Source organism: Isoptericola sp. NPDC057653, assembly GCF_042799955.1.
In the GTDB taxonomy this organism is placed as follows: domain Bacteria; phylum Actinomycetota; class Actinomycetes; order Actinomycetales; family Cellulomonadaceae; genus Isoptericola.
In genome coordinates this window covers 257,461-311,965 of record NZ_JBHVHP010000003.1, presented here as the reverse complement: position 1 = coordinate 311,965, position 54,505 = coordinate 257,461, and the positions used below count along the sequence as shown (strand labels likewise).

The 54,505-nt window shown below is 74.4% G+C and carries 56 protein-coding genes and 1 tRNA gene (1 of these 57 cut by a window edge); 36 read left to right on the top strand and 21 right to left on the bottom strand.

What is annotated here, in order from left to right; genetic code table 11:
• Positions 1–698, bottom strand: the 5' portion of a protein-coding gene (locus tag ACFU9A_RS18425) for an HAD-IA family hydrolase (RefSeq protein WP_430576740.1). It extends 10 nt beyond the left edge of the window; the window shows 698 of its 708 coding nt (coding positions 1–698); it begins with the start codon at positions 696–698; the stop codon falls past the left edge of the window.
• A 120-nt stretch (positions 699–818) separates the two neighbouring features.
• Here ACFU9A_RS18425 and ACFU9A_RS18420 point away from each other — a divergent pair, with 120 nt between their 5' ends.
• Positions 819–1,754, top strand: a complete 936-nt coding sequence (locus tag ACFU9A_RS18420; RefSeq protein WP_430576739.1) for a sugar-binding transcriptional regulator — start codon at positions 819–821, stop codon at positions 1,752–1,754.
• 52 nt (positions 1,755–1,806) lie between these two features.
• On the opposite strand, the gene ACFU9A_RS18415 is transcribed toward ACFU9A_RS18420, so the two are convergent.
• The 4 genes from ACFU9A_RS18415 to ACFU9A_RS18400 form a co-directional block, all read right to left on the bottom strand.
• Complete coding sequence (locus ACFU9A_RS18415; RefSeq protein ID WP_430576738.1) at positions 1,807–2,517, bottom strand: glycerophosphodiester phosphodiesterase; 711 nt, start codon at positions 2,515–2,517, stop codon at positions 1,807–1,809.
• A gap of 34 nt (positions 2,518–2,551) precedes the next feature.
• Positions 2,552–3,853 carry an ABC transporter substrate-binding protein gene (locus ACFU9A_RS18410; protein ID WP_430576737.1) on the bottom strand — a complete coding sequence of 434 codons (1,302 nt, stop codon included), beginning with the start codon at positions 3,851–3,853 and terminating at the stop codon, positions 2,552–2,554.
• A gap of 126 nt (positions 3,854–3,979) precedes the next feature.
• On the bottom strand, positions 3,980–4,900 hold the full coding sequence (locus tag ACFU9A_RS18405; RefSeq protein ID WP_430576736.1) for a carbohydrate ABC transporter permease: 921 nt from the start codon (positions 4,898–4,900) through the stop codon (positions 3,980–3,982).
• Positions 4,900–5,688, bottom strand: a complete 789-nt coding sequence (locus ACFU9A_RS18400; protein WP_430576735.1) for a carbohydrate ABC transporter permease — start codon at positions 5,686–5,688, stop codon at positions 4,900–4,902. The genes ACFU9A_RS18405 and ACFU9A_RS18400 overlap by 1 nt, the downstream gene beginning before the upstream one ends.
• A 356-nt stretch (positions 5,689–6,044) precedes the next feature.
• Between ACFU9A_RS18400 and ACFU9A_RS18395 the strand changes: the two genes are divergently transcribed.
• Positions 6,045–6,776: an MgtC/SapB family protein gene (locus ACFU9A_RS18395; RefSeq protein ID WP_430576734.1), complete on the top strand. Its 732-nt coding sequence runs from the start codon at positions 6,045–6,047 to the stop codon at positions 6,774–6,776.
• Positions 6,777–6,824: 48 nt separating this feature from the next.
• Here ACFU9A_RS18395 and ACFU9A_RS18390 read toward each other — a convergent pair whose 3' ends face one another.
• Positions 6,825–7,460, bottom strand: coding sequence for a TetR family transcriptional regulator (locus ACFU9A_RS18390; RefSeq protein ID WP_430576733.1), 636 nt, complete (start codon positions 7,458–7,460; stop codon positions 6,825–6,827).
• A 59-nt stretch (positions 7,461–7,519) separates the two neighbouring features.
• Here ACFU9A_RS18390 and ACFU9A_RS18385 point away from each other — a divergent pair, with 59 nt between their 5' ends.
• Together ACFU9A_RS18385 and ACFU9A_RS18380 are read left to right on the top strand one after the other, a co-directional pair.
• Positions 7,520–8,695, top strand: coding sequence for a hypothetical protein (locus ACFU9A_RS18385; protein ID WP_430576732.1), 1,176 nt, complete (start codon positions 7,520–7,522; stop codon positions 8,693–8,695).
• Positions 8,696–8,895: 200 nt separating this feature from the next.
• Positions 8,896–9,153, top strand: a complete 258-nt coding sequence (locus ACFU9A_RS18380; protein ID WP_430576731.1) for a hypothetical protein — start codon at positions 8,896–8,898, stop codon at positions 9,151–9,153.
• A 121-nt stretch (positions 9,154–9,274) separates the two neighbouring features.
• Here ACFU9A_RS18380 and ACFU9A_RS18375 read toward each other — a convergent pair whose 3' ends face one another.
• Positions 9,275–9,541: a GlsB/YeaQ/YmgE family stress response membrane protein gene (locus ACFU9A_RS18375; RefSeq protein ID WP_430576730.1), complete on the bottom strand. Its 267-nt coding sequence runs from the start codon at positions 9,539–9,541 to the stop codon at positions 9,275–9,277.
• Positions 9,542–9,782: 241 nt separating this feature from the next.
• Between ACFU9A_RS18375 and ACFU9A_RS18370 the strand changes: the two genes are divergently transcribed.
• The 4 genes from ACFU9A_RS18370 (at position 9,783) to ACFU9A_RS18355 (ending at position 11,517) form a co-directional block, all read left to right on the top strand.
• Positions 9,783–10,232: an ATP-binding protein gene (locus tag ACFU9A_RS18370; RefSeq protein WP_430576729.1), complete on the top strand. Its 450-nt coding sequence runs from the start codon at positions 9,783–9,785 to the stop codon at positions 10,230–10,232.
• A gap of 73 nt (positions 10,233–10,305) precedes the next feature.
• Positions 10,306–10,728: a DUF6221 family protein gene (locus tag ACFU9A_RS18365; protein WP_430576728.1), complete on the top strand. Its 423-nt coding sequence runs from the start codon at positions 10,306–10,308 to the stop codon at positions 10,726–10,728.
• 76 nt (positions 10,729–10,804) lie between these two features.
• Entirely contained in the window at positions 10,805–10,948 is a 144-nt protein-coding gene (locus ACFU9A_RS18360; RefSeq protein ID WP_430576727.1) for a DUF6221 family protein, read from the top strand.
• A gap of 206 nt (positions 10,949–11,154) precedes the next feature.
• Positions 11,155–11,517 (top strand): lipopolysaccharide assembly LapA domain-containing protein, encoded by a 363-nt coding sequence (locus tag ACFU9A_RS18355; RefSeq protein ID WP_430576726.1) that lies wholly within the window; start codon positions 11,155–11,157, stop codon positions 11,515–11,517.
• Positions 11,518–11,899: 382 nt separating this feature from the next.
• On the opposite strand, the gene ACFU9A_RS18350 is transcribed toward ACFU9A_RS18355, so the two are convergent.
• From ACFU9A_RS18350 to ACFU9A_RS18340, 3 genes are all read right to left on the bottom strand, one after another.
• Positions 11,900–11,976, bottom strand: a tRNA-Pro gene (locus ACFU9A_RS18350).
• Between the two features lie 92 nt (positions 11,977–12,068).
• Positions 12,069–12,983: a metallophosphoesterase gene (locus ACFU9A_RS18345; RefSeq protein WP_430576725.1), complete on the bottom strand. Its 915-nt coding sequence runs from the start codon at positions 12,981–12,983 to the stop codon at positions 12,069–12,071.
• Between the two features lie 5 nt (positions 12,984–12,988).
• Complete coding sequence (locus tag ACFU9A_RS18340) at positions 12,989–15,364, bottom strand: transglycosylase domain-containing protein (protein WP_430576724.1); 2,376 nt, start codon at positions 15,362–15,364, stop codon at positions 12,989–12,991.
• 131 nt (positions 15,365–15,495) lie between these two features.
• On the opposite strand from ACFU9A_RS18340, the gene ACFU9A_RS18335 reads away from it, so the two are divergent.
• Complete coding sequence (locus ACFU9A_RS18335; protein ID WP_139820690.1) at positions 15,496–15,660, top strand: DUF4177 domain-containing protein; 165 nt, start codon at positions 15,496–15,498, stop codon at positions 15,658–15,660.
• Positions 15,660–16,127, top strand: a complete 468-nt coding sequence (locus ACFU9A_RS18330) for a RidA family protein (RefSeq protein ID WP_430576723.1) — start codon at positions 15,660–15,662, stop codon at positions 16,125–16,127. Before ACFU9A_RS18335 ends, ACFU9A_RS18330 begins: the two co-directional genes overlap by 1 nt.
• A gap of 150 nt (positions 16,128–16,277) precedes the next feature.
• Here the strand turns inward: ACFU9A_RS18330 and ACFU9A_RS18325 are convergent, their stop codons facing one another.
• Positions 16,278–16,955 carry a Crp/Fnr family transcriptional regulator gene (locus ACFU9A_RS18325; protein WP_430576722.1) on the bottom strand — a complete coding sequence of 226 codons (678 nt, stop codon included), beginning with the start codon at positions 16,953–16,955 and terminating at the stop codon, positions 16,278–16,280.
• 164 nt (positions 16,956–17,119) lie between these two features.
• Between ACFU9A_RS18325 and nth the strand changes: the two genes are divergently transcribed.
• Complete coding sequence (nth, locus tag ACFU9A_RS18320; protein WP_430576721.1) at positions 17,120–17,854, top strand: endonuclease III; 735 nt, start codon at positions 17,120–17,122, stop codon at positions 17,852–17,854.
• A gap of 15 nt (positions 17,855–17,869) precedes the next feature.
• On the opposite strand, the gene ACFU9A_RS18315 is transcribed toward nth, so the two are convergent.
• Both ACFU9A_RS18315 and ACFU9A_RS18310 read right to left on the bottom strand, forming a co-directional pair.
• Positions 17,870–18,805 (bottom strand): alpha/beta fold hydrolase, encoded by a 936-nt coding sequence (locus tag ACFU9A_RS18315; RefSeq protein ID WP_430576977.1) that lies wholly within the window; start codon positions 18,803–18,805, stop codon positions 17,870–17,872.
• 74 nt (positions 18,806–18,879) lie between these two features.
• On the bottom strand, positions 18,880–19,635 hold the full coding sequence (locus tag ACFU9A_RS18310) for a winged-helix domain-containing protein (protein WP_430576720.1): 756 nt from the start codon (positions 19,633–19,635) through the stop codon (positions 18,880–18,882).
• Positions 19,636–19,876: 241 nt separating this feature from the next.
• Here ACFU9A_RS18310 and ACFU9A_RS18305 point away from each other — a divergent pair, with 241 nt between their 5' ends.
• Positions 19,877–20,629, top strand: a complete 753-nt coding sequence (locus ACFU9A_RS18305) for a hypothetical protein (protein ID WP_430576719.1) — start codon at positions 19,877–19,879, stop codon at positions 20,627–20,629.
• Between the two features lie 34 nt (positions 20,630–20,663).
• Here the strand turns inward: ACFU9A_RS18305 and ACFU9A_RS18300 are convergent, their stop codons facing one another.
• Positions 20,664–21,338, bottom strand: coding sequence for a YceI family protein (locus ACFU9A_RS18300; protein ID WP_430576718.1), 675 nt, complete (start codon positions 21,336–21,338; stop codon positions 20,664–20,666).
• A gap of 215 nt (positions 21,339–21,553) precedes the next feature.
• On the bottom strand, positions 21,554–21,940 hold the full coding sequence (locus tag ACFU9A_RS18295; RefSeq protein WP_430576717.1) for a DsrE family protein: 387 nt from the start codon (positions 21,938–21,940) through the stop codon (positions 21,554–21,556).
• Between the two features lie 214 nt (positions 21,941–22,154).
• Between ACFU9A_RS18295 and ACFU9A_RS18290 the strand changes: the two genes are divergently transcribed.
• The 3 genes from ACFU9A_RS18290 to ACFU9A_RS18280 are packed head-to-tail and all read left to right on the top strand — an operon-like array spanning position 22,155 to position 25,163.
• Positions 22,155–22,718 carry an FABP family protein gene (locus ACFU9A_RS18290; RefSeq protein WP_430576716.1) on the top strand — a complete coding sequence of 188 codons (564 nt, stop codon included), beginning with the start codon at positions 22,155–22,157 and terminating at the stop codon, positions 22,716–22,718.
• Positions 22,719–22,729: 11 nt separating this feature from the next.
• Positions 22,730–23,881: a YgfZ/GcvT domain-containing protein gene (locus tag ACFU9A_RS18285; protein ID WP_430576715.1), complete on the top strand. Its 1,152-nt coding sequence runs from the start codon at positions 22,730–22,732 to the stop codon at positions 23,879–23,881.
• Between the two features lie 49 nt (positions 23,882–23,930).
• Complete coding sequence (locus ACFU9A_RS18280) at positions 23,931–25,163, top strand: aromatic acid exporter family protein (protein ID WP_430576714.1); 1,233 nt, start codon at positions 23,931–23,933, stop codon at positions 25,161–25,163.
• A gap of 18 nt (positions 25,164–25,181) precedes the next feature.
• Here ACFU9A_RS18280 and ACFU9A_RS18275 read toward each other — a convergent pair whose 3' ends face one another.
• Complete coding sequence (locus ACFU9A_RS18275) at positions 25,182–27,200, bottom strand: DHA2 family efflux MFS transporter permease subunit (protein WP_430576713.1); 2,019 nt, start codon at positions 27,198–27,200, stop codon at positions 25,182–25,184.
• A gap of 174 nt (positions 27,201–27,374) precedes the next feature.
• Between ACFU9A_RS18275 and ACFU9A_RS18270 the strand changes: the two genes are divergently transcribed.
• The 10 genes from ACFU9A_RS18270 (at position 27,375) to ACFU9A_RS18225 (ending at position 35,244) form a co-directional block, all read left to right on the top strand.
• Positions 27,375–27,758 carry a PadR family transcriptional regulator gene (locus ACFU9A_RS18270; protein WP_430576976.1) on the top strand — a complete coding sequence of 128 codons (384 nt, stop codon included), beginning with the start codon at positions 27,375–27,377 and terminating at the stop codon, positions 27,756–27,758.
• The gene (locus ACFU9A_RS18265) at positions 27,755–28,687 is read left to right on the top strand and encodes a permease prefix domain 1-containing protein (RefSeq protein ID WP_430576712.1); all 933 of its coding nucleotides are present in this window, start codon (positions 27,755–27,757) and stop codon (positions 28,685–28,687) included. Before ACFU9A_RS18270 ends, ACFU9A_RS18265 begins: the two co-directional genes overlap by 4 nt.
• Positions 28,688–28,827: 140 nt before the next feature.
• Complete coding sequence (locus ACFU9A_RS18260; protein WP_430576711.1) at positions 28,828–29,886, top strand: ABC transporter ATP-binding protein; 1,059 nt, start codon at positions 28,828–28,830, stop codon at positions 29,884–29,886.
• Positions 29,883–30,725, top strand: coding sequence for an ABC transporter permease (locus tag ACFU9A_RS18255; RefSeq protein WP_430576710.1), 843 nt, complete (start codon positions 29,883–29,885; stop codon positions 30,723–30,725). The genes ACFU9A_RS18260 and ACFU9A_RS18255 overlap by 4 nt, the downstream gene beginning before the upstream one ends.
• A gap of 219 nt (positions 30,726–30,944) precedes the next feature.
• The gene (locus tag ACFU9A_RS18250; RefSeq protein ID WP_430576709.1) at positions 30,945–31,244 is read left to right on the top strand and encodes a type II toxin-antitoxin system Phd/YefM family antitoxin; all 300 of its coding nucleotides are present in this window, start codon (positions 30,945–30,947) and stop codon (positions 31,242–31,244) included.
• A gap of 66 nt (positions 31,245–31,310) precedes the next feature.
• Positions 31,311–31,736, top strand: coding sequence for a type II toxin-antitoxin system VapC family toxin (locus ACFU9A_RS18245; protein ID WP_430576708.1), 426 nt, complete (start codon positions 31,311–31,313; stop codon positions 31,734–31,736).
• A gap of 9 nt (positions 31,737–31,745) precedes the next feature.
• A complete protein-coding gene (locus ACFU9A_RS18240; RefSeq protein ID WP_430576707.1) occupies positions 31,746–32,090 on the top strand; it encodes a DUF2516 family protein in 345 nt (114 codons plus the stop codon).
• Position 32,091: 1 nt separating this feature from the next.
• Positions 32,092–33,129 carry an asparaginase gene (locus tag ACFU9A_RS18235; RefSeq protein ID WP_430576706.1) on the top strand — a complete coding sequence of 346 codons (1,038 nt, stop codon included), beginning with the start codon at positions 32,092–32,094 and terminating at the stop codon, positions 33,127–33,129.
• Positions 33,126–33,551, top strand: a complete 426-nt coding sequence (gene dtd, locus ACFU9A_RS18230) for a D-aminoacyl-tRNA deacylase (RefSeq protein ID WP_430576705.1) — start codon at positions 33,126–33,128, stop codon at positions 33,549–33,551. The genes ACFU9A_RS18235 and dtd overlap by 4 nt, the downstream gene beginning before the upstream one ends.
• Positions 33,552–33,645: 94 nt before the next feature.
• Positions 33,646–35,244: a LuxR C-terminal-related transcriptional regulator gene (locus ACFU9A_RS18225; protein WP_430576704.1), complete on the top strand. Its 1,599-nt coding sequence runs from the start codon at positions 33,646–33,648 to the stop codon at positions 35,242–35,244.
• A gap of 117 nt (positions 35,245–35,361) precedes the next feature.
• On the opposite strand, the gene ACFU9A_RS18220 is transcribed toward ACFU9A_RS18225, so the two are convergent.
• Together ACFU9A_RS18220 and ACFU9A_RS18215 are read right to left on the bottom strand one after the other, a co-directional pair.
• A complete protein-coding gene (locus ACFU9A_RS18220) occupies positions 35,362–36,072 on the bottom strand; it encodes an LPXTG cell wall anchor domain-containing protein (RefSeq protein WP_430576703.1) in 711 nt (236 codons plus the stop codon).
• Between the two features lie 128 nt (positions 36,073–36,200).
• Complete coding sequence (locus ACFU9A_RS18215) at positions 36,201–38,111, bottom strand: DUF4012 domain-containing protein (protein ID WP_430576702.1); 1,911 nt, start codon at positions 38,109–38,111, stop codon at positions 36,201–36,203.
• Between the two features lie 149 nt (positions 38,112–38,260).
• Between ACFU9A_RS18215 and ACFU9A_RS18210 the strand changes: the two genes are divergently transcribed.
• The 4 genes from ACFU9A_RS18210 to ACFU9A_RS18195 all read left to right on the top strand — a co-directional run bounded on the left by ACFU9A_RS18210 (position 38,261) and on the right by ACFU9A_RS18195 (position 41,622).
• Positions 38,261–38,830: an RNA polymerase sigma factor gene (locus ACFU9A_RS18210; RefSeq protein WP_430576701.1), complete on the top strand. Its 570-nt coding sequence runs from the start codon at positions 38,261–38,263 to the stop codon at positions 38,828–38,830.
• A gap of 61 nt (positions 38,831–38,891) precedes the next feature.
• Entirely contained in the window at positions 38,892–40,382 is a 1,491-nt protein-coding gene (locus tag ACFU9A_RS18205; RefSeq protein ID WP_430576700.1) for a hypothetical protein, read from the top strand.
• Positions 40,379–41,071, top strand: a complete 693-nt coding sequence (locus ACFU9A_RS18200) for a hypothetical protein (RefSeq protein ID WP_430576699.1) — start codon at positions 40,379–40,381, stop codon at positions 41,069–41,071. The genes ACFU9A_RS18205 and ACFU9A_RS18200 overlap by 4 nt, the downstream gene beginning before the upstream one ends.
• Positions 41,072–41,178: 107 nt before the next feature.
• Positions 41,179–41,622, top strand: a complete 444-nt coding sequence (locus ACFU9A_RS18195; RefSeq protein ID WP_430576698.1) for an OsmC family peroxiredoxin — start codon at positions 41,179–41,181, stop codon at positions 41,620–41,622.
• 101 nt (positions 41,623–41,723) lie between these two features.
• Here the strand turns inward: ACFU9A_RS18195 and ACFU9A_RS18190 are convergent, their stop codons facing one another.
• Positions 41,724–42,356: an NAD(P)H-dependent oxidoreductase gene (locus ACFU9A_RS18190; RefSeq protein WP_430576697.1), complete on the bottom strand. Its 633-nt coding sequence runs from the start codon at positions 42,354–42,356 to the stop codon at positions 41,724–41,726.
• Between the two features lie 110 nt (positions 42,357–42,466).
• On the opposite strand from ACFU9A_RS18190, the gene ACFU9A_RS18185 reads away from it, so the two are divergent.
• Positions 42,467–43,015 (top strand): MarR family winged helix-turn-helix transcriptional regulator, encoded by a 549-nt coding sequence (locus ACFU9A_RS18185; protein ID WP_430576696.1) that lies wholly within the window; start codon positions 42,467–42,469, stop codon positions 43,013–43,015.
• Here ACFU9A_RS18185 and ACFU9A_RS18180 read toward each other — a convergent pair.
• Positions 42,995–44,056: an NAD-dependent epimerase/dehydratase family protein gene (locus tag ACFU9A_RS18180; RefSeq protein WP_430576695.1), complete on the bottom strand. Its 1,062-nt coding sequence runs from the start codon at positions 44,054–44,056 to the stop codon at positions 42,995–42,997. The genes ACFU9A_RS18185 and ACFU9A_RS18180 overlap by 21 nt on opposite strands.
• Positions 44,057–44,203: 147 nt before the next feature.
• On the opposite strand from ACFU9A_RS18180, the gene ACFU9A_RS18175 reads away from it, so the two are divergent.
• The 4 genes from ACFU9A_RS18175 (at position 44,204) to ACFU9A_RS18160 (ending at position 50,337) form a co-directional block, all read left to right on the top strand.
• Complete coding sequence (locus ACFU9A_RS18175) at positions 44,204–45,178, top strand: ATP-binding cassette domain-containing protein (protein ID WP_430576694.1); 975 nt, start codon at positions 44,204–44,206, stop codon at positions 45,176–45,178.
• Positions 45,175–46,005, top strand: a complete 831-nt coding sequence (locus ACFU9A_RS18170) for an ABC transporter permease (RefSeq protein WP_430576693.1) — start codon at positions 45,175–45,177, stop codon at positions 46,003–46,005. Before ACFU9A_RS18175 ends, ACFU9A_RS18170 begins: the two co-directional genes overlap by 4 nt.
• 111 nt (positions 46,006–46,116) lie before the next feature.
• Complete coding sequence (locus tag ACFU9A_RS18165; RefSeq protein WP_430576692.1) at positions 46,117–47,172, top strand: TetR/AcrR family transcriptional regulator; 1,056 nt, start codon at positions 46,117–46,119, stop codon at positions 47,170–47,172.
• 204 nt (positions 47,173–47,376) lie between these two features.
• Positions 47,377–50,337 carry an FAD-binding and (Fe-S)-binding domain-containing protein gene (locus ACFU9A_RS18160; RefSeq protein ID WP_430576975.1) on the top strand — a complete coding sequence of 987 codons (2,961 nt, stop codon included), beginning with the start codon at positions 47,377–47,379 and terminating at the stop codon, positions 50,335–50,337.
• 3 nt (positions 50,338–50,340) lie between these two features.
• On the opposite strand, the gene ACFU9A_RS18155 is transcribed toward ACFU9A_RS18160, so the two are convergent.
• Complete coding sequence (locus tag ACFU9A_RS18155) at positions 50,341–50,985, bottom strand: TetR/AcrR family transcriptional regulator (RefSeq protein ID WP_430576691.1); 645 nt, start codon at positions 50,983–50,985, stop codon at positions 50,341–50,343.
• A 102-nt stretch (positions 50,986–51,087) separates the two neighbouring features.
• On the opposite strand from ACFU9A_RS18155, the gene ACFU9A_RS18150 reads away from it, so the two are divergent.
• Together ACFU9A_RS18150 and ACFU9A_RS18145 are read left to right on the top strand one after the other, a co-directional pair.
• Positions 51,088–52,125, top strand: coding sequence for a hypothetical protein (locus ACFU9A_RS18150; protein ID WP_430576690.1), 1,038 nt, complete (start codon positions 51,088–51,090; stop codon positions 52,123–52,125).
• A complete protein-coding gene (locus tag ACFU9A_RS18145; protein WP_430576689.1) occupies positions 52,122–54,308 on the top strand; it encodes a YhgE/Pip family protein in 2,187 nt (728 codons plus the stop codon). The genes ACFU9A_RS18150 and ACFU9A_RS18145 overlap by 4 nt, the downstream gene beginning before the upstream one ends.
• Positions 54,309–54,505: the final 197 nt, after the last annotated feature.

The window sequence follows — 54,505 nt, the reverse complement described above, 5'->3', positions numbered from 1 at the left end:
GTCGCCGTCACCCAGAGCCGGTCGCCGTCCTCGCGGACCCGCAGGGCCTCGAGCGAGGCGAGGACGAGGTGGGCGTGGGGGGCGAGGGTGTTCCGGTCGTACGTCCCCACGACGCCGACGGCCAGGCAGCCGGCGGCGCGGGCGGACCTCAGCCCGGCGACGGTGTCCTCCAGCGCGACGACGGGGCCGTCGTGGCCGCGCCGGCGCAGCTCGTCCACCCCCGTCGCGAACGGCTCCGGCGCGGGCTTCCCCGAGCTGACGTCGTCCCCCGTCACCAGGAGCGCCGGGAAGGGCAGGCGGGTCGCGCCGAACCGCGCCCGGGCGACCGGCCGTGCGGCCGAGGTGACGATGCCCCACCGCGTCGCGGGCAGCGACCCGACGATCTCGCGCACCCCGGGCAGCGGGTCCAGCAGCTGTCCGTCGCGCGACTCGATCTCGGTGAGCCGGTCCTCGGCGCGGCGACGGTCGGCGGCGGGGATCCCGAAGGCCTCGACGACCGACCGCGCGGTGAGCCCGTGCGACTCGGCGGGCAGCATCGGCACGTCGAACTCGGACGCCAGGATCCGCCAGGCCTCCTCGACCGCCGGCACCGAGTCGACCAGGGTGCCGTCCATGTCGGACAGGACGCCGCCGATCTCGACCTCCCGCCCGGCGGCGAGGGCGGCGGCGAGGGCGTCCCGCGTGTCCGTGGTCTGCATGAGGTCGTTCTCCATTCCGCGAGGCGTCGACGCCCGAGTGCCAGGGCCGATCCCTCGTGTTCGTCGCGATGTCCGAGAAACGTAGAACACCTTGCTCTTCTGTTGACCTAGCATGCTCGTATGAGCAGACCGCTTCCCATCGACCAGCAGGTCCTCCACACGTACGTCGCCATGCAGAACCTCGCTCACGGCCGTGCCATCAACGACATCGCCGAGGAGATCGGCAGGTCGCGGTTCGCCACGGCCCGGATGGTGCGGCGGGCGCGGGAGCTGGACCTCATCGAGGTGCGGGCGAAGTTCCCCGACCCCGTGGACGTCGACCTCTCCGCGCGGCTGGTGCAGCGGTACGGGCTGCGTTCGGCGCTCGTCGTGGCGGCGCCCTCCACGAGCATGTCCGAGGCGCGGGAGGCGATCGCCCGGATCACCGCGCGCTACATCGCGGACGACCTCGAGGAGGACGACGTGGTCGGGATCGCCCCGGGGCGGACCCTCGTGCTCGCGTCACGCCTCGTCCCGGAGCTGCCCTCCGCCGACATCGTCCAGCTCACCGGTGTGGGCGCACCGCGCCTGGAGGACGGCGTCGAGGTCATCTCGAACATGGGTCGTGCGAGCGGTGGCGCGACCTACCCGCTGTACCTGCCGGTGCTGCTCATGAAGGACCCGAGGGCGCGGACGCTCCTCCAGCACCCGTCGATCCAGCGCACGCTGCGCCGGATGGACCACCTCGGGAAGGCCTACCTGACGATCGGCGGGTGGCCCGGGGCGTCCCTCCTGGCGCAGCAGCTGACGGACCTCGGCGAGCGTGACGCCTTCGAGACGAAGGGGGTCGTCGCGGAGATCGGGACGGCGTTGCTCGACCGCGACGGCAGGTCGGTGTCGGGGCTGGAGGAGCGGTTGGTCGGGATCTCCGAGGAGAGCCTGCGCCGGGTGCCCACCCGGGTCGGCATCGGCGGCGGCCCGGGCAAGGAGCACGCCATCATCGCCGCCCTGCGATCGGGGTTCTGCCACGTCCTGATCACGGACGTGCGCTGCGCGCAGGCGGCGCTCGAGGTGTGACGCCACGGCCTCGGCGGCCGCGGCGGTCACACCTCGAGCGGAGCCGGTCGGCTCAGGCTCGCGCCGCCGGCTCGGCGAGCGCCTGCTCGTACCAGGACCGCGCGAGCTCCGGGTCGTCGGAGGTCGTGCCGTCCGCACCGAGCTCGACGGCCCGTCGCATGTCGTCGATCGTGCGCAGCGGCCAGACGTGGAGCTCGAGGCCGAGGTCGTGCACGGCGTCGACGATCCGAGGGGTGAGGCCCTCGAAGCCGCAGGCGAACCGGGTGGAGCGGGTGTGGTCGAGCAACCCCCTCCAGCCGCCCTCGAACTCGTCGGCGACGGCGATCGTCTTCACGATGATGCACCGGCCGATCGTCGGTATCAGGTCCGCGGCGTGCCGGAGGGCGTCGGGGTCGAACCCGGTGAGGATCGTGCGTCCGGCGTCGTCGGGGTGGGCCGTGAAGTATGCGGCGAGGTAGGGCACCGTCGCGGGATCCTTGATCTCCAGCTGGATGAAGGTGCGCGTCGCGGCGTACATCTCGGCCAGGGTGACGACGCCCCGGCCGGAGTCGAGCCGGACCGCCTGCAGCTGGGCGAGGGTCAGGTCGGCCGCCGGGCCGAGCCCGCGGGCGGAGTCGTCCCCCGCGGTGCGGTCGAGGGTGGCGTCGTGCAGCAGGAAGAGCTCCCCGTCCCTGCTCAGGCGTACGTCGAGCTCGATCTCGTCGACGCCGACGTGCTCGGCGAGGGCGTACGACTCGAGGCTGTTCTCGGGCTTGTGGGTCATCGCGCCGCGATGACCGACGATCGACAGTGGCATCTCAGTTCACTCGTTCCTCGTATTGGGGGCGGATCCGGTCGATCGACAGCTCCAGGTTGGAGGCCATCGTCGAGAGGCTGGACCCCGGGTCCGCGCCGCCGGAGTACACGGCCTGGATGACGTCCTTCGCCTCGGGCAGGCACTCCGGCACGTAGCGGCGGACGACGTCGGGGCCCTTGGCTATCGCGAGCTGGTCGATCGCGACCTGGTAGTTCTGGTTCTCCGCGGCACGCCGGCGGATCTCGCCGGACTCCTTCGCCGCCGTGGTGGTGGGCATGTAACCGGTGCCGACCGTCCAGTCGACGGAGGCGTCGCCGGAGGTGAGGAACTTGATGACCTCCCATGCCGCCTTCTTCCGCTCGTCCGAGGCGTAGCGGAGGACGGCGAGCCCGCCGCCGCCGGTCGGCACGCCGGAGGTGGCCTGCCCGGGCAGGAACCCGCACCCGACCTCGAACTCGGCGGCGTCGGTGACGCTGGTGAGGGCCCCCGTGGACTCCAGGATCGTCGCGGTCGTCCCGGCGACGAAGTCTCCGGACGGGTCGTTCGAGAGATAGCCGGCGCCGTCGTCGTGGATGAAGGCGCGGTCGAACTCCAGCGCCGCCACGGTGGCGTCGGAGGTGAGCCGCATGTCGAGGCCGTCCGAGTACCCCCCGCCGAACGCCCAGGTCGACCCCTGGAAGTACCAGTCGTCGCCGCCCGTGTAGGCGCGCATGCGCACCGCGTGGCCGTTGGCCGTGTAGCCCGACAGCTCCTTGCCCCACTCCCGGTACTCGTCGTACGTCTTCGGCGCGCGGTCGGGCAGGCCGACGGCGGCGAAGAGGTCGCGGTTGTAGTAGAAGAGCGGGGTCGAGCGCCCGAACGGCAGCCACCAGACGTCGTCCTTGACGGTCCCCTCGGCGAGGAACCGCTCGTCGAACGCGTCCGTGCCGAAGGTGCTGTCGAAGTAGCCGGTCAGGGGCTCGAGGGCGTCGGCGAGGTAGAAGCGGTTCCAGACCACGTCGCTCAGCACCGAGATGTCCGGCACCTGCCTGGCCTGCAGGCTCGCGGCGAGCTTCGACTCGACCTTGTCGTAGCCCTCGAAGATCTGGATCTCGCAGAAGATGTCGCTCTGGGCCTCGTGGAAGGCATCGATGTTCCGCTGCAGCACCTCGGCGTTGTGGGACGTCCAGTTGCTCCACAGCACCACGCGCTGCCGGTCCGCGAACCTGGCCGGCACGTCACCGCTGGGCTGCTCCATGACGGCGCCGGGGCCCCGCCCGGCGCCGAAGCAGCCGGCCAGGGCGGGCACGGTGGCGGCCATCATGCCCGCGGCGAGCACCTGCCGACGGGTGAGCCCCCGAAACCTGCTTCCGTTCCCTCCTGTGTGAGGGCGTCTCTGGGCGTGCATGATCTCCTTCGATCGTCTGGGGGATGGGGGCGTGTCCAGGTCTCAGCGGCCGCTGCCGGCGGCGGCGCCGGTGAGCCCGGTGACGATGTAGCGCTGCGCGAAGAGGAAGACGAGCAGCATCGGCAGCACGACGATGAGCGTCCCCGACATGAGCACGCCCCACGAGACCATGCCGTCGTTGGCCTTGAGGTACATGAGGCCGATGGGCAGCGTCCGCATGTTCACGGAGTTGGTGATGATCAACGGCCACACGAAGCTGTTCCACTCGTCGATCACGGCGACGAGTGCCACCGTCGCGACGGCGGGCACGGACATCGGCAGCACCATCGAGGCGAGCTTGCGGAAGTGTCCGGCTCCGTCGACCTCGGCGGCCTCGAACACCTCCGTGGGCAGCGACATGAAGTGCTGGCGCAGGAGGAAGGTGCCGAACGCCGACCCGACGCCGGGCAGGATGATGCCGGCGTAGGTGTTGATCAGGCCCATGTTGCCGATGGTGATGTAGTTGACCAGGAGGGTGACGTGCCCCGGGACCATGAGGGCGCCGAGCATCACGAGGAACAGGACGTTCTTGCCGGGGAACGGCAGGAAGGCGAAGGCGTATGCCGTGAAGACGGCGAGCACGACCTTGGCGACCGCCCCGACGACCGTGATGATCACCGAGTTCTTGATGAACGCGCCGAACGGTGCGAGCTGCCACGCGGTCGTGAGGTTGTCCCAGGTGAGGTCGGTGGGAAGGACCTTGGGCGGCCAGGAGTAGATGTCGGAGTTCGTCTTGAACGCCGTCGTCACGAGGATGAAGAGCGGGACGACGAACACGAGGGCGGCGGCGACGAGGAGGAGGATCCCCCACCAGCGGTGGCGGAGGTTCCCGAAGGGCCGGCCGCTCGTGGCCTGCCGTGCGGTGCGGGTCTGCACGATGCCCTCGTCCCGGGAGGTGGTCGGCCGCGTGGTCGTGGCGGGCATCAGTAGTGCACCTTCCTCTCGACGTACCGGAACTGCAGCATGGTGATGAACATGAGGATCACGAACATCACGGTTCCCGCGGCGGCGGAGTAGCCCACGTTGGAGCGCTGGAACGCCTGCTCGTAGATGAACCAGCTCAGCGTCGTGGTCGCGGAGGCCGGTCCGCCGCCGGTCATGATCGCGATGATGTCGAAGGCCTGGAAGGCCGCGATCGTCTGCGTGATCACCAGGAAGAACGTGGTCGGCGACAGCAGCGGCAGGACGATCCTGGTGAAGAGCCGCCACCGGTTCGCCCCGTCCAGGCGTGCGGCCTCGAGCACCTCCGAGGGCAGCCCCTGCATCCCGGCCAGGTAGACGATCGCCACGAAACCCACCCCCTTCCAGATCGAGACGATGAGCAGGGCGGGCAGGGCCCAGCTCGCGTCCGTCGTCCAGTCGGGCGAGCTCAGCCCCACGGCCTCGAACAGGGTGCGGGCGAGGCCGTAGTTCGGGTCGAAGATGAACAGCCACACCGCGCCGATCGCCGCGCCGGCGATGACGTGCGGGGCGAAGACGATCCCGGTGACGGCGGCCGTCCCGGGGAGCTTCATGGAGAAGAGCGAGGCGAGCGCGATCCCGAGGACGAGGCTCAGGCCGACGACGACGACGACCCACGTCACGGTGGTCACCATGACGTCGAGGAACGACGACGAGGTGAACAGCTGGGCGTAGTTGCTGAGCCCGATGAAGAGGGGCTCGGGCGAGATGAAGTCCCAGTTGGTGAGGCTGAGGTAGAGGTTCTCGAGCACCGGCCAGTAGGCGAAGACCGCGATGAGCGCCAGGTTGGGGAAGGCGAACAGCGCGAAGAGGGCGGCCCCCCGGCGTTGTCGGCGTTGATGAAGGGCCGAGCGTCTGCGTGGTGGGCTGGGTGGAGAGGTCCTCTGCACGCCGACGTGTTCTTCGGCCACGGTCGCCATCTCGCCGTCCTTTCTCCCCGGGAGCCGCTGTGCGTTCGGGCGCCCGACTGCTGTGTCGGAAGCCGCCAAGGTAGTGCCGTGGCTCTCGGCTCCGACGGGGGTGCTCGAATGAGCACACTCATGACGCATCTGAGCACAGGGTGGAGGGTGGGGTCGCGAACGGCTGCAGCCGGTGGAGGTGAGCGCGTATGGAACCGATCGTCGGGATCGTCACCGGCACCAGCCTGGTCGAGGCCGAGCTGCTGCTGACGACGTTCGTGCTGTGTTCCCTCATCGGGGTCGAGCGGCAGCTCCGTCAGAAGGCCGCCGGGTACCGGACCCACGTCCTGGTCGGCCTCGGGTCCTGCGGCTTCACCCTGGTCTCGGCCTACGGCTTCTCCGCCGTGCTCGGCAGCGACGTCAACCTCGATCCCTCGCGCATCGCCGCCCAGATCGTCTCCGGGATCGGCTTCCTCGGGGCCGGCGTGATCTTCAAGGGGCGCAGCGTCGTCCGGGGGCTGACCACGGCGGCCACGGTGTGGGTCGCCGCGGCGGTGGGGATGGCGTGCGGTGCCGGGATGCTCTCGCTGGCGATCGCGCTCACCGCGATCCACCTCACGACCCTGTTCGTCGTCGCGCCCCTGGTCCGCCGGCTGCCCGACCCGGACCGCAAGCGCACGCTGCGCATCACCTACGCCGACGGGGCCGGCGTGCTCCGCGACCTCCTGTCCGTCGCCACCTCGTCGGGCTTCACGAGCTCGATCGAGCGCAGCCGGCGGATCGCCGCGGACGGTCGGCGCTTCGTCGTCATGGACATCCGTTTCCATGGCAGCCCACCCGTGCGCGACCTCGTCCCGCTGCTCGTCGAGGTCCCGGGCGTGGACCGGGTGTCCCTCCGGCACGAGACCACCGAGTTCGACGAGGACGCCGACCGCGGATGAGCCGTGCCCCCGGGGGTGGCCGGCGGGTCCGGACCGCTCACGCCGCCTTCATGGCCGGGGTTGCCGCTCGGCCGCGTCGAGTGCGGGCCTGAGCGGCGCCAGCGCCGCGCGGAGGTGGTCGGCCAGCGAGCCGGAAGGGACCACGAGGCCCCCCGATCCCGCCGCGGGCTGGAGCCATCCTTCCAGCGCGACACGGACCGCCGCCGCGATGCTCGCCGTCAGGACGCGGGCCGTGTGCGGTCCGCCGTCGTCCAGGCGCTCCGCGATCACGGCCGTGAGCGGTGCCTCGATGCCGGCGGGGGAGTCGAGGAACGCGTCCCGCAGCGCGGTCCTCCGCGTGGTGGTCATCAGCAACGCCTCGAGCTCGCGCTCCCGGGGGCTCGTGTAGTGCTCGACCACGGCTTCGGTGACGGCGTCGGCCAGGCGCACGTCCGCGGTGCGGGCCGCCACCGCCGCCGCGATCCGAGCCTCACGGTCTGCGGTCACGGCGGAGACGATCGCCTGCTCACGGCTGGCGAAATAGTTGTTGTACGTCCGCGGCGAGACGCCGGCCGCCTCGGCGATGTCCTCGACCCGCACGCTGTCCGGCCCGTGCTCGAGGGCCAGGCGCAGGGCCGCCGCGCGCAACGCTTCGCGCGTCGCCTGCTTCTTCCGTTCCCTCAGGCCCGGCGGCGGTGTGGTCACCGGGGCAGCGTCTCACCCGTGACTGCGTGGCAGCAAACTTGCGTGCACGCAAGTTTTCTGTGACCGTCGACCCCACCGACCGACAGAGGGGTGCCACCGTGAGAGCACGAGGAATGACCTATGACACCGGATTCGTCGTGCACGGTCGGATGACGCGTGAGCGCTTCGACCCCGCGGTGGTCCGGCGCGAGCTCGCCATCATCCGTGACGACCTGCACTGCAACGCGGTCCAGGTGATCGGCGGCGACCCGCACCGGCTGGACGTGGCCGCCGCTGCCGCCGCCGAGCTCGGCATGGAGGTCTGGTTCACGCCCTATCCACTGGAGTTGGAGCCGGAGCAGGTCCTCACGCTCTTCCGCGACTGTGCCGTGCGAGCGGAACGGCTCCGGCGGCAGGGGGCCACGATCGTGCTCGTCGCGGGAGTGGAGCTGAGCGTGATGAACCGGGGGTTCCTGCCCGGGGATGGTCCCGAGGCGCGGGTCGCGCAGCTGTTGGGCTCACCCGAGCGGCGCGCCGAGGCGATGCACGGGCTCGGCCTCCGCATCAACGCGTTCCTCCGCGACGCCGTGGCCGCGATCCGCGAGCGCTTTCGGGGCAGGCTCACCTACTCGTCCATCCAGCTCGAGCAGGTCGACTGGACCCCGTTCGACATCGTGACGTTCGAGCTGATCCGCTCCGCCGAGGTCGCTGACCGGTTCCGGGACGGCGTGCGCGCCTTGGCGCAAGGGCCCAAGCCGCTCGCCGTCACCGGGTTCGGCACCGCGGCCTACCGTGGCGCGGGGGACCGCGGCGGGCGCGTGCTGGACGTGGTCGAGCACGATCCGCAGACCAGGGCCCCGCGACGACTGGACGGCGTCTACGAGCGCGACGAGGCCGGCCAGGCCGCGTATCTGACCGAGCTGCTGGAGATCTTCGAGAGCGAGGGGGTGGACAGCGCCTTCGTGTACCTGTTCGCCCTGCCCGGCTTCCCCCACCGCCCGGACGGCGACCCGCAGGACGACCTGGACCGTGCCAGCCTGAGCATCGTCAAGCTCCTCGACGGGGGCCGAGGGCAGACCTACCCCGACATGGAGTGGGAGCCGAAGGCTGCCTTCGGCGCCGTGGCGCAGCAGTACCAGAGGTACGCGGCGGCACCCGTCGCGCCCTGTCCCGACGCTCGGAGGGCGTCGGGCGCACCGCGCCAGAACCGGCTGCGGGGTGCCGGCCCCTCGCCCGGTCGGGGTGACAGGAGCTGATTGCCCGCTCCGCCGGCCGGGTAGCGCGGTGACGGCGGCGTTCGCTCGTGGGTGGTGACGGGGCCGTGTCGAGGCTCGGCGTACTCCCCAGGGCACCGACGACCGTAGACTCCTGTGCTGTAACGGCTCGGACGCGTCGAGAAGCGGCGCGAGCAGGGACGGTCGGAGGCGCGTCGCGCACCTCGGACAAGGGGAACGACATGAGCCTGACGCGACGGACACCCAGGTTCGCCGCACTGGCGGAGATCACCGAGCTCGAGCTCGCTTGGCGTGGGCTGCCGGCACCCTCCGACCTGGTCGATGCTGCACTGAACGCGCACGTTGAATCCGTGGCGAACGAGCTGCAGCTCCGGCCGGATCGCGCTCTGTCGTACGCGCCCGATGAACTGGGCACGATCATCGCCGAGACGCTCGTGGAGGTCGTGCTCGAGGACCTGCAGGGCGGCGAAGAGAGCTAGGCCGTGTCCGACAGCCAGACCTCGCCGCCCGTCCTGGCTCCCGGCTCCCGATGATCGAGCAGGCGGGTCGTCCTGCGCTCCCAGGAGCACGGGACGACCCGCCTTGGCGTCTGGAGACTGCTCAGGCGTGCTTGCGGCCGGTGGCCCAGGACCAGATCGCGACGACGATGATCGACCCGACGAGCGCGAATCCCCAGGTGCCCAGGTCGAAGAACTCGTCGTTCACGCTGGTGCTGAAGACCGCCGAGGCGATGAACCCGCCGAGCAGGGCGCCGACGATCCCGAGCAGCAGGGTGACGATCCAGCCACCCTTCTGTGCGCCCGGCACGATGGCCCGGGCGAGCGCGCCCATGATCAGGCCGATGAGGATCCACCCGATGATGCTCAAGTCAATCGCCTCTTTCTTCACGAAACGGTACTTCGAAGCAAACGACGCTTCTATGTCGGCCCGGACATTTCCACGACGGCGTGATGCTCGCATCCCGAACGGGGGGTGGCGAAGCTCACGTTCGCGCCCAGCCCGTGACGCGGGGTGCCCCGCCGCGCGTGGAACCGCCCTTGGCGCTAACGTCCCTGGCCGGAAGCAGGCATCCATGGGGTGCGAGGGGCGTCGCGAGGAAGGTGGGTACATGGTTCTGACTGTGGCCGGAGAGCAGACCGACGAGGGTCCGCTGGAGCGAGCCGTGCCGCCAGGGGGCCATGCCCTCGTGGCGCAGTGGGTGCTCGACGACCTCGCGCAGCTCGCAGGGCTGCGTACAGGCCTGGCGACTCAGATCGATACCACATGGACGTCGAGCATGGCCGAGACCGCGGACAAGGTGGTGCTGATCGCGTCGGAGCTTGCCACCAACGCGCTTCACCACGGCCTGCCACCTACCGTCGTCCAGCTCCTGAAGGCGGCCGACAGCTGGCTGCTTGACGTCGCCGACCACGACCTCCGCTCCGCGCCTAGCGTCGGCGAGCGCGAGCCGGGGGAGGGCGGGCTCGGCCTGCAGATCGCCCAGAGGCTCGCCCTCGAGGTCGGCTGGTATGCGACCGGTACGACCAAGCATGTCTGGGCCCTGCTGCCCCGCGAATGAGTCGAAGGAAATGACCACGCCCCGACGAGTGCGTCGCCTCGCTGCTTCCGGCAACTCGGGCAGTATGAGCGACATGACGCTGACCGAGTTCCTGACCGCACGGTTGGACGAGGACGAGGAGGGCGCGAGGAAAGCTGCCGGGCGGGCGCCATCGGGTCGGGAGCGGTCGCCGGGCGTGTGGGTGCGCGATGGCGCCAACAGCGTGGAGGACGTCTATGGGCGGCCCGTCGTCTGTGGCGCAGAAGCGCCAGATGACGCCGAGGCGGCGCACATCGTGCGTCACGCCCCTGACCGCGTGCTAGCCGAGGTGGAAGCACGGCGGCGAATCATCCAGCTCGCCTACGAGGCCACCGGCCTCGACATGGATGGTGACCTCGACCGCGCGTTGGACGCCCGAGCGAAGAGCGGGATCGTGTTCGTGGGCGAGCGCATTCTCCGCGTGCTCGCCGCGCCTTACGCCAGTCATGCGGATTACGACAAGAACTGGCGTCCGTGAAACTCACGGAGTTCGTGAGCACACGGTTCGAGGAGGACGAATCGGCCATCTCAGCTCTCGCACGTGACGAGCCCTCGTGAGCGTCTGGAGTTGGAACCTTCACGCGCCTCCCCACGGCCGGGGAGAACTCCATGACGACGATGACCCGTGCTCCACGCTCCGGATCGTCGCCCAGCCGTACTCGGCCCACCCCGACTACCTCGAGGCCTGGCGCGCGTGAGCTGAGCGGACCAGCCAAGCGAGGCGCTCGGCCGCTCTTGGCGTTTCCATGGCCTGATCGACGGGCATGCCCGCGGTGGGTGCGCTTCTGCCGGGCGTTGGCGAGGGTGAGCTCCGCGCACAGGGCGGGACGCGCGTAGAGTCAAGAAATCCGGAGGAACGCGACTCATCCGAGTCGCATGCGCCGGAGACCGAGGGAGGCCGAGCATGGCCACCACCCCAACCCCGCCCGTCGCCTCCGCAGGCGACGGCAGCCCCACCGGGACGGGCCCTGATGCGGACACGGCGTCGAGCATCGCTGGCACGAGCACGAGCGATGTTCAGCCGCAGCGCAGCCGTGCCGGCGCCGCCTGGGTCGGCATCTGCGTTGCGGCCCTTCTCCTGGTTCTGCTGATCATCTTCATGCTCCAGAACACCCAGCCAGTGCTGGTCTCATTCCTAGGGATGGAAGCCACGGTGCCGCTCGCGGTGGCACTGCTTGTCGCCGGCGTCGGGGTGGGAGTCATCGCCCTTGTGGTCGGGACCGTCCGTATCACTCAACTGCGACGCCGTCTGCACCGCAGCACCTGATCCGGTCCGTCACTGAGCGCCTTGGGCCCGGCACCGATTGTGCGCAGGGGGCTGCCCGGATCTCGACAGGTTGCGTCCGACGGGTGCTGACGAACTGGACGACGCCGCCGACCTCGGCGGGCGACGTGGGCATCACGCGCCAGGGTGTCCGGGCTTGGCTCATCCGTCACGGGCACACCACCGACACAGCCGGCTTCTACCGGATCGACGTCGAGGTCGTCGCCCCCCGGCCGGCACAGGAACCGCTGTTCAAGCTGCCGGGGTGGCGCCCCGCCGCTGGCGCGTCAGCCCCCAGTTGCGCCCCCAGTGACCATCCGGGCCCCATCGGGCAAAGCAAGAGGCCCCCTGGTCAGCGTTTCCGCTGTTCAGAGGGCCTCTCTGGTGGTCGGGGTGACAGGATTTGAACCTGCGACCTCTTCGTCCCGAACGAAGCGCGCTACCAAGCTGCGCCACACCCCGAAGGACTCGCTCGCGCACGGAGAACCGAAGCCCTCCTGCGGAAGCCTGCTCAGAATAGCCGACGATCGGGCCTGGACGAAAACGAGATCCGCCTACCGGGCGGTGAACGTGAGCAACGTCGCCTCCGGGCGGCACGCGAAGCGCACGGGGGCGTACGGCGAGGTGCCCGCGCCGGCCGACACGTGCAGCCACGTGGAGCCCGCGCCGCCCGTCTCGTCGGGCCGCGGACCGGGCCAGCCGTGCAGGCCGCTGGCCCGCCGCCGGTCGATGTCGCAGTTGGTGACGAGGGCGCCGAAGCCCGGCAGCCGCAGCTGGCCGCCGTGCGTGTGCCCGGCCAGGACGACGTCCGCGCCGTCCGCGTGCATGCGGTCCAGCACGCGGCGGTACGGGGCGTGCGCGACGCCCAGGTGCAGCACGGCGTCGTCCGGCTCGTCCGCCGGCGCGGGGAACTCGTCGCGGTCGAGGTGCGGGTCGTCGACCCCCACGAGGGACAGGAGGCGGCCGTCGGCCTCGACGACGTCGCGCCGGTTGGTGAGGTCCCTCCAGCCCGCGGCGCCCATCGCGTCGGCGAGCTCCTCGAAGGGGAGCTCGGCCGGGCGCGTGTGCGCCACCCGGGTGTCGCGCTTCAGGTAGCGCGCGGGGTTCTTCGGCACGGGGGCGTAGTAGTCGTTCGACCCCATGACGAATGCTCCGGGCGCCGTGGTCAGCAGCGGCGAAAGAGCGTCGAGGAGCGGCCCCAGGGAGTCCCGGTGCGCCATGTTGTCGCCCGTGTTCACCACGAGGTGCGGCTCGAGCGCGGCCAGGGAACGCACCCACGCCACCTTGCGGTTCTGCGACGGCGTGAGGTGCAGGTCCGACACGTGCAGCACCCGCAGGTCCGGCTGGCCGGCGGGCAGCACCGGGACGGTGCGGCGGCGCACCGTGAAGAGCTTCGTCTCCACGTGCGCGTACGCGAGGCCTGCGATCCCGGCCGCGGCGACGCCGCCCGCCACCTGCCAGCCGCTCACCGCGGTCAGTTGCTGCCCCACTCGTCGGCGAGGGAGTCGGTGATGGCGTCCCACGCGGCGCTCGCGTCGGAACGGCCGCTGTTGCCCTTGCCGTTGCCGCCGCGGTCGTTGCCGCCCTTGTTGCCGCCGTTGTCCCCGTTGTCGCCGCCGTTCCCGGAGTCCCCGTTGTCGGAGCCGCCGTCGCCGCTGTCGCCACCGTCGTCGGACGTCGAGGGCGGGGGAGCGGTCACGCCGACCATCTTCGGGTCAGGGGCGCCGAAGCTCTCGGCAGGCAGGTCGGTGACCGCCTGGTCCATGTATTCCTTCCACGCCGGCGCGGCCACGCTCGAACCGAAGAGGTGCGCGTACGACTTCCCGTTCACGAAGGCGCCGTGGTAGTGGTCCTCGTTCGGCTTGTCGGCGTTGCCCACCCACACGGACGTGGAGAGGTTGGGCGTGAAGCCCGTGAACCACGTCTGCGAGGACAGCTGCGAGGTTCCGGTCTTGCCGGCCACGGGGCGCCCGTCGGACAGGCCGCCGCCGAGCCCCGCCGCCGTACCGCTGCTGGAGAAGACCTTCTCCATCGCGTAGGTCACGGTGTTCGCGACGCCCTCCGGGAGGGCGTTCTTGTCGCAGTTCGCGCTCGGGACCTTGTAGTCCTTGCCGCCGGGGCCGGAGACCGAGGTGATGGCGACCGGCGAGCAGTAGGTGCCGCCCGACGCGAGCGTCGCGTACATCGCGGCCATGTTCAGCGGCGACGACTCCTGCGTGCCGATGAGCATCGGCGCGAAGATGTCGATGCTCTCCTTCGTCGGCTTGGTGACCTTGCCGTCCTGGGAGTTGGTGGGGCGGAACCCCATGCTCCAGGCGGTGTCGCGCAGGTCGCAGAGGTTGAGCTGGTAGCCCATCGCCGCGAACGCGGTGTTGATGGACTTGTAGGTCGCCTCGAGCGCCGAGATGTACCCGACCTCGACGCCCTCGGAGTTCGCCGGCGCCCAGGCCGTGCCGCCAAGCCGACCGATGCACGGTGTCTGGAAGTCGCCGGGCAGGCGCGCCACCTTGGTCGCGTTGACCCGCTCGGACAGCGTGTGCCCCTCCTTCAGCCACTCGGCGAGCACGATCGGCTTGAAGTTCGACCCGACCTGGAAGCCGCCGGACGCGCCGTGGTTCGCGTCGGCCGAGTAGTTCACGCGCGTCGTGTTCTTCCCGCCCGCGGACGGCGTGTAGGGGATGTTCTGCGCCATCGAGATGATCTTGCCGGTGCCCGGCTCCACCGAGACGATGGCGGACTGCAGCCCGCTCGAGTCGTCGGCGGGGACCGCGTTGGTCACGGCCTTCGCGGCGGCCTTCTGCTTCTTCGGGTCCAGCGTGGTGTGGATCTCGAGGCCGCCGCGGTACAGCAGCTGCTGCCGCTCTGACTTCGTCTCGCCGAACACCTTGTTGGTGACGATCTCCTTGGTGACGTAGTCGCAGAAGAACGCGGCGTCGCCCGCGGCGCTGCACCCGATCTCCGTCGGGTTCACGTCCAGGGTGTCCTTGACCTTCGTCGCCAGCGCCTCGTCGCGCTCCTGCGTCGAGATGTACCCGAGGCTCCACATCTTCTGCAGCACCAGGTCGCGACGCTCCTTCGCGTCCTTCCGGTTCACCGTCGGGTCGAAGCGGCTCGGCGACTTCGTGATGCCCGCGATCGTGGCCGCCTCGACGACGTTGAGCTCGGAGGCGTGCTTGTCGAAGTAGTAGCGGGCCGCCGCCTCGACGCCGTAGATGCTGCGCGAGCCGAACTGGGCGGCGTTGAGGTAGCCCTGGAGGATCTCGTCCTTGCTCATCGTCTTCTCGAGGGAGATGGCCATCTTCGCCTCGGTGAGCTTGCGGGAGATCGAGTCCTCGCTCGCCTCAATCACGCCGAACTTGTCGCCGTCCTGCAGCGCCTGGTCGATGAGCATGTTCTTCACGTACTGCTGCGTCAGCGTCGACGCGCCCTGCGTGGCGTGGCCGGCGACGTTGTTCGCCATCGCGCGGGTCATGCCCTGCACGTCGATGCCGCCGTGCTCGTAGAAGCGCTCGTCCTCGATGGCGATCACCGCGTGCTGCATCGGGTCGGAGATCTCGTCCAGCGGCACCACGATGCGGTTCTGCGCGTAGAACGTGGCGAGCAGCTTCCCGTCTGCCGCGTAGATGCGCGACTGCTGCGACATCGGCCGCGGCTCCAGCTCCGCGGGCACCTCGTCGTAGATCGCGACGGTGCTGTCCGCGGCCACGTTGGCCCCGGCGACGAGCGGGATGACCAGCCCGGCGGCGAGCACGCCGCCGACACCGGCCGCGAGGACGAACGCGAGCAGGAGGGCGACGAGCTGGGTCGCCGGCATCGTGCGCGTGATGCGACGGGGGTCGGATTTGGCCATGCCCACCAGGGTACGGGGTGGGGCCGAGGCGGCACGGCCGCGACGGGCGTCCCGCTGTGCAGGTTGTGTGGACCCGCCGTGGGAGCGGCGGGACGGCGGCGTTCGGAGCGGTCGCTGGTTACGATCGCGCCATGGCTACCACGTGGGAGTACGCGACCATCCCCCTGCTGATCCACAACACCAAGGCGATCCTCGACCAATGGGGTGCCGACGGCTGGGAGCTCGTCCAGGTCGTCCCCGGCCCCGACAGCACCAACCTCGTCGCGTACCTCAAGCGACCCTCCGGCGGCCAGTGATGAGCGCCACCTCGCCCGAGGCGCGGCTCGCCGAGCTCGGCATCTCGCTGCCCGACGTCGCCGCGCCCGTCGCGAGCTACGTCCCCGCCGTCCGCTCCGGCCGCTACGTCTACACGGCCGGCCAGCTGCCCTTCGTCGACGGCGCGCTCCCGCAGACCGGGAAGGTCGGAACGGGCGTCTCCCCGGAGGAGGCGGCCGACCTCGCGCGCACCTGCGCGCTCAACGGCCTCGCGGCCGTGCGGTCCCTCACCGGCACGCTCGACGGCGCGCGGATCGTCAAGGTCACGGGCTTCGTCGCCTCGGACCCGTCGTTCACCGGCCAGCCCGGCGTCATCAACGGCGCGTCGAACGTCCTGGGCGAGATCTTCGGCGACGCGGGCATCCACGCGCGCTCCGCCGTCGGGGTCGCGGTACTTCCGCTCGACTCTCCCGTCGAGGTGGAGCTCGTCGTCGAGCTCCCTGAGTAGACCCTCTGCCGTGTTCCCGGCCGTCACCTGAGAGCGGAGCAGACGGAAGGGGCGTTCTTCGCCCGGTCGTAGATGTTCCCGAAGTGGAGCGCCCCCTGGGGCGCGTGAACGCGACCGGGCGAAGAACGCCCCTTCCGTCTGCGGTTGAACCTAGCGCGCGCGGCGCTCCAGGCGGTCGATGTCGAGCAGGACGACCGCGCGACCCTCGCGGCGCACCCAGCCGCGGGTGGCGAAGTCCGCCAGGGCCTTGTTGACGGTCTCGCGGGAGGCGCCGACGAGCTGCGCCAGCTCCTCCTGCGTGAGGTCGTGCGCCACGCGGATGCCGTCGTCGTTGGGCTCGCCGAAGCGGGCCGAGAGGTCGAGCAGCGCCTTGGCGACGCGGCCGGGCACGTCGGAGAAGACGAGGTCGGCCAGGGTCTCGTTGGTGCGGCGCAGGCGGCGGGCCAGCGCGCCGAGCAGCGTCGTGGCGACGCTGGGGTGCGCGGCGATCCACTGCACGAGGGCCTGGTGACGCAGCTCGTAGACGAGCGCGTCGGAGACGGACGACGCCGTGGCGGTGCGGGGACCCGGGTCGAACAGCGACAGCTCGCCGAACATCTCGCCGGGGCCGAGGATCGACAGCAGGTTCTCCCGGCCGTCGCTCGACCGGCGGCCGAGCTTGATCTTGCCCTGCGCGATGACGTAGAGCCGGTCGCCGGGCTCGCCCTCGCGGAAGAGGACGTCCCCACGGGTCAGCTCGACGGGGATCATGGACTCGAAGAGCGCCTTCGTCTCTTCGGTGTCCATGTCCGCGAAGAGGGGGGCGGAGAGCACGACGGTGTCGTCCACAGGATTCCTCACGTGGTTCAGGGGCGGCCTTCCCGGTGCGGGGCCGGTCGTCCACGGGTCGTCAGCGGTGGTGTTCCAGGTCTCAGTCTGCCCCACGGCACCAAATCGCGTCGGAGTTCGACGCCCGGGAGGCGGTGTCGGACGGCGTGGCTAGGCTCGCTCTCGTGCCGCCGACGTCGCCCACCGCCACCGACACCCCGACCGGGGAGTCCCGCGTCGCCCTCGTGCGGCGCGCGCGCCGCATCGACCGCGAGCTCGCCGTCACGTACCCCGACGCACGCGCGGAGCTGGACTTCACGACGCCGCTCGAGCTGCTGGTCGCGACGGTCCTGTCGGCGCAGACGACCGACGTGCGCGTCAACGCGACCACGCCCGCGATCTTCGCCCGCTACCCGGACGCCGCCGCGTACGCGGGCGCCGACCCGGCGGAGATGGAGGAGCTGTTCAAGCCGCTGGGCTTCTTCCGCGCCAAGACGCGCTCCGTCATCGGGCTGGGGCAGGCGCTGGTCGAGCGGTTCGACGGCGAGGTCCCCGGGAGGCTCGACGACCTGGTGACGCTGCCCGGCGTGGGTCGCAAGACGGCGAACGTGGTGCTCGGCAACGCGTTCGGCGTCCCCGGGATCACCGTGGACACGCACTTCGGCCGCCTCGCCCGCCGGTTCGGGTGGACCGACCAGGAGGACCCGGTCAAGGTCGAGCACGAGGTGGGGGCGCTGTTCCCCAAGAAGGACTGGACGATGCTCAGCCACCACCTCGTGTGGCACGGGCGCCGGCGCTGCCACGCGCGGCGCCCGGCGTGCGGGGCCTGCCCGGTGGCGCGGTGGTGCCCGTCGTTCGGCATCGGCGAGACCGACCCCGTCGCCGCGCAGAAGCTGGTCAGGCCCGGGCCGCGCGGCTGACCTGCCGCAGCTGAATCAGCGGGCCTGCGCGAGCGCGTGCTGCAGCCAGTCGGCGAGCAGCTTCCCGAGCTCGTCGGGCGCCTCCTCGGGGAGGAAGTGCCCGGCGCCCTCCACGACCTCGTAGCGGTAGTCGCGGGCGAGCGCGGCCCCGTCGACGCCGGCGTACCGGGGGTCGAGGAAGCCGTCGAGCGCACCCTGCACCTGGAGCACCGGGACGTCGACGGGCTGCCGCAGCTCCGCCAGGTACCGCCGGCCGTCGGGGCGCGGCGTGGAGCGGACCATCCAGCGCAGCGACTCCATCACGGTGTGCGCGGCGAACGGGATCCGCATGACCGTGCGGTACAGCTCGAAGGCTTCCGTCCCGAGCGGGCGCGCGGCGCCGTCACGCAGCACGCGCGCCACCTGGTCGCCGTCGGTGAGGCGCTTCTCGGGCAGGGTGGGCAGCTGGTAGGCGGCGAGCTGACGGCGCGCCAGGGGGGTCAGCAGCTGACGACCCGAGACGTGCAGGCGGCCGGGGTGCGGGGACGAGACCGCGGCCACGCCCGCGGTGACCGCCGGCTGCAGCCGCGCCATCGCCCACGCGGTCACGCCGCCGGTGCCGTGGCCGACGACGACGGCCCGGTCGTGGCCGAGGGAGCGCACCACGCCGGCCACGTCCTGGGTGCCGGTGGGGACGTCGTAGCCCGACGGCGGCTTGTCGGACGCGCCGACGCCGCGCAGGTCCATGGCCGCCACGCGGAACCCGGCGTCCGCCAGCTGCTCCACCTGGTGGCGCCACGCCCACCAGAACTGCGGGAACCCGTGCAGCAGGAGGACGAGCGGGGCGCGGCTGCCGTTCGACCGGTCGGGCCCGGCCAGCGCCACGTGGAAGCGCGCGCCGTTGGCGGGCACGAGCTCGTGCCGCCAGGGCCCGTCCACGAGGGCGCTGGAGAAATCGCTGGAGTCCGACATCGCGGTCACCGGTCGAACCTACCCGTTGCGCCGCGCCCCGGCCCGGGGCGGCGCGCACGGTTCACGCACGAGGGTCAGCGGGCCGGGGCCCGGCCCACGGCCCCCTCGCCGTCGACGGCCGCGGCGCCGCCGTCGGTGCCCTCCACGGGGCGGGGCTCCTTGGGCGGGTCGAACCGGTAGCCGACGTTGCGGACGGTGCCGATGAGCTGCTCGTGCTCCGGGCCGAGCTTGGCGCGCAGCCGGCGGACGTGCACGTCCACGGTGCGGGTGCCGCCGTAGTAGTCGTAGCCCCAGACCTCCTGCAGCAGCTGGGCGCGGGTGAACACGCGGCCCGGGTGCTGCACCAGGTACTTGATGAGCTCGAACTCCTTGTAGGTGAGGTCGATGGGCCGCCCCCGCAGGCGCGCGGTGTAGCCGCCGGCGTCGATGGCGAGGTCGCCGGCCGCGATCTCCTGCGGGCCGTCGTCGACGGGCCCGCGGGCCGAGCGCTCGACGACGAGCCGCAGCCGGGCCTCGACCTCGGCCGGCGACGCCGTCTCGAGCAGCAGGTCGTCGGCGCCCCACTCGTGCGTCACGACGGTCAGCCCGCCCTCGGTGAGCACCAGGACCAGCGGCACGGTGAGACCGGTGGCGTGCAGCAGCCGGCACGTGGTGCGGGCGGCGACGAGGTCGCGGCGGGCGTCGAGCAGCACCACGTCGGAGTCGGGCGCGTCCACCAGCGCGGACGGTTCCATGGGCAGCACCCGGACGCGGTGGTTCAGCAGGCCCAGCGCGGGCAGCACCTCGACGGAGCCGCCCGACGCGGGCGTGAGGATCAGCAGCTCGGCCACCGGCACCTCCTCCCGGTCGTGTGACGGTCCGTTCGACAGCGTCCGACAGGTGCGTCCGCCAACGTACCGCGGCGCGGCATCCGTCACACCGCAGCCGTCCGGCACTGTGACCGGTCCCCGCAGTGTGCCCCGAACCATGTTTCCGGCGCGTGAAGAACCGTTGACCGGACTGTGTCGTGGTCCGTCGCGCCGACGTCGGTCGGGGCCTGCCGGGGCCGCGCCGTCTGCGACACTCGTCGTCGTGACCGTGACCACCCGCGCCGTCTGGACGGCCGTCCTCTCCGCCGTCGTCGCGGCCGCCGCCTCCCTCGACGCCTTCGGGATCCTGCCCCTGACCGCCGTCGCGGCGGCCCTCGTGGTGCTCCTCGCCGCGGGGTGGGCGCCCCTGCTGCGGCTCCCCGCACAGGGCGGCACGACCGTGGTCGTCGCGGTGGCGGGCCTCGGCGCCGTCGCCGTCGCGTGGGCCACGAAGGGCGAGCCGGTGCTGCGGAACGTGCCGCTGGTGCTGGCGATGGCCCTGGTGCTCGCGTTCGTCGCGGAGATGCTGCGTCGCGGCGGCCGGCCGCGCCTGGTGGAGTCGGTGAGCGGCACCGTGACCGGGGCGGTCGTCGCCGTGTGCTGCTCGGGCTGGGTGGCCGCCGGGCGCTCGGAGGCGGGCGCGTCGCTCGTCGTGGTGAGCGCGGTCGGCCTGGCGGTGGCCTCCGCGGTGTCGGCGACGCCGGTGGCGCGCGGGTGGGCCGGGTCCCTGGTCGGCGTGGCGCTCGGCGGCGTCGCGGCCGGCGCGGTCGCGACCGTGCTCCCGGCGATCGACCCGGTGAGCGGCGTGATCTCCGGTGTCGTGACCGGCCTGGTGGTCGCCGTCCTGCGGCTGCTGTTCGAACGGCAGCCCGCGCTGACCGGCCGCCGCGCGGTGCTGGCCGCCGTCACGACGCCCGTCGCGGTGAGCGGGATCCTCGTGTTCGTCGTCGGGCGCCTCGTCGTCGCCGTCGCCTGACCGGGTCGGGGCGACCGGACCGACGGCGGGCGGGTCACGCCTCCGGCGCGGCCGGGGCCTGGCGGATGGCCTCGCCCGCCAGCTCGATGCGCACGGTCTTCGCGACGAGCACGCCGCCGGCCTCGAGCGCGACGTTCCACGTGAGGCCGTACTTCTCGCGCTCGAAGTCCGCGGAGGCGTTGAAGCCGAAGATGTCGTTGCCGAACGGGTCGCGGCGCGCGCCGCCGAACTCGGCGTTCAGCGCGATCGGGTGCGTGATGCCGCGGATCGTGAGGTCGCCGTGCAGCAGGAACTTCGCGGAGGTGCGCGCCTGGTTCGCCTGGGGGAGCGTGGCGCGGCCGGGGGTGCGGCCCTTGAGCCGCGCCCAGGAGAACATCGGGTCCTCCTCGGTGCGCCACTCGAGGTGGGTGCTGCGGAACTCGATGGTCGGGTAGTTCTCGACGTCGAGGAAGTCGGCGCTGCGCAGGTGGGTGTCGCGGTCCGGGTTGTGCGTCGTGATGGTCGCCGTCTCGAGCGTCGCGGACACGGACGACCGCTGCGGGTCGTCGGCGACGTGGATCGTGGCGGTGCCCACCGGGAACTCGCCGCGCACCGGGCTGACCATCATGTGCATCGCGAGGAAGCCGAGCCGCTTGTGCGCCTCGTCGAGCAGGTAGGTGCCCGCCGCCGGGATGACGAGGTCGTTCCAGGTCCGGGTGGGCGAGGTCATGGACGGTTCTCCGGGATCGCGACGTCGGGCGGCCGGCGCCCGTCGTGGCGGCGGGGGAGGCCTCGGGATGGGCGCGCCGGCGCCGGGCTGGGCCCGGGCGGGGCGTCGGGGATGCTTCAACGTTCAATCTACGGCACGGGAACCGCCCGGCGGGAGCCCGTCTCCGACCGCGTGGCAGGCCTCACACCGGGGCCGCGGGAGGGGCCGCAGCCCGGTCAGTAGACGAGCGCCTGGGCTCCGGGCCGCAGGATCTCCTCGGCGAAGACCGCCGCGCCCGCGATCCGCACGCCGGGCAGGACGTCGTCGGGCCCGAGGTCGCGCCGCGCGGCGCACTGGGTGCAGAGGGTGACCGAGCCGGCCGCGAGGACGGCGGCGAGCAGGTCGGCGGCGGGCGCCGCGTGCTCCAGCTCCAGCTCCGCGACCCGGCCCGGCACCGCGAACCAGGCCGACTCCCCGGTGAGCCACAGGCTCACGTCCGCGCCCGCGGCGACCGCGGCCGCCGCGACGGTCAGGGCCTGGTTCGCCGCCTCGGGGCGGTCCAGGCCGGACGTGGTCTTGATCACGAGCGAGCGCGCGGGCGCGGGGGCGTGGGAGGTGCTCATGGGCGGCGACCTTACTCACGGCCCGTCGCGCCGCCTCCGGTCCGCGCCGCGCGCCGCCGCGGCGGTGGGTGCCGGTGGGAGCGGCTGGGTAGGATCGCGGCATGTCGATCAACGCTCTCGAGGCAGTGTTCACCGGTCTTCTGGTGGTCGTGACCGTCACGATCATGTGGTTCGCCGGCTACGTCGTCTACAAGCTGTTCCAGGGCCAGCGCTGATGCCCTTCGCCTTCCCCGAGGGCCTCGCGCCCGAGGTGTACCCGCTCGCGTGGCTCGTGGGCCGCTGGCGGGGCGAGGGCGTGATCGAGTACACCGGCATCGACGAGACGCCGTTCGTGCACGACCTCGTCTTCGACCACGACGGCGGCCCGTACCTGCGCTTCGAGTCCACGCTGCGCGTGCGCTCCGGCGCGGCCGCCGACGGCGAGGGCACGGACGAGGCGGGCGACGAGCCCGACACCATCTGGTCGACGGAGACCGGCTACTGGCGCGTGTCCAGCGACCGGCCCGAGGGGCTCGAGGACGACCGGCACGCGCTCGAGGTGCTCGTCACCGACGCGTCCGGCCGGCTGTCGCTGTTCCTCGGGGTGGCCGGCAACGGCCGCATCGACCTCGCCACCGACTTCGTGGCCCGCACGTCCACCGCCGCCGAGGTCACCGCGGCCAAGCGGCTGTACGGGCTGGTCGAGGGCCGGCTCATGTGGGTCGAGGAGCTCGCCGCGTTCGGGCACCCGCTCGGCTCGTACGCCTCCGCCCAGCTCGACCGCGTCGAGACCGACTGAGGAGCCACCCGATGGACTCACCCCTGCTCGACCGCCACGGAGCGGTGCCCGCCACGGGCGCCGACGAGGGCGTGGCCTGGCACTACGGCGACCCGGTGGCCGAGCAGCGCGCCCTCGCGCGCGGCGGCGCCGTCGTCGACCAGTCGCACCTGGGCGTCGTGCGGGTGGCGGGCCCCGACCGGCTGTCCTGGCTGCACTCGATCACGTCGCAGGACGTGCAGGCGCTGCCGCCCCGCACGTCCACCGAGCTGCTGGTGCTGTCGCCGCAGGGGCACGTCGAGCACGCCGCGGGCGTCGTCGACGACGGAGAGGTCACCTGGCTGGTCACCGAGGGCGACCACGCCGCGCCGCTCGCCGCCTGGCTCGAGCGCATGAAGTTCATGATGCGGGTCGAGATCGCCGACCTCTCCGCCGAGTACGCCGCGGTGGGGGAGCCCGTCGCCGCCGAGGGCGCCGAGGGCGAGCCCGTGACCTGGTGGGACACCTGGCCCCGCGTCTCCGCCGGCGGCACCCGGTACGGGCCGCCGGAGGCCGACCACCCCGGCATGGACCGCCCGTGGCGGCTCGTCCTCGTGCCGCGCGCCGACCTGCCGGCCGCCGTGGCCGAGCGCGAGGCCGCCGGCTGGAAGCTCGCCGGCACCTGGGCCACCGAGGCGCTCCGCGTGGAGGCCTGGCGCCCGCGGCTCGACCACGAGGTCGACCACCGCAGCGTCCCGCACGAGCTGGACTGGCTGCGCACCTCCGTCCACCTCCACAAGGGCTGCTACCGCGGGCAGGAGACCGTCGCGCGCGTGCACAACCTCGGCCGCCCGCCGCGACGCCTCGTGCTGCTGCACCTCGACGGCTCCCAGCACGTCGTCCCCGAGGCGGGGGCGCAGGTGTTCGTCGGCGGCGCCGAGGGGCGCGCCGTGGGTACCGTCACGACGGTCGCCCGGCACCACGAGCTGGGCCCGGTCGCCCTCGCGGTGGTCAAGCGGTCCGTGCCCGAGGACGCCGAGCTCACCGTGGTGGGCGACGTCGGCGGACAGGAGCTGCAGGTCGCGGCGGCGCAGGAGGTCGTGGTGCCGGGCGACGGCGTCTCGGCCGACCGGCCCGACGCCCACGGCCCGCTGACGCGCGGGCTGACCCCGCGCGGGTCGGACGCCCCGCAGAGCCTGCTGTGACGCCCGCCGCCGGGCCGTCCCGGCCGACGCCCGGGGTGCCGGGGACGGCGTGAGCGGGGCCGCGGGGGGCGAGGGCGGCACGCCGGTGTCCCGGCGCGCCGGCGCCGCGGCGCGGGCCGCCCTGCGCACCCTGCCCCGGCGGATCCGCATCCGGCAGGGCGTCTCCCGGGTGCGGGTCTCGTTCTGGCCGATCGTCCAGGCCGCGCTCGCGGCCGGCGTGGCCTACGGGCTCGCCACCGTGGTGCTGGGGCACACCCAGCCGTTCTTCGCGGCCGTCGCCGCGTGGGTCTGCCTGGGGTTCAGCTTCGACCGCGACCTGCGCAAGGTCGCCGAGGTGGCCGCGGGGGTGGCGCTCGGGGTGGGCCTGGGCGACGTCATGGTCCACCTCATCGGGTCCGGCTGGTGGCAGATCGCGCTGGTCATGGCGGTCTCGGCCATGATCGCCCGGTTCATCGACCGCGGCCCCCTCGTGACGATCCAGGCCGGCGTGCAGGCGGGCGTCGTCGTCGGCCTACCCCTGTCGGTCGCGGCCAACGGCGCGTTCGGGCGCTGGACCGACGCCCTCGTGGGCGGCGGGGTCGCGCTCCTCGTCGCCCTGCTCACCCCGGGCGACCCGCGGCGCCGCATCCGCGCGCTGGCGCAGGAGGCGACCCGGGAGCTGGCCCTGACGCTGGAGTCCGTCGCGCGCGGGCTGCGCGACGGCGACCCCGACGAGCTCGCCGCCGCGCTGGTGCGCGGCCGCGCCGCCGAGAAGGTGCTCGAGGACTGGCAGGACGTGGCGCGCACCTCCGACGACATCGCGCGGGTGAGCGTCAACCGGCTGCTGCGCGCCGAGATCACGCGGCTGCACGCGCAGGCGGTACTGGTGGACAGGGCCATGCGCAGCGTGCGCGTGCTCGCCCGCCGCACACCCGCCGCGCTGCGGTCGCTGGGCGTGCTGCTGGAGGACGACGGCGACCACCGGGTGGCCGCGGCGTCGCTGTCGGGTCACCTCCCGCCGCCGCCGCAGGTGGACCCGGTGGCCGACCCCGTGGCGGACCTGGTCGTGCGGTTCGCCCACGGCGTGCGGCTGCTGGCGAGCGCGCTGGGTGCCGGCGACGACCCCGTCGACGCCCGCCGGGTGCTGGCCGAGGTCGCCGCCGACGCCGACCCGCGCACCCTGGGGGAGGGGTACTGGCAGGTGCAGTCCCTCGTGCTGCTGCTGCGCTCGCCGCTCGTCGACACGCTCGAGGCGGCGGGCATGACGCCCGACCTCGCCCGCGCCGCCCTGCCGGAGATGTGACCGCGAGGCGGTCCCGGCTCAGCGCGTCTCGACGACGTCCGTGTCGTCGGCCAGGAGCTCGTGCGTCAGCTGCTCCACGAGCTCGTCGACCTCGGGCTCGTCGCCGTCGGGCCACTCGGCCACGTAGCGCCGCAGCCGGCGCCGCTCGGCGTCGCGGATGGACTCCGCCTCGGCGTCGCCCGCGGCCGTGGCGCGCACGGTGTCGCCGTCGACCTCGACCAGGCCGCGCGCGGCGAGCGAGTCCGCGACGCCGCGCACGGTGTCGGGGGACACCTCCGTGCGCTCGGCCATCAGCCGCACCGAGCGGGTGCCCTTGAGCGAGACCCGCGTGACCATCCACGCCTCCTCGGGCGAGAGGTCGGAGTCGCGCTCGATCAGCTCGTAGACGCGCAGCGGGTCCTGCTTGCCGACCCGCCGCCACAGGATGAGGCGCAGCTCGTCGAGGGAGGTGCGGGCCGCGCCCACCGCGAACGTGTCGCCGGCCGCCTGGCCGGCGCTGCCCGGCCCGGCGCCGCGGGTCGCGCTGCGGAGCTCGACCTCGGGCAGCAGCCAGGTGAGCAGGAACGCGAGCGCGGCCACGGGCACGGCCCAAAGGAAGACGACGTGCAGCGAGGCCGCGTACCCGTCGAGGAACCAGCTCTGCACCTCGGGGGGACACTGCGCGACGGTCTGCGTCGAGGCGGTCAGGGCGCCTGGCGCGCACGGGCCCTGCGCGGCGGCGGGGACGGCGGTGGTGAGCTCGACCGCGAGCCGGTTCGCGAAGACGGTGCCGAACACCGCGACGCCCACGGACGACCCGATCGTGCGGAAGTAGGTGGCGCCCGACGTCGCCGTGCCGAGGTCCTTGTAGTCGACGGCGTTCTGGACGGCGATGACCAGCACCTGCGTGACCATGCCGAGGCCCGCGCCGAGCACGAACATGCTCAGGCCCGCCTGGAGCGTCGACGTGTCGCGCCCCATGAGCGAGAGCAGGTAGAGCCCGGCGGTCGTGATGGCGGTCCCGAGGATCGGGTACACCTTGTACCGCCCGGTGCGCGAGATGAGCTGGCCGGACCCGATCGAGGTGATCAGCATCCCGAGCATCATCGGCGTCATCTCGAGGCCGGACTCGGTGGGGGTGGAGCCCTTGACGGTCTGCAGGTACAGCGGCAGGTAGGTGATCGCGCCGAACATCGCGAACCCGACGACGAACCCGACGACCGCGGAGACGGTGAACACCTTGCTGCGGAACAGGTGGAGCGGCAGCACCGGCTCGGGGGCGCGGCGCTCGACGACGACGAACGCGACGACGCCGAGCACGGCCACCGCAGCCATGGCCCACACGGCGACGGAGTCCCACGCCCAGGTGGTGCCGCCGAGGCTCGTGACCAGCACGATCGCGGTCGAGACCGTGGCGAGCAGGATGATGCCCGCGTAGTCGATGCGGGGCTTGCGGCCCGCCTCGATGTGGGGCAGGACGGACGCGACGACGAGCAGCGCGACGATCCCGATGGGGACGTTGATGTAGAAGACCCATCGCCAGTCGAGGTTGTCGACGAAGAACCCGCCGAGGAGCGGCCCCGCGACCGACGAGACGCCGAAGACCGCGCCGAAGAAGCCCTGGTACTTGCCGCGCTCCCGGGGCGGGACGACGTCGCCGATGATCGCCTGGGACAGCACCATGAGCCCGCCGCCACCGACGCCCTGCACGGCCCGCCACACGATGAGCTGGCCCATCGTCTGCGACGTGCCGGAGAGGATCGAGCCCACCAGGAAGATGACGATGCAGGCGATGAACAGCGCCTTGCGCCCGTACAGGTCGCCGAGCTTGCCCCACAGCACCGTGGTGGCGGTGCTGGCGAGCATGTAGGCCGTCACGACCCACGACAGGTGCTCCGCCCCGCCGAGGTCGGACACGATCGTCGGCAGCGCCGTCGCGACGATGGTCTGGTCGAGGGCGGCGAGCAGCATCGCGAGCATCAGCCCGCCGAAGATCGCCAGGACCCGGCGCTGGGGCAGGGCCTCGGGCTCGGACGTCGGTGCGCTCGGTGCGGCCATCGGTTGCCCTCTCGGCTCGGGCGGACGACGGCGTCCGCGCGGTGGAGCTTGCGTCCTGCTTCGCAGGCTCGCACGGTCTTCCGCCGACGGCACGGCGAACCACCGCGGCGAGATGCGGTGCACGTGCAGCACCTGTTGTCGTCGAGTAGTTGATGAGATACAGTACTTGTCGTGATGCAGCGAGACGAGACCTCGACGGCGGACGACGCGTTCTCCGCCGACCTGCTGCGTGGTCACACCGACACGATCGTGCTCGCGACGCTCCGTCGCGGGGACCGCTACGGCTTCGAGATCTACAAGACGATCCGCGACGCCACCGGCGGTGCGCACGAGATCAAGGAGGCCACGCTCTACGCGACGTACCGCCGCCTGACCAAGGACGGGCTGGTCGAGGCCTACTGGGGCGACGAGTCCCAGGGCGGGCGCCGCAAGTACTACCGGATCACCGACGCCGGCCGCGCCGTGTACCGGCGCAACGTCGCCGCGTGGGTCGCCACCCGCGACGTCATCGACTCCCTCCTCCGCACGGACCGCACAGACAAGGACACCCCGCGATGACCACCGTCCACCGCCTCCTCGACGACGCGTTCGCCGGCGTCGAGCCGTCCCCCGAGGTCCAGGACCTCAAGGAGGAGATCCGGGCGAACCTCGAGGCCCGCGCCGCCGAGCTGCAGGCCGGCGGCGCCACCCCGGACGACGCCGCCCGCCGCGCCTTCGACGAGCTGGGCGACGTCCGCGCGATCGTCGCCGAGGCACAGGCGGACGTCGTCGCCGCGACCGGGGGCGAGCCGCGCACGGTGCTGCAGGAGGCCTTCGCGGCCGCCCAGCAGCAGCGGGTGCGGCCCAAGCCGGGCTTCGTGGTCGGCGTCGTCGTCGCGGCCACGGTGCTCGTCGCGGCGCTCGCGTTCGCGGGCCTGGCGGCGGCCGGCGCCTTCGCGTCCGGCCTCCCGGGCATCGTGTACGCGGCGCTGCTGCTCACGGCCGCCAGCGCGGCCGGGTTCGTCGTGGGGCTCTCGCTGTCGCAGGAGACGACCACGAACCACCCGGTGCCGTCCCGCCGCGCCGGCGGCTACTACCTCGCCACGGGGCTCACCGTCCTCGCGCTGCTCCTGGCGCTGTTCACCGCGCTCGGCGCGTTCGACGCGTGGATGTACGTCGTCGCCGGCGCCGCGTTCGTCGTCGGCGGCACCCTGTTCACCCTGCTCGGCGTCACCCAGACCAACCGCAAGAAGGCCTGGGTGCGGGACGTCGCGCGGGCGCAGGCCACCGGCCACGACTTCGACCGGTTCGACCAGGACCCGGCCGCCGCCGCGCGGTTCGGCGTCTACACGGTCGTCATCTGGCTGACGGCGTTCGTCGTGTTCGTCGTCCTCGGCCTCACCGTCGGCTGGGCCTGGTCCTGGCTGACCTTCGTCGTCGCCCTCGCGGTGATGATGCTCGTCCTCGCGCGGATGCTCTTCACCCCGAAGGACGCGCGCGACAAGTGACACAAGAACGGTCCCGGGCGACTGCCATCGCCCGGGACCGGTGGCTCGGGTCCGGTGCACGACCGCACCACGAGACGCACTCCCACCCTAGGGCGTGCGCCGGACCCTCCGACCGCGGGAAGACCCCGCCAGGAGGAAGCATGTCCTCGACCCTGCAGGGGTCGGCCCCGGCGATCGACGTCGCCGGGCTGACCAAGACCTACGGCTCCGGCCCTGCCGCACGACGAGGTGCCCGCCCCGTGCGCGCGCTCGACGGGCTGGACCTCACCGCCGCGCACGGCAGCGTGCTCGGCCTCCTCGGCCCCAACGGGGCCGGGAAGTCCACGACCGTGAAGATCCTCGCCACGCTGTCGCGGCCCGACGCCGGCACCGCCCGCGTGGCCGGGCACGACGTCGTGCGCGACCCCGGCGCCGTCCGCCGCGCCATCGGCTACGTGGCCCAGCGCCCCGTCACCGACCCCATGGGCACCGGGCGCGAGAACCTCGTGCTGGCCGGCCGCCTCCAGGGGCTGCGGGCCGGCGAGGCCAGGTCGCGCGCCGACGAGCTGCTCGAGCGCTTCGGCGTCGCGCACGCCGCCGACCGCCTCGTGAAGACCTGGTCCGGCGGGATGGCGCGCAAGCTCGACGTCGCCGTCGGCCTCGTGCACCGGCCGCAGGTGCTGTTCCTCGACGAGCCCACCACCGGCCTCGACCCCGAGGCGCGCTCCGCGATGTGGTCGGAGATCGAGCGCATGGCGCTCGGCGACGGGATGACGATCCTGCTCACCACGCACTACCTGGACGAGGCCGACCGGCTCGCCGACCAGGTCGTCATCGTGGACGCGGGCCGCGTCGTCACCGCCGGCACCCCCGATGCCCTCAAGGACGGGCTGCGGGGCGACGGCGTCACCGTCGAGCTCGACGACGGCGCCGCCGCGAAGGCCGCCGCACCCGTGGCCGCCGGCGTGCCCGGCGTCGTCGACGTCGCGGCCGACGGCCGCACCCTGCGAGCCCGGGCCGACGCGGGCGCCACCGCCCTGCCGGCGCTGCTCGCGGCCCTCGACGCCGCGGGCCTGGGCGTCCGTGCCGCGGGGCTGTCGCGGCCCACCCTCGACGACGTCTACCTGCGGCACACCGGCCGCAGCCTGGAGGCCGCCAACCAGGCGGCCGGGACCGCCGGCGAGCGTGCCGGCGCCGAGGCCACGGAGGTGGCGGCATGAGCACCGCGACGATCGACCCCGCTGCGACGCGCCCCGCGCTCCCCGAGCCCCGCCGCACGAGCGCGCTGACCCAGGCGCGGCTCCTCACCGCCCGGCAGGCCCGGCAGGGCATGCGCATCCCCGTCTTCATGGTGATGAACCTGCTGCAGCCGATGATCTGGCTGCTGCTGTTCGGGCAGCTCTTCCGCTCCGTCATCGAGATCCCCGGCTTCGCCGGCGGCGCCGACGTCAGCTATCTCGAGTACCTCACGCCCGGCGTCGTCATGATGACCGCGATGGGCGGCGCCGCCTGGGCCGGCACCACCTTCGTGCAGGACATGGACCGCGGCGTCATGGACCGCTTCCTCGCCTCGCCGACCAGCCGCGGCGCCCTGCTGTCCGCCACGATGGCCTGGTACGCGCTGCTCGCGTGCGGCCAGGCGCTGGTGGTCGTCGGCGTGGCGTGGCTCGGTGGCGCGCGGTTCGCGGGCGGCGTGCCGGGCGTGCTGGTGATGCTGGTCGCCGTGGCGCTGCTGAGCTGCCTGTTCGCCGCGCTCTCCGGCGCGGTCGCGCTGCTCACCCGCCAGCAGGAGGCGCTCATCGGCGTCTCCCAGCTGCTCACCATCCCGCTGATGTTCCTGTCCTCGGCCGTCATGGACCCGTCCCTCGCGCCGGACTGGATCGCCACCGCCGCCAAGGTCAACCCGTTCGACTGGGCGGTCGTCGTGGCCCGCGACGCCCTGCAGGGTTTCGCCGACCCCGGCACCGTGTGGCTGCACCTCGGCCTCCTCGCCGCGGCCGTCGCCGTCATGGGCGGGCTGGCGTCGCTGGCGTTCCGCGCGTACCGCCGGGCCGTCTGACGGGTCCTGTGGTCGGGACCGCGTGGGGCGGGGACATTCGTGTCGTGAGGCGCGCCATCCGCCGCTCGTCCCTCGCGGCTCCCGCCAGGCCCGACCAGCCTCGCGACACGAATGTCCCCGCCCCACGCTCTGCCCGTCCCGCGACGTCGCGCGCCCGCGGCACGCGCCCCCAGGTCGGCACTGTCGGGCGAGTGGGTCCGGACGGTACGGTCGTCGGTCATGGAGGTCTCCGTCAGCGCGCTGCGCGCCGAGCTCAAGTCGTGGATCGAGAAGGCTCGTGCGGGCGAGGAGGTCGTCATCACCGAACGCGGGGTGCCGGTCGCCCGGCTGTCGGGGGTGCAGACCGCGGACCTGGTCGCCGACCTGGTGCGCGACGGCCTGCTCACGCCCGCCGCGACGGAGCGGCCCGTGCACGCGGTGCCCGACGACGACGCCGCGGCCGCGGCCCGGCCGGCCCCGCGCCCGGCGGCCCGGCCCGCGTCGCGCATGTCCGACCTGGTGCGCCGCATCCGGCGCTGAGCCCCACCGCACGACCACCGCACCACCACGCACGACCCCGCACCACCGACGACCGGACGGAGCAGGATGGCCCTCGTCTACTTCGACGCCAGCGCGCTGGTGAAGCTGTGCGTCCGCGAGCCCGGCTCCGGGCTGGCGAGCGCGCTGTGGAACCGCGCCGACGTCGTCGTCAGCTCACGCATCGCCGACGCGGAGGTGCGGGCGACGCTCGCGGCAGGGGAGCGGGCCGGCGTCCTCGACCCGCTCGCGCGCCGCCGCGGCGCCGCGATCTGGGACGAGCTGAGCGCCGGGCTGCACACCCTCGAGGTGACGCCCGAGATCTCCGAGCGGGCCGCCGAGCTGCTCGCGTCGTGCCCCGTGCCGCTGCGGGCCGCGGACGCCCTGCACGTGGCGAGCGCGCTCGCCGTCGCCCACGAGGACACCGTCGTCGCGGCCTGGGACGAGCACGTCGCGGGGGCCGCGCGCTCCCGCCGGATGCGCGTGCTCCCTTAGGCTCGGCAGGTGATCTCCGCCGCCATCGGGTCCCTCCAGTACTTCCTGCTCATCGCGCTCGCGGTCGTGGTGTTCGTGGTGCAGCTCGTCGCCTTCGTCGACGCCGCCCGCCGCCCGGCCCGCGCGTACGTGTCCGAGGGGAAGCTGACCAAGAACATCTGGCTGCTCATCCTCGGCGTCGCGGCGCTGATCGGGCTGTTCGGGCTGCCGCCGATGCTCATGACGGCCGGCTCGTTCTTCAACGTCATCGCCACGACCCCCGCGATCATCTACTGGGTGGACGTGCGGCCCAGGATCAAGCCGTACGGCGCCGGCGGGGGCCGCCGCCCGCAGGGCCCGACGGGCGGCTGGTGACGTGGCGGGCGAGGCGACGGCCGGCGTGACGGTCCTGCCCGGCGCGCCCGTGGCCCTCGGCGCGGTGCCCCTGGCCGAGGTGGTGCGCGGCGACCTCGTCGAGTCGGTGCACCTGGGCCACCTGGTCGTGCTGGGGCCGGACGGCGACGTCCGCCTGGAGCTCGGCGACCCGGCCACGACGATCTGGCCGCGGTCGTCGGTGAAGCCGCTGCAGGCGCTCGCCATGCTGCGCTCCGGCCTCGACCTGCCGGACCGGCTCCTCGCGCTGGCGGCCGCCAGCCACAGCGGCGCGCCCGAGCACCTGGAAGGGGCGCGCGAGATCCTCGCCGGCGCCGGCCTGGACGAGTCGGCACTGCGCAACACGCCGGACCTGCCGCTCGGCCGCGCCGAGTCCCTGGCCTGGCAGGAGGCGGGCCGCGGCCCGGAGCAGATCGCGCAGAACTGCTCGGGGAAGCACGCCGCCATGCTCGCGACCTGCGTCGCGGCCGGCTGGGACACGGAGACGTACCTCGACCCGGGGCACCCGCTGCAGCGGGCGGTGCGGGCCGCCGTCGTCGAGCTCACGGGTGACGACGACCCGCACGTCACCACCGACGGGTGCGGCGCGCCCCTGTTCTCCACGAGCGTGCGGGGGCTGGCACGGTCGTTCGGCCGGCTCGCGGCGGCCGGCCGCTCCGGGGACGGCGGCGACGTCGGGCGGATCGCGCGCGCGATGTCCGGGCACCCGGAGATGGTGGCGGGCCGCGGGCGCGAGGACACCCTGGTCATGACCGCCGTGCCGGGCACGATCGCGAAGATCGGGGCGGACGGCGTGTGCGCGGCAGGCCTGCCCGACGGGTCCGCCGTCGCGTTCAAGATCCTCGACGGCGGCGACCGGCCGCGCCCGGCGATCCTCGCGGCCGCCGTGCACGCCGCGGGTGCGGCGGGCGTCTCGGGCGCCGACCTGGCGGCGCTGGACGCCGTCGGCGCGACGCCCGTGCTCGGCGGCGGCGCGCCGGTCGGGGCCGTGCGCCCGGCGTTCGTGGTGGCCGGCGCGTGAGGGCGGTCGTGCAGCGCGTGACGCGCGCGAGCGTCACGGTGGCCGGCGAGGTCGTGGGCGCCATCGACCGGCCGGGACTGCTCGCCCTGGTCGGCGTGACGCACGACGACGGCGCCGCCGAGGTGGCCACCGTCGCCCGCAAGATCGCCGAGCTGCGCATCCTGCGCGACGAGCGCTCGGCGGCCGACGCGGGGGCGCCCGTGCTCGTGGTCAGCCAGTTCACCCTCTACGGCGACGCCCGCAAGGGCCGCCGGCCCACCTGGAACGCGGCGGCGCCGGGCCCGGTCGCGGAGCCGCTGGTGGACGCCGTGGTCGCGGACCTGCGCGCCCGGGGGCTCGAGGTCGCGACGGGGCTGTTCGGCGCGGATATGGCCGTCGAGCTGGTGAACGACGGCCCGGTGACTATATTGGTGGAGACCTGACAAATCGCTGACCTGCGTAGATGCAGGTCAGGGGGGAGATCGCCAGGTCGCCGCCGCCGAGCACCGACGCTCGGCACGAGACGGGAGGCCGACGATGACCTCGATCCGGGACGGCGCTACCTCCTGGCGCTCCTCACCCGCCCTCCGCGCGCGGCCCGTCGCACCGCAGGTCGTGCGGCGCGTGGCGACGCTGGTCGGCGGGGAGTCCGACGCGCTCGCCCAGACGCTCGCGCTGCTCACGCCGCGGCAGCTCGCCGGGACGGAGGCGCTGCCCGACCCGCTCCCCGTGACCGCCGCCGTCCGCGCGGCGACGCCCGCCGGGTCCGGCGCCCTCGACGCCGAGGACCGAGCCGTCCTGCTCGCCGCGGGCGTGCTCGTCGTGGACCGGGTGGACGTGCTCCTCGGCGCCACCGGCACGGACGTCGACCGGCTCCTCGCTGCGCCGCTCGCCGAGCACCTGCGCCTCGCCGACGGCCGCTTCCGCGTGGCCGACCCCCGCGTGCGCGCCGTCGTGCACGAGGACGCCGACCTCACCGAGCGCACCGCGGTGCACGCGGCCCTGGCCGCCGAGCTCGAGCGTGCGGGGGAGGCGGGCGCCGCCCGCTGGCACGCCGCCCTCGCCACCCTGGCCGGCGACCCGGCGCTCGCCGAAGGGCTCGTGCGGCTCGCCGAGCAGCGGCTCGCCCAGGGCAACGCCGTCCTGGCCCACGCGGTCGCGCGGGAGGCCGCGAGCCACGGCACGGGCGAGGTGCGGGCGCGGGCGTTCCTCGTCGCCGGCCGGGCGGCGCTGCTCGCCGGGCACCTGCACGACGCCGCCGGCTGGCTCGACCGGGTCGCGAGCACCGGCGTCGCGGCCGTGCAGGAGGACGCCGAGCTCGCCAGCACCGCCGTGCGGGCGCTCGCCGGCACAGGGACCGGCACCGGCGCCGGGTCCGACGCCGGCGACCCGCCCGGCGTCCGCCTGGCCCGCGCCGTCGTCCCGGTCGCCCGCGCCGTCGGGTCGTCCGCCGACCGGGCCGCGGTGGTGGCCGTCGTCGAGGCGCTCGCCCGGCTGGACCGGGACCCGCGGGGCGCGGACCAGGTGCTCGCGCGGGCCGTCGTGACGGCGGTGCCCGCGGGCGACCCGGCCGCCTGGGCGCAGGCCGACGCCCTCACGCCGCTCGCGGAGGCGCACCTGCGGGCCGTGCAGGCGCTGCTCCTGGTGCGCGGCGGCGACACCCAGCAGGCGGCGCGCGTCCTCGACGACGCGGCCGGCCGCCTGCCGCTCGGGCACGTCGTCGGCGGGCTGGCCGCCGAGGTGGCCCGCTGCGCCGGCTCGGACACGGTCGCTGCCGGTCTGCGTGCGGCCGGCCCCGAGCCCGCCGCGGCCACCGTCGCCGCGGCGCGGGCCGTCGGGTGCGTCCGCCCGGCCGCGGCGCCGTCGCTGGTGGGCAGCGCCGTCCGGACCTGCCGGAGCGCGGGCGGGCGGGGCGCCGGCGCCCTGGGGGTCTGGGACGACTGGGCCGGTGTGCTCACCGCGCGCGAGCTCGACGTCGCCCGGCTGGTCGCCGACGGGCTCGCCAACAAGCAGGTGGCCGACCGGCTCTGCGTCTCCGTGCGCACCGTCGAGGTCCACCTCGGGCGCGTCTTCCGCAAGGTGGGCGTGAGCTCGCGGGGCGAGCTGACCGTCGTCGCGCACCGGCGGGCGTCCTGACCTGCGGCTCCGCCGCGGGCGTGCCCGGGGCCCGCGACGCCGTCGTCGCAGGTCGGCGGCGGCGCCGGGACCTCGTCGAGGAGGCGGGGGAGCGCGAGGATCGACGGGAGCGGAGGATCAGTGCTCGGTGCGGCGGCGCCGGGCGGCGACGACGGCGACGCTGCCGGCGGCGACCAGGGCGGCGGCCGCGGCGACCAGGCCCGCGACGCCCGCGCCGGTCTGCGGCAGGAAGCTGGACGACGGCCCCGCCGGTGGGGCGGCCTCCGGCGGCACGGCGCCGGGGACGGTCGAGCCGGGCGTCGGGGTCGGGGTGGCGCCGGGCGGGTCGACGGCGCAGCTCGGCGACGACGGCGGGTAGCTGGCCGTCATCGTCAGCTCGGGGTTGACCTGCATCTTCACGTCGACGGACGGGCGCACCCAGTCGAACTCGTCGCCCTGCACCCAGACGCCGTCCTCGAGGCGCCAGCCGGGCCAGTCGAGGGGCTTGCCGGCGGAGTCCACGACGGCGCCCGGCCAGAGCACGCGGCCGCTCAGCGGCAGGTCCGCCTGGACGACGTCGTCGCCGCCCGGGTTGAGCCACGTGATCGTCACGGTGGTGTTCGGCGTGCCCGTCGCGGTGACCGCGTAGCGCAGGTACGGCACGTCGCCGTCGCACTCGGGCTGGAAGATCTGGGCGGTGAGCGTCGGGACCTCGGGCGGCGCGTACTCCGTGGTGGCCGGGCTGGGGCTCGGGTCGGTGGCCGCCGCGGCGGGCGTCGCTGCGAACGTGGCGCCGCCGCCCAGGAGCAGGGCGACGGCGACACCGGCGGCGTTGCGTGCGTGGGCCATCTCGACTCCTTCGGGCGGTGCTCATGTGGGCTTCCTCGGTCGCTCACGCTAGCGGCGCCGTCGCCCGGCGCACCCCGCCTCACCCGGGTGAAACCCCTGGCAGGAGACGTCTTCACCCGGGTGAGGCCTCAGTCGCAGACCGGCGCCTCGACGTCGAGGAGGCCGCCGCTCGTCAGGGTCGGGGTGGACCACACCTCGAGCCGACCGGCCGGGGTGCCGCCGTCCGCGCCCTCCCGGCCGCCGCCCGGGGCCGCCGGCACCGTCAGGCGCAGCGTGGTGCTCTCGCCGGGGGCGAGCGCGACGGTCACCGACTGGGTCGCCCGGCCGTGCGTCGTGCGCGCGTCGCCGCCGACGGCCGCGCCGTCCCGCTCCACGCGCGGGGTCCCGCCGTCGCGGGGCCCGGCCACCGTCACCCCGAGGCTGAGGGTCCCCGGCGGGTGCGCGCCGCCCGGCAGCCCCGCGACGTACGAGGGGAGCGCCGTCGCGGCGTCCTCCGGCGCGGTCGACGCGAGGGTGAGCTCCAGCGTGTCCACCCGCCCGGACGCGGTGCACTCGGAGCCGACGACGCTCAGCGCGGAGTCCAGGTAGGCCGACATCTTCCCGGACACGTGGTCGGTGAGGAACACCCCCACGGCGTCCGCGGCGCGCGGCGCGGACGAGTACGAGCCGGCCACGAGCGTGCCCTCGAGCCGCGACTCCTCGGCGTCGTGGGCCGACCAGATGCGCAGGCGGTGCTCGCCGGCCGCGCGCTGCAGAGCGGTCAGCAGCGTCTCGGGGCCGACGTCCGCGGCGGTGGCACGCCCCAGGACCACCGCGGCGGTCTCGGCGTAGAACTGGTCCGCCGTCGCGGGGTCGAGGACGTCGTACACGCGGCGCAGGAGCACGTCGACGACGTTCTCCGCCGTCAGCTCGACGCCGTCCCGGCCGAGCGCCTCGGCGACCGGCCCGGACAGCGGCACCCGCACCGGCCCGGTCCCGGCGAGCAGGAACGACAGCGCCACGGGGTCGGTCGCGAGGACGCCGTCGACCCGCTCGCCCTGGTTGCGGGCCCACATCTCGGCGGCCAGCGCGGCCGTGGTCGGGAAGTCGGGCGTGGCGGTGACGTCCTGCACGAACATGCCGAGCCGGCCCGTCGCGGCGGCCTCGTCGTCGGCGGACAGCGGGAGCACGGGCTCGCGGAACGACGGGAAGTCGGCGGCGGCGACCTGCCGCACCACGGTGAAGCGCCCCTGGTCGACGCGCAGGAGGATCAGCGCCCCGGGGATGCCGCCGCCCTCGCGGAGCTCCGCCGTGCTCATGCTGAGCACGAGGTAGGTCCGCGGGCCGTCCGCGCCGAGCATCGCGGGGGCGAGCGCGGCGGCACGGTCGCCGGTGGCCACGACGGCGGCGAGCTCGTCCACCTGGTCGCGCAGGGTGGCGACCGGGCCGGCCAGCTGGGGCAGCAGGTCTGCGGGATCGACGGCGTCGAGGCGCGCGAGCGAGGCGTCCACCGACCGCTGCGCCGCCGCCATGCCCGGCGCCGCCGCGGCCAGCGGCGCGAGGTCGAGGCCGCCGTCGGGCGTGCGGGCCGTGGCGGGGACGGCGTCGGCCAGGCCGGCGAGGGCGGGCAGGACGTCGTCGGTGACGTCGTCGAGGACGACGGCGACGTCCGCGGCGGCCCCGGCCGACGGCCCGATCACGGGCGTGCGCGCGGCGAGCCACCACAGCGGCCCGTCGGTGGCCTCGCGGGCGACCGTCGTCTGGTGGCGCAGCTCCGCCAGCGCGGGCGAGGATGCGAGCGTCGCCGACGTGCCGGCGTCGCCCTCGGCGCGCGCGCCCGCGCGCAGCTCCTCCGAGACGACCGGGACCTGCGCGGCCGCGCGGGTCAGCGCCGTGCGCGCCGCCAGGGCGTCGCGCACCAGCAGCAGCCCGCACACGGCGACCGCGAGCAGGGCGAGGCACACGCCCAGCAGCACCCACCGGCCGACCCGCCGCCGCCGGCGTGGCGCCGGGGTGACGGGGTCCGCCGCGGGAGGCGCCTGGCCGGTGTCGACGGTCATGTCGGCACGGTAGGTCCGTCCGGACCGGGCGGAGGGATGAATCTGCGGGTGATGTCCGTGCGCGCGGGTGCAAGGCTCGTGGTCACGACGACACATTCGCGGCGAGGGGAGGCGCGTACCGGTGCGCGCCCAGGACCGCAGGAGGCCCGGTGGACCCGGACGAGACCGTGCGCGGCGACGCGCCGGCGGGAGACGACGCGACGTGGTTCGACGCGCTGTTCGCCGCGCACGCGGGGGCGGTGCACCGCTACCTGGTGCGGCGCCTTCCGGCCGGCGGGGCGGACGCGGAGGACCTGGCGGCCGACGTGCTCGCCACCGCGTGGCGCCGCCGGGACGACGTGCCCCGCGGCGCCGAGCTGCCCTGGCTCTACCGGACGGCGGGCTACGTCCTGGCCAACCACCGGCGCAAGGCGCGGCCCACGCCGGTCGCGCTGGTGCCGGAGGTGCCCGAGGACGTCGACCCCGCCGCGCTCGCGCTCGACGACGACCACGTGCGCGCCGTCCTCGCCCGGCTGTCGCCGCGCGACCGGCGCATCCTCCTGCTGGTGGCGTGGGAGGGCCTGGACGGCGAGGGGCTCGCGCAGGTGCTCGGGGTGTCGCGCGGCGGGGCGGACGCCGCGCTGTCCCGCGCGCGGGCGCGGCTGCGCACGGCGTGGGACGCGGAGTCCGCCGCCGCGCCGCCGGACGACGGCGAGGCCGCGCAAGCGGGCACGCGATGACGACACAGACGGGGTGCACGACGCCCGCCGCGACGGCGGGCCGCGACGCCGGGAGGACAGCATGAGCCGCGACGAGGGTCGGGACGAGACGCAGGGACCGACGCCGGGCGAGCCCCAGGAGCCGGGGGACGCGGCGTTCGACCGCCTCCGGGCGGCGGACCCGGCGGCGGGTGTCGGGACGCCCGCCGGGCTCCGCGCGAACGTCGACGGGCGGCTGGCGGAGGACGGTCCCGCCGCGGTGCCGGGGGCCGGGACCCCCGGCGCGGCCGTCGCCCGCGACGAGGCCGTCGTCGACGAGCTCGCCGCGCGCCGCCGCCGGAGGCCGTGGCTGGCCGCCGCGGCCGTGGCGGCGTTCGCCGTCGTGGGCGGGGGCGGCTACCTGCTGGGCGGCGGCGCCTTCGCGGCCGGGGCGGGCGCGGGCGACGAGTCGGCCGGCGCGAGCACCGCCGAGGCGCCGGTCGTGCTCGGCGGCGCGCCCGGTGGCCGGAGCGGCGCCCAGGAGGGCGCGGCGGGCCGGGAGGCCGCGGGCGACGCGGCCGGGGGCGCCTCGGTGGGCGCGGCCGAGGACAGCGCCGGGAGCACGGCGTCGACCGCCGGGGACGGCCTGCCGAGCTGGTACGACTCCGGCCGCGCGAACTTCCACGGCACGGGCCTGTCCACCGACGGCGGCACCGCCGAGGCGTACGCCTTCGACGCGACGGACGTCGCCACCCGCGAGGGGGCCGCGCGCCTCGCGGACGCGCTCGGCGTCGCCGGGAAGCCGCGCTGGGAGTACGGGTCGTGGGCGGCTGGGCCGCGCGACGGCGACGGCCCCACGATCTGGCTGTCGGTGGACGGCAGCGCCACGTTCTCCTACAACGACCCCGACGCCGACCCGTGGCGGTGCGAGGAGGTCGCGGCACGCGCCACCGAGGACGGCGGCACCGCGGCCGACGACGACGGCGACGGGTGCGCCGACCGGGACACGAAGCCGGCCGGGGACAAGGCCGCCCGCACGGCGATGACGGACGTCATGACCCGCCTCGGCGTCGACCCGTCGGGGTTCGAGATCGAGGTGGGGGAGCAGACCGAGGACGAGCCGGGCCGCTGGGTCACCGCCTTCCAGGTGGTGGACGGCGCCCGCACCGGTGCCCAGTGGAGCGCGACCGTCGGTCCGGAGGGCGTCGCCTGGCTCGACGGCTTCCTCGCCGGCACGACCGACCTGGGGGAGTACCCCGTGATCAGCCCCGCCGAGGCGGTGGACCGGCTCGGCGACCCGCGGTTCTCCGGCTCCGCGTGGCCGGTCACGTACGCCGAGGGGGCGGACTACGCCGAGCCCGAGCAGCCGACGAAGCCCACCGCGCCGCCGGCGCCGCCCGCGGCCGGGGACAAGGTCGACTGGCCCGTGTCCGACGTCGAGATCACCGAGGCGCGGCTCGGCCTCGCGCTGCAGACGCAGACCGGCGGCGCGGTCGCCCTCGTGCCCGCGTACGAGCTGTCCGACGCCGACGGCAACGCCTGGTCGGTGCTCGCCGTCGCCGACGCCTCGACGGACTTCTCCGCGTCCCGATGACCGCGCGCCGGGCGTCGGGCGCCGCCGGCGTCCTGCTGGCGGCGCTCGCGGGCTGCGCGTCGCCGGACGCCGCGTCGCCGACGCCGGGTGTCGTGGTCGCCACGGCGGAGGACTCGTTCCCGACGACGACGGCCGTCGACTGGGTGACCTACGCCGACCACGTCCTCGTCGCCACCGTCGTGGACGAGGCGGAGGCGGTGCGGCCGTGGGAGGACGGGAACCCGGAGGGGGAGCGGTACGTGGCGCGTGAGGTGGCGCTGCGGGTCGACGACCGGCTGTGGAGCGCGGCCGACCCCCGCCACCGCCCGCCCCCGGACCGGTTCTCGATGGCGGCCGCGGGCTCCCTCGACCGCGACGGCGGACGCATCCCCTGGGCGATCGAGGACACCCCGCGGATGGAGGTGGGTCACACGTACGTCGTCGCGCTGGTCTGGCGCCCCGAGGTGGAGGACCCGACGACGCCGACCCCCGCGCACTGGGCCTGGCTCGGCACGGACGCCCTCCTGCCCTACGACGACGGCACCATCGGCGTCGGCGAGCTCGAGGGCGTGGTGCGCGCCGAGCCGAGGGTGGTGCCCGAGGACCATCTGGAGCACTCGTTCGAGGACGCGCTGGCCGGCCGGTCGGCCGCCGACCTCGCCGCCCTGCTCGACGCCGCCCGCCCGGTCGAGCGGGAGGCCTACGGCTGACGGTGGCGCCGGGACGTGACCGCCACCACCTGGGAGGTCGCTGTCGCCCGGGGCGCGTGCGGGTTACGGTCGTCGTGACCTGTCCCGGAGCACGAAGGAGATCTCCTATGTCCACCCGCACCGCACGCACCGCCTGGAACGGCGACATCCAGCAGGGCTCCGGCCGGGTCGAGCTCGCCAGCTCCGGCGTCGGGGCGTTCGACGTCTCCTTCCCCCGTCGCACGGCGGACGCCGCCGAGGGCGTCACCAGCCCGGAGGAGCTCATCGCGGCAGCGCACTCCTCGTGCTTCGCGATGGCGTTCTCGCTCGAGGTCGCGAACGCCGGCGGTACGCCCGGCAAGACCGACGTGACCGCCGACGTCACGCTCACCCCGGCTGCGGGCGGCGGGCTCGAGATCTCGAAGATCACGCTCACCGTCGTCGGCTCGGCCGCGGGCATCGACGCCGACGCCTACCGCGCGGCCGCCGAGGCCGCCAAGGCCGGCTGCCCGGTCTCCAAGGCGCTCGCCGGCGTCGGCGAGATCCTGCTCGACGTGACGTTCGAGGGCTGACGAGGTCGCCCACGCTCCCGCCAGGAGCAACGCACACGGCGAGGTGGTCCGGGCAACCGGGCCACCTCGCCGTCGTCGTGCCCGGGGACGCCCCGCGAGGGTCAGAGGGCGGCGAGGGCGCGGCCGGCGGCGACGGCGTCCTGCTCGGCCTGCTTGGCCATGACGGCGGCGACGTCGGTGAACTCGTCGAGGGCGGGGTTGACGCCCACCAGCGTGAACTCGCGCTCGACGACGGTCAGGTCGGCGCGCCACAGGTCCTCGAGGATCCGGCGGAGGTAGTCGGTGTTGTGGTCCCAGCCGGCGCGAGGGCTGCCCTCGCCGTAGGAGCCGCCGCGGGTGGTGACGAGCACGGTGGGCTTGCCCTCGAGCACGGGGACGCCCGCGCCGGCGCCGGTGGTGACGAGGTCGATCCACGTCTTGGCGTGCTGCGAGACGCCGTAGTTGTACAGGGGGAGCGCGAGCAGGAGGGCGTCGGCCGCGCGCACCTCGTCGGCCAGGGCGCCGGCCAGGTCGAGGGCCGCGCGCTGCTCGGGGGTGCGCTCCGCCTCGCCGACGAAGCCGGCGGTGGTCGCCTGTGCCCAGGCGTCGGCGGGCAGGGGGTCCTGCGCGAGGTGCCGGGAGACGACGGACGTGCCGGGTCGGGCGGCGGTGAGCTCGGCCAGGACGGTGTCCGCGAGGGCAGAGCTGGCGGACATGTCGCCCTGGATGCTGGCGTCGACGCGAAGAAGTGTCACGGGTGGTCCCTCCGGTGCGTGGCCGCCGCGGGGCGGGCGGCCATCTTGAACGTTCAATCCGGACGCTACGCCCTCGCGCATTGAATGTTCAAGTCGGCCTAGGATGGGGTATGCCGTCCGCACAGACCGATGCCCCTGCATGGCTCACCGAGGACCAGCAGCAGAGCTGGATGCACGTGGCCGGGATGCTCATGACCCTGCCGGCCGCGCTCGATGCCCAGCTGCGCGCCGACTCCCGCCTCAACCTGTTCGAGTACCACGTGCTCGTCGCCCTCGCCGACGCGCCCGGTCGCACCCTCGGCATGACGGACCTGGCCGCGCTGGCCAACGGTTCGCTGTCGCGGCTCTCGCACGCCGTCGGTCGCCTCGAGCGCGACGGCCTCGTGCGGCGCAGCGCCTGCTCGGACGGGCGGCGGCGCATGGAGGCCTCCCTCACGGACGCCGGCATGACGAGGCTCGTGGCCGCGGCCCCCGGGCACGTCCGCGAGGTGCGGAGGCTGGTGGTCGACGCCCTCGACGCGGGCCAGCTCCAGGCGCTCGGGGCGGCCGCGAGGTCGGTCATGGCGGCGATCGACCCGACGCTGGCCTGCGCCGCGGCGTCCACGGGGACCGGCTGCGCGGAGGTGCTGGAGGAGGCCTCAGCCCAGCAGGGGCGGTGAGCCCGCGCCCGTTCCGGCGATGACGCCCTCCACGGTCTCGCGCAGCACGTCGCGCGGGTCGTGGGTCGGCGCCCAGCGCAGCAGCTCGCGCGCCCGGGTCGCGTCGAGGACGACGTCGGCGCGCGCCATGTCGAACCAGCCCACGTCGATCGGCGCGAGGTGCAGCCGGGACGCGACGGACAGGCCCGTCCGTGCGGTGTCCTGAGAGACGGCGACCTTGCGCCCCCCGGCGAGCACCTCGGCGAGGTCGTCGCCGGTGAGCCAGCCCTCGGGCGCGAGGTTGAACGCCCCGGGGTGCCGGCCGACGACGACGGCGCGGTACGCGTCGGCGGCGTCGTCGGTGTGCATCACCTGCAGGCGCAGCCCGTCGGGCGCGGGGACGGCGGGCAGCAGCGCGCCCTCGGGGGCCCGCTTGGCGGCGAGCCGCAGCGCGCGGGTGCCGAGCGGTCCGAGGAAGTAGCGGCCCAGCTCCGCGCCGGCCTCGCGCTGCAGCATCAGCGCCGGGCGCACCCGGGTCACGACCAGCTGGGGGTACCCGGCCGCGTACTCGTCGAGCATCCGCTCGACGGCGACCTTCTGCACCGAGTACGGGGACGTCGGCACACCGCGCCGCGGCCAGTCCTCGGCGACCGGGCTGCCGTCGGCGGGGCCGGGGGAGTAGACGCCGGAGGTGGAGCCGAGCACCAGGTGCCGCACGCCCGCCCGCACGACGGCGTCGGCGACGGCGTGCGACCCGTCGAGGTTGAGGCGCCGTGCCTGCGCGGAGCCGCGGGACGACGGCGACGCCCAGGCCAGGTGGATGACGGCGTCCGCCCCGAGGAAGGCCCGGTCGAGCCCGCGGACGACGGCGTCGTGGGTGTCGGTGAGGTCGACGCGGACCCACTCGGCGGCGTCGTGCGGGAAGGAGACGGTGCTGCTGCCGTCCGCCCGGGGGACGCGTCTGGCGACGCCCACGATCGAGGTGACGGCCGGCTCTCGCACCAGGGCTCGCAGCACGGCGGTCCCGACGTTTCCGCTGGCTCCCACGACGACGACGCGCACGGTCCGACCGTAGCCGCGCGGGCGGCGCCGCGCGCGTGCAGCCGCGGCACCCCTGTCGCGTACGAGGCACACGATGTGTATAGCCAACACGGTGTGTATGTCGTACGCTCGTGTACGGCATACACGACGACCAGGAGGGGAACGGCCATGAACGACCCGATGATCGCGGTGCGGGGGCTGGGCAAGTCCTACGGGCGCACCGCCGTCCTGCGCGGCGTCGACCTCGAGGTCCGGCGCGGCGAGATCTTCGCGCTGCTCGGCCCGAACGGCGCCGGCAAGACCACCACCGTCAACATCCTCACCACGCTGGTGCGGCCCGACGCGGGCACGGCCACCATCGCCGGCGCCGACGTCGTGGCGCAGCCCGCCGCGGTCCGCCGCAGCATCGCGCTGACCGGCCAGTACGCGTCGGTCGACGAGTTCCAGACCGGCGAGGAGAACCTCGTCATGATGGCCGACCTCGCGCACCTGCCGCGGCGGGACGTGCGCCGTCGGGCCCAGGAGCTGCTGGACCGCTTCGACCTCACCGATGCCGCGCGGCGCCAGGTCGGCACGTACTCGGGCGGCATGCGTCGCCGGCTCGACCTGGCGATCAGCCTGGTCGCCGACCCGGACGTCCTCGTCCTCGACGAGCCCACCACCGGCCTCGACCCGGCGTCCCGCGCCCAGCTGTGGGAGGTGGTCCGGGGCCTGGCCGCCGACGGCACCACCATCCTGCTCACCACGCAGTACCTCGAGGAGGCGGACCGCCTCGCCGACACGATCGCGGTCCTCGCCGAGGGTCGGATCGCCGCCCGCGGCACCGCCGCCGAGCTCAAGGCGCTCGTCGCGGGCGACCACGTGCGCGTCTCCTTCGACGACGCCGCGAGCCTCGCGGCCGCACGCGGGCTGGGCGTCCCGGGCCTCGACCGGGCCGAGGAGGACGCGAAGGCGCTCGCCCTGACGTTCCCGAGCCCCGAGCCCGTCCGGGCCATCCGTGACGTGCTCGACCGGGCGGAGTCCCGCGGCCTCGCCGTCGCCGGGGTGAGCGTCGTCAAGCCGACGCTCGACGACGTCTTCCTCGCCCTGACCAGCGGCACGACCGATCGTCCGACCCGAACCCCCGAGGAGGCCCTGCGATGACCACCACCCTGGCCCCGGCCACGCCCGGTGTGCCCGGCGCGCCCGCCACGACCCGGGTCCGCGGGACGCGCGCGCCCCTGCGCGACGTCGCCACCATGAGCCGGCGGGAGGCGCGGCGCTCGCTGCGCTCGATCGACGGCCTCATCACCGCGTTCGCGCTGCCGGCGCTGATCATGACCGTGTTCGTCGTGATCTTCGGCGGCGCGATCTCCGGCGGCACCGGGGGCGACTACATCGACTACGTGGTGCCCGGCGTGCTCGTGATGTGCCTGGGGATGAACTCGGCGACCGCCGCCATGAGCGTGTCGCAGGACATGACGACGGGCACGATCGACCGCTTCAAGACCCTGCCGATCTTCTCCTCGTCCGCGCTGTGGGGGCACACGGTCGCGAGCGTCGTGCGGAACCTCGCCTCGGCGGCCGTGGTGCTGCTGGTGGCGGTGGCGTACGGGTTCCGGCCCGACGCGGGGCTCGGCGGCTGGCTGGGGTTCGTCGCGTTCGCCGTGCTGGCCGTCCTCACGTTCACCTGGATCAGCGTGACGCTGGGGCTCGTGCTGAGCGTCGAGGCGTCGCAGTCGGTCAACATGATCTTCCTGTTCGTGCCCTACCTGAGCTCCGGGTTCGTGCCGGTCGAGACCATGCCGGACTGGCTGCACGGCTTCGCCGAGCACCAGCCGTTCACCCCGATCATCGAGTCGGTGCGCGGGCTGCTCATGGGCGCGGCCGACGCCGGGACGATCGTCACGGCCTGCGCCTGGCTGGTCGGGTTCCTCGCAGCGAGCATCGTCGCGGGCAGCGTCCTGTACCGCCGTCGGACCGCCCGCTGATCCCCGCGCCCGAGGTGAGTGGGCTCGTGGCCCGGTTCTTCCCCGGAACCGGGCCACGAGCCCGCCCACCACGACGCTGGACCGGCCGGGACGATCGGGGATGATGAGGCCATGACGGACACGCCGGAGACGGACCTGCCCGAGCCGGACCCGTCCGGGACCGACGCTCCGGAGCTCCCGCCGAGCCTCGCCCTCGCGTGGGGCGTGGCCGAGCGCCCGGAGCGGGTGCCGCGCCGCGAGCTCAGCATCGAGCGCATCGTCGAGGCCGCCGTCGAGATCGCCGACGCCGAAGGGCTCGCCGGGGTCTCGATGGCCCGGGTGGCCAAGAGCCTCGGCTTCACCACGATGTCGCTGTACCGGTACGTCACCAGCAAGGACGACCTGCTGCTGCTCATGCAGGAGTCGGCGCTCGACCTGGAGTTCCCGCCGCAGCACGAGCCGGCGGACTGGCGGGCGGAGCTGCGCGAGTGGGCGCTCTTCACGTACGAGCTGTTCCGCGGGCACTCCTGGGTGCTGGACGTCCCCGTCACGGGCGCGCCGCTCACCCCGGCGAGCCTGCGCGCCCTCGACGCCGGGCTGCGCGCGCTGCGCTCCACCGCGCTCGGCGACGACGAGAAGATCGCGACGATCCTGCTGCTCAACGGGTACGTCCGGAACGCCGCCGAGCTCAACCGGGACCTGCGGCGGGCCAACAGCGCGGGGACGGACGCCGCCGCCGCGGCCGGCCCCGGACTCGCGGACATGCTGCGGGCCCTCGTCGACGAGGTCCGGTTCCCGTACCTGCGCCCCCTCGTGGAGCGCGGCGCCTACGCCGCCTACCACACGGGGACGCTCGACGACGAGGAGGACGTCGGCTGGGGTCTCGAGCGCACGCTCGACGGCGTCGCCGCGTACGTGGCCGCGCAGGCCGGGCGCGGGCCGGCGCCGGAGGCCCCGCCCGGGAGCGCTCTCCAGGACGCGGGCGTGGCCGAGGCGCTCGCCGTCGCGATGCGGTACTCCTCCGACCCGAAGGTCAAGAAGGCGGCGGCCCGGCGCAAGGAGGCCGACAAGCGCGTGCGCGAGGGCCAGAAGAAGGTGCGAGAGCTCGAGAAGGCGCTGCGCGACGCGCGCAAGGCCGAGGCGGAGGCCGTGCGGGCCGCCAGGGAGCGCGCCGAGCGCGACCGCTGACGCCCCCGTCGAGCACGGGATCCGTATCGCCGGACCGCCCGATGGCGACACGGATCCCGTGCTCGCAGGAGGCTCGGACGGCGCGGCGGCGTGGACGCATCGGCGCCCCGCAGGCACCGATGGCAGAATCGGCGCGTGCCAGCCCAGACCCGCACCACCCCGACGCCGGACGAGGGCGCGCAGGTCGCGCCGACCCGTGACGAGGTGGAGTCCGCGGCCCGGCAGGCGGCCGACGAGGCCCGGGAAGCGGTCGCGTCGGCGCTGCGGACGGTGATCGCCGGCGACGTCGACACCAGCTCCCGCCGCCGGGCCGAGTACTCCACGGACGCGTCCAACTACCGCGTCGTCCCCGACGTCGTCGCCTTCCCCCGCAGCTCGCGGGACGTGGAGCGCGGCCTCGAGGTGCTGCGGGAGCTGTCGATCCCGGTGACCGCGCGCGGCGCCGGGACGTCCGTGGCGGGCAACGCGGTGGGCACCGGAGCCGTGCTCGACTTCTCGCGGCACCTGAACCAGGTGGTCCAGGTGGACCCCGCGGCCGGCACGGCCGTCGTCGAGCCGGGCACGGTGATGTCCACGCTGCAGCGCGCGGGCGCCGCCCACGGCCTGCGGTTCGGCCCCGACCCGTCCACGCAGAACCGCGCGACCCTCGGCGGGATGATCGGCAACAACGCCTGCGGCCCGCACGCCGTGGCGTACGGCCGCACGGCCGACAACGTCGTGGAGCTCGACGTCGTCGACGGCCGCGGACGCCGGTTCACCGCGGGCCGCGGCGACGCGACCTTCGCCGCGGTGCCGGGCCTGGCGGACCTGGTGCGCGAGAACCTCGCGCTCATCCGCACGCAGTTCGGCCGGTTCGGGCGGCAGGTGTCGGGCTACTCCCTGGAGCACCTGCTGCCGGAGAACGGCTCCGACCTCGCCAAGGCGCTGGTGGGCACGGAGGGCACGCTCGTCACGGTGCTCGGCGCCACGCTGCGCATGGTGCCGGTGCCGACGGCGCCGACGCTCGTCGTGCTCGGCTACCCCGACATGCCGTCGGCGGCCGACGACGTCCCGCACCTGCTGGGCCACAAGCCCCTCGCGATCGAGGGCCTGGACGCGCGGCTGGTCGACGTCGTCAGGCGGGCGAAGGGGGAGTCGGCGGTGCCGGCCCTGCCCGAGGGCGCGGGCTGGCTGATGATCGAGGTCGGCGGCGCGAGCCAGGACGAGGCCAGCGCGCGGGCCGAGGCGATCGTGACGTCGTCGTCCGCGCTGGCGTCGCTGGTGCTGCCCGCCGGCCCCGACGCCACCAAGATGTGGCAGATCCGGGCCGACGGCGCGGGCCTCGCCGGCCGCACGCCCGCGGGGGAGCAGGCGTGGCCCGGCTGGGAGGACTCGGCCGTGCCGCCCGAGCGGCTCGGCGCGTACCTGCGCGACCTCGAGCAGCTCATGGAGCGTTACGGGGTCGACGGCCTGCCCTACGGGCACTTCGGCGACGGGTGCGTGCACCTGCGCATCGACATCCCGCTGTCGACGTCGGGCTCCGTGCTGCGCACCTTCATGACCGACGCCGCGCGCCTCGTCGCGTACCACGGGGGCTCGCTGTCGGGGGAGCACGGCGACGGCCGCGCCCGCTCCGAGCTGCTGCCGCTGATGTACTCGCCCGAGGCGATCGCGCTGATGGAGCAGGTCAAGGCACTCTTCGACCCCGAGGACCTGCTCAACCCGGGCGTCGTGGTGCGGCCCGCGGCGGTGGACGCCGACCTGCGCCGGCCGGCCGCGACCGCCGTGCCGTCGACGGCCCCGCTGGGGGAGCGGGGTCTCGCCGGCCCCGGCCCGCTGCGCGGCATCGCGAAGAAGACCGGCCACCTCGGCTTCGCCTTCGCGCACGACCACCACGACCTCACGACGGCCGTGCACCGCTGCGTCGGCGTCGGCAAGTGCCGGGCCGACAACCATGCCTCGGGCGGGTTCATGTGCCCCAGCTATCAGGCGACGAAGGACGAGAAGGACGTCACCCGCGGCCGCGCGCGCGTGCTCCAGGAGGCGGTCAACGGCACCCTCGTCGGCGGGCTCACCGCGCCGGAGGTGCGCGAGTCGCTCGACCTGTGCCTGAGCTGCAAGGCGTGCTCGTCCGACTGCCCGGCGGGCGTCGACATGGCGCAGTACAAGTCCGAGGTGCTGCACCGTACGTACAAGGGCAAGCTCCGCCCGGTGGACCACTACGCGCTGGGCTGGCTGCCGCGCTGGGCGCGCCTGGCCGGCGGGATGCCGCGGTTCGTCAACGGGCTGCTCGGCGTGCCGTGGATCGCCAAGGCGGTGCTGTGGGCGGGCGGCATGGACACGCGGCGCCAGGTGCCGCAGTTCGCCGAGATCCCGTTCCGCACCTGGTGGAAGCGCGGCTGGGCGTCGCACGGCGTGCCCGGCCTGGGTGCCGGCCAGAAGCCGGGCGACCTGCCCGACCGGGAGCGGCCGAGGGTCGTGCTCTGGGCGGACTCGTTCAGCGACGCGCTCGCGCCGTCCGTGCCGCAGGCCGCGGTGAAGGTGCTGACCGACGCCGGCTACGACGTCATCGTGCCCGACCAGCAGGCGTGCTGCGGCCTCACGTGGATCTCGACGGGCCAGCTCGACGGCGCGCGCCGCCGGCTGTCGCAGCTCCTGTCCGTGCTCGGCCCGTACGCCGTCAACGGCATCCCGATCCTCGGGCTGGAGCCGTCGTGCACCGCGGTGCTGCGCTCCGACCTGCTGGACCTGTTCCCGGACGACCCGCGCGCCCGCGCCGTCGCCGACGCCACCCGCACGCTGGCGGAGCTGCTGACCTCCCCGGACACGGCCCCCGACGCGGCGTGGCAGATCCCCGACCTGTCGGACGTCACGGCCGTCGTGCAGCCGCACTGCCACCAGCACGCGGTGATGGGCTTCTCCGCCGACGAGGCGCTGCTGCGCGCCGCCGGCGCCGACGTCAAGGTGCTGGCCGGATGCTGCGGCCTGGCCGGCAACTTCGGCATGCAGAAGGGCCACTACGACGTGTCGGTGGCCGTGGCCGAGAACGCGCTGCTGCCCGCGCTGCGCGAGCGCGCGGAGGGCACGGAGTACATCGCCGACGGGTTCTCCTGCCGCACGCAGGCGCTGCAGCTCGAGGGCGTGGGCGGCAAGGCCCTCGTGGAGGTCATCGCCGAGCGGCTCTGACCGCTATCCGTCCGACCGGCGGACGATGGCGAGGACGCCGGCGCGGGCGGGCTCGGGCAGCTCCGGCACGAGGACGACGAGCGATTGCAGCAGCAGCTGCTCGAGCTCCTCGCGCGTGATGCCGCTGCCGCCCAGCCACGCGGCCGTGACGTTCTCGACCAGCGCCACCCACCCCCGCGCCAGCAGCTGCAGGCGGCCGCTCGGGGTGAAGCCGATGACGCCGGCGGTGGTCGTCATGCGCCCGACCAGGGCCGACCGCACGTCCTGCAGGGCCGCCTCGGTGACCTCGTCCCCCGCGAGGGCGCCGCGCCAGATGTCCTCCCACACGCGCCGGTGCGCGGTGACGGAGCCCAGGAACAGGGCCATCGCGTGCGCCGGGCGGTCGGCGAGGGGACGATCGTCGGGTGCCAGCAAGGTCTGCTCGAGGTCGGACACCGCCTCGAGCGCGACCGCGCGCCGGAGCCCCGCCGTCGAGCCGAAGTAGTGGAAGACCAACGCCTTCGACGCCCCGGCACGCGCGCCGACCGACGCGGGGGTCAGGGAGTCCAGCCCGTCCTCGGCGGCGGCCGCGGTGGCCACGGCCAGCAGTTCGCGGCGCCGGTCGGACGGCTCGCGGCGGGTCCGGGAGCGCGGGGTGGCGGGGGTCATGGCCACAGTTGTACGGCGTTATTGACCGCTAGTCAACACCGGCCGTAGAGTTGTTGATCGCAGGTCAACAGTGCGTCGCGTGCGGCGGGGACAGGAGCAGGGGTGCAGATCACGCTGAGCGGGGTTCGGGTCGAGGGGCGGCGCGAGCCGATGCTGGAGGCGACCGACCTCGCCTGGTCCGCGGGGGAGTGCCTGCTCGTGGCCGGCGAGCCCGGGCACGGGCACACCGCGCTCGCGCTCGTCGCGACCGGCCGGTTCGCGCCCTCCGACGGCGCCGTGCGCCTCGACGGCAACGTCGTGCCGGCGTCCGTGCTGCGTGCGCGCACCGCGGTCGTCGACGTGCCGGGCATCAGCGAGCCCGACGACGCCCTGTCGCTGGCCGACGTCGTGGCCGAGGGCCTCGCCCTCGCGGGCCGCCGTTCGCTCCCGCGCGACGTCACGCGGTGGCTCGAGGAGCGCTCCCTCACCGAGGAGCGCGGCAAGCGCGTGGACCAGCTCTCGGGCGCCGTGCGCACCGCCGTCCTCGCGGCGCTGGCCGCCGAGAACCCGGACGTGCGGTTCGTCGTGCTGACGCTGCCCGACCGCCACGGCGGCGAGCCCACCGGATGGTGGGAGACGGCGCGCACGCTCGCCGCCGCCGGCCTCGGGGTGCTCGTCCAGTGCACCCGGTCCTCCGCCCGCGAGCTCGGCGCCGACCTGCCGCCCGCGCGCGGGCAGAGCATGCACGAGCCGCCGCGCGTCGTCCTGCGCGAGACGCCCGGCGCGGCGCCCGAGGCGCCCGCGCCGTCCGGCGACGAGACGGTCGCGCTGCCCGTCGCGGCCCCGCTCCCCGAGGCGACCGCCGTCCTGCCCGCGGTCGCGACCGAGCCCGAGCCCGAGCCGGAGGCTGAGCGCGAGCCGGAGCCGGAGGCCGTGCCCGAGGAGGAGGTCGAGGACGAGCTCGAGCCGTCGCCCGACCCGGACCCCCGCGCCGAGGAGGACCTCGAGGACACCGTGCTCGTCGTCGGGCGGCACCACCACGAGAGCCCGCCCGACGACGTCCCGACCGACGTCCCGACCGACGTCCATGACGCAGGGCAGACCGACCAGGACCCGACCGACGAGACCCCGACCGACGAGACCCAGGAGGAGGCCCGATGACCGCGATCCGGCTCGCGCTGTCCGAGCTGCGCCGCCTCGCGGCCGGCCGGCTCCCCAAGCTCGCCATCCTCGCGATGGCGCTGATCCCCACGCTGTACGCGGGGCTGTACCTGTTCGCCAACCACGACCCGTACGGGCAGCTCGACCAGGTGCCGGCGGCCGTCGTCGTGCAGGACGAGGGCACCACCACGACGGACGCGGAGACGGGGGAGAAGACGGAGCGGGACTTCGGCCGTGACGTCGCGGACCAGCTGCTCGACGACGGCGGGTTCGGCTGGGTCGAGACGTCCCAGGCGGACGCGGAGGCGGGCGTGCGCTCCGGGCGCTACGACGCGGCGCTCATCATCGGGCCGACGTTCTCGGCCGACCTGGCGTCGGCGGGCGAGTTCGAGCCGCAGCAGGCCAGCCTGACCCTCATCACCAACGACGCGAACAACTACCTCGCGGGCACGATCTCGGACACGATCGTCGGGAAGGTGCGGGACTCGATCGCGGAGGAGGTCGGCACCGAGGCGGCCGACACGTTCCTGCGCGGCTTCGCGTCCATCCACACCAACCTCGCGGACGCGGTGGACGGCGCGAAGAAGCTCCTCAAGGGCGCGACCACGCTGGACGACGGCCTCGCGGACGCGGACGACGGCGCGCACACGCTCGCCGACGGCGCGCAGCAGGCCGCCGACGGTGCCGCGACGCTGGACGGCAAGGTCGGCACCCTGGCCTCCGCGGTCGGGCAGCTCGACGACGGCGCGGGGCAGCTCGCGACCGGCCTCGGCCAGCTGCAGGACAAGACCGCGGACCTGCCCGCCCAGACCGAGAAGCTGTCCGACGGAGCGGCGCAGGTGGCCGACGGGAACGCGCAGGTGGCGCAGTACGGCCGGGAGGCGGCGGACGCCGCCGGGCAGGTGCTGCCGACCCTCGACGGCGCGCGCTCCGACGCGGCGGACGCCCTCGACCAGGGGCGGGCCGACGTCGAGACGAGGCTCGACGACCTGTGCGCGTCCATCCCCGACGGCGCGGACGGCTCCGACCTCGCGGCACAGTGCGCCCAGCTGCGGTCCGACGTGCTCGACCGCCTCGACACGACGCGGGCCGACGTCGACGGTGCCCTGGACACGCAGCGCGACGACGTCGAGGGCGCGGTGTCGAAGGTCGAGGGCGCCTCGGCCAAGCTCGACCAGCTCGCGGACGGGTCCCGGCAGGTGGCGGACGGCGCGGCGACGCTGGCGGGCGCGACGCCGCAGCTCACCGCGGGCATCGCGTCGGCGGCGAGCGGCGCGGACCGCCTCGCGGACGGCACGGGCCAGCTCGCCGCGGCCACGCCCGCCCTCGTCGACGGGGTGCACCGGCTCGCCGACGGCACGGGCCAGGTCTCCGACGGGACCGCGGACCTGGCGGCCGGCACGACCAAGCTCTCCGACGGCTCGGGCGAGCTGAAGAGCGGCGTGAAGCAGCTCCGCGACGGGCTGGCGGAGGGCCTCGGGCAGGTCCCCGACCTCGACGACCAGACGCGCGAGGACACGGCGTCCACCATCGGCAACCCGCTCGAGGTGCGCAACGACGCCCTGTCGTCGGCGGGCACCTACGGCGCCGGGCTCGCCCCGTTCTTCCTGTCGCTGGCCACGTGGATCGGCGCGTACGTGCTGTTCCTGCTCGTGCGGCCGCTGTCGACGCGGGCGCTCGCGGCGGGCCGGTCCGCCCTGGCCACGGCGCTGGGCGGCTGGGCCACGCCCGCCGCGATCGGCGTCGTGCAGGTGGCGGCGATGTTCGCGGTGACGAAGTTCGCGCTCGACATCCAACCGGCGCACGGCCTCTTCACGGCGCTGTTCCTGGTGCTGGTCTCGGCGACCTTCGTCGCTGTCCTGCAGGCGCTGAACGTGTGGCTGGGCGCGGCGGGCCAGTTCCTCGGCCTCGTCCTCATGCTGGTGCAGCTCGTCACCGCGGGCGGCACGTTCCCGTGGCAGACCATCCCGCAGCCGCTCAAGGCGATGCACCAGTTCATGCCCATGACGTACGCCGTCGAGGGGCTGCGCCAGCTGCTGTACGGAGGCAACCTCGCGACCGTCTCCCGCGACGTCACCGTGCTGCTCGGCGTCCTCGTCGTCGCCCTCGGCCTCACGACGCTCGCCGCCCGCAGGCAGCGCGTGTGGACGGTGACCAAGCTGCAGCCGGAGCTCGTCCTCTGACGCCCGACGACCAGGCAGCCGTGGGGGGCCGGGGGGGGGCCGGCGCGCCCCCCCGCCGGTGGGGTGGGGGGGGGGGCCCGCCCCCCACCCCCCGCGGGTGGGGACGAGCGCGGGCGCCGCCCGGCGCGCCCCCGGGCGCGGGGGCCGCCCGGCGGGGGGGGGGTGGACCCGCGGGGGGGGGGTCGCCGAGCTGGGCC

Coding starts and splice junctions, on each gene's coding strand:
- ACFU9A_RS18175 (WP_430576694.1), top strand. CDS start 44,204: ATGAACGACCCGATGATCGCGGTGCGGGGGCTGGGCAAGTCCTACGGG.
- ACFU9A_RS18165 (WP_430576692.1), top strand. CDS start 46,117: ATGACGGACACGCCGGAGACGGACCTGCCCGAGCCGGACCCGTCCGGG.
- ACFU9A_RS18265 (WP_430576712.1), top strand. CDS start 27,755: ATGACCACCGTCCACCGCCTCCTCGACGACGCGTTCGCCGGCGTCGAG.
- ACFU9A_RS18370 (WP_430576729.1), top strand. CDS start 9,783: ATGGTTCTGACTGTGGCCGGAGAGCAGACCGACGAGGGTCCGCTGGAG.
- ACFU9A_RS18330 (WP_430576723.1), top strand. CDS start 15,660: ATGAGCGCCACCTCGCCCGAGGCGCGGCTCGCCGAGCTCGGCATCTCG.
- ACFU9A_RS18215 (WP_430576702.1), bottom strand. CDS start 38,111: ATGACCGTCGACACCGGCCAGGCGCCTCCCGCGGCGGACCCCGTCACC.
- ACFU9A_RS18145 (WP_430576689.1), top strand. CDS start 52,122: ATGACCGCGATCCGGCTCGCGCTGTCCGAGCTGCGCCGCCTCGCGGCC.
- ACFU9A_RS18300 (WP_430576718.1), bottom strand. CDS start 21,338: ATGACCTCGCCCACCCGGACCTGGAACGACCTCGTCATCCCGGCGGCG.
- ACFU9A_RS18250 (WP_430576709.1), top strand. CDS start 30,945: ATGGAGGTCTCCGTCAGCGCGCTGCGCGCCGAGCTCAAGTCGTGGATC.
- ACFU9A_RS18225 (WP_430576704.1), top strand. CDS start 33,646: ATGACCTCGATCCGGGACGGCGCTACCTCCTGGCGCTCCTCACCCGCC.
- ACFU9A_RS18290 (WP_430576716.1), top strand. CDS start 22,155: ATGCCCTTCGCCTTCCCCGAGGGCCTCGCGCCCGAGGTGTACCCGCTC.
- ACFU9A_RS18295 (WP_430576717.1), bottom strand. CDS start 21,940: ATGAGCACCTCCCACGCCCCCGCGCCCGCGCGCTCGCTCGTGATCAAG.
- ACFU9A_RS18270 (WP_430576976.1), top strand. CDS start 27,375: ATGCAGCGAGACGAGACCTCGACGGCGGACGACGCGTTCTCCGCCGAC.
- ACFU9A_RS18410 (WP_430576737.1), bottom strand. CDS start 3,853: ATGATGGCCGCCACCGTGCCCGCCCTGGCCGGCTGCTTCGGCGCCGGG.
- ACFU9A_RS18275 (WP_430576713.1), bottom strand. CDS start 27,200: ATGGCCGCACCGAGCGCACCGACGTCCGAGCCCGAGGCCCTGCCCCAG.
- ACFU9A_RS18420 (WP_430576739.1), top strand. CDS start 819: ATGAGCAGACCGCTTCCCATCGACCAGCAGGTCCTCCACACGTACGTC.
- ACFU9A_RS18185 (WP_430576696.1), top strand. CDS start 42,467: ATGCCGTCCGCACAGACCGATGCCCCTGCATGGCTCACCGAGGACCAG.
- ACFU9A_RS18220 (WP_430576703.1), bottom strand. CDS start 36,072: ATGGCCCACGCACGCAACGCCGCCGGTGTCGCCGTCGCCCTGCTCCTG.
- ACFU9A_RS18205 (WP_430576700.1), top strand. CDS start 38,892: ATGAGCCGCGACGAGGGTCGGGACGAGACGCAGGGACCGACGCCGGGC.
- ACFU9A_RS18395 (WP_430576734.1), top strand. CDS start 6,045: ATGGAACCGATCGTCGGGATCGTCACCGGCACCAGCCTGGTCGAGGCC.
- ACFU9A_RS18315 (WP_430576977.1), bottom strand. CDS start 18,805: ATGTCGGACTCCAGCGATTTCTCCAGCGCCCTCGTGGACGGGCCCTGG.
- ACFU9A_RS18260 (WP_430576711.1), top strand. CDS start 28,828: ATGTCCTCGACCCTGCAGGGGTCGGCCCCGGCGATCGACGTCGCCGGG.
- ACFU9A_RS18245 (WP_430576708.1), top strand. CDS start 31,311: ATGGCCCTCGTCTACTTCGACGCCAGCGCGCTGGTGAAGCTGTGCGTC.
- ACFU9A_RS18365 (WP_430576728.1), top strand. CDS start 10,306: ATGACGCTGACCGAGTTCCTGACCGCACGGTTGGACGAGGACGAGGAG.
- ACFU9A_RS18415 (WP_430576738.1), bottom strand. CDS start 2,517: ATGACCCACAAGCCCGAGAACAGCCTCGAGTCGTACGCCCTCGCCGAG.
- ACFU9A_RS18355 (WP_430576726.1), top strand. CDS start 11,155: ATGGCCACCACCCCAACCCCGCCCGTCGCCTCCGCAGGCGACGGCAGC.
- ACFU9A_RS18340 (WP_430576724.1), bottom strand. CDS start 15,364: ATGGCCAAATCCGACCCCCGTCGCATCACGCGCACGATGCCGGCGACC.
- ACFU9A_RS18195 (WP_430576698.1), top strand. CDS start 41,179: ATGTCCACCCGCACCGCACGCACCGCCTGGAACGGCGACATCCAGCAG.
- ACFU9A_RS18380 (WP_430576731.1), top strand. CDS start 8,896: ATGAGCCTGACGCGACGGACACCCAGGTTCGCCGCACTGGCGGAGATC.
- ACFU9A_RS18405 (WP_430576736.1), bottom strand. CDS start 4,900: ATGCCCGCCACGACCACGCGGCCGACCACCTCCCGGGACGAGGGCATC.
- ACFU9A_RS18200 (WP_430576699.1), top strand. CDS start 40,379: ATGACCGCGCGCCGGGCGTCGGGCGCCGCCGGCGTCCTGCTGGCGGCG.
- ACFU9A_RS18155 (WP_430576691.1), bottom strand. CDS start 50,985: ATGACCCCCGCCACCCCGCGCTCCCGGACCCGCCGCGAGCCGTCCGAC.
- ACFU9A_RS18255 (WP_430576710.1), top strand. CDS start 29,883: ATGAGCACCGCGACGATCGACCCCGCTGCGACGCGCCCCGCGCTCCCC.
- ACFU9A_RS18335 (WP_139820690.1), top strand. CDS start 15,496: ATGGCTACCACGTGGGAGTACGCGACCATCCCCCTGCTGATCCACAAC.
- ACFU9A_RS18285 (WP_430576715.1), top strand. CDS start 22,730: ATGGACTCACCCCTGCTCGACCGCCACGGAGCGGTGCCCGCCACGGGC.
- ACFU9A_RS18170 (WP_430576693.1), top strand. CDS start 45,175: ATGACCACCACCCTGGCCCCGGCCACGCCCGGTGTGCCCGGCGCGCCC.